Origin of the sequence: Niallia sp. HCP3S3_B10 (assembly GCF_052064465.1) — a bacterium.
Taxonomy (GTDB): Bacteria; Bacillota; Bacilli; order Bacillales; family Cytobacillaceae; genus Niallia; species Niallia hominis.
Window position 1 is genome coordinate 1 of the sequence record NZ_JBQHVO010000024.1, and the last position, 55454, is coordinate 55454.

A 55454-nucleotide genomic window follows, 5' to 3' on the forward strand; every position below is an offset into this window, starting at 1 on the left:
AAAATAATTCAAAGTCAACTTGAACAGTGGATCGCTGGCCTTCCTAATTATATCAAGGCTTATTTGCCGATATCACTCTGCGAAAGTTGAGGTGTTAATATATCCAGCACTTGACGGAACGGCTGTCTTTTTTTGGCTTCAAAATAAGTAGAAAATGGATTTATTCCTTTTTCTAATCTCTCAAGGACAGTTTTCATCGGAAACTGACTTGGATGGAGGGTGTTTGTAAGTTCCTTCCATTCAATTGGACATGCAACATATCCACCTCTGTTACCACGGATAGAGTATGGAGCGATTATCGTTTTGCCCTCGCTGTGCTGGATATAGTCAATATATAATCGATTATTTCTGTTTTTTTTCAGTCTTTCAATGGTGAATTGTTCTGGATTCTTTTCTATCATAAAATGTGCGATAAATTCAGTAAAAATCCGCACTTCATCGTATGAAAAAGTTTTTTCGGGAAGTGGCAAATAAATTTGTATGCCTTTGTTTCCTGAGATTTTTAAAAAGGCTTGTAATTGCAATCTATTCAGAATTTCATGCAGAACTTTAGCTGCTTCAATGGCCATATGAAAATGATCATTTGAAGGAGGATCTAAATCAAATACAATTTCAGAAGGCATTCCATTGGAGTGGATGGTTTCGAATGGGATATGATATTCAAAAGCTAATTGATTTCCTAACCACATTAGGGTTTCTTGATTATTACATAAAATATATTCAATATCTTCTTTTACATATGTTTCTACAAAAGAAGGAGCATAATCTGGGCATTGTTTTTGATAGAATGATTCTCCAAATAGACCATGTGGAAAGCGAATGGTTGTCAGCAAACGGTTATGCAAAAAAGGAAGGAAATAGGGACTTACCTCTTTTAAATATAAAAGATAATTAAGTTTAGTAATATTAGTATCGGGAAAAAGTGGTTTGTCAGGGTGAGTAATAGTAGTGCGATCTGTTATAAGTTGTTCCAATTTGCAATCGCGCCAATTATGTTTATATAAAAATTTTGAGAAAGTAGGATTGATTATTTCATCATGTACAAATGAAGAGAAATGTAATTCTACACAAATTCCTGGATCCATATAATAAAAATCATCCTCTTCTTTTTTGTAATGTTCCTTTATAATGCCTAACAAGGCGATTTTCTCATCCTCCTTTAACCCTTTCTTAAATCTCCCAACGGTTATTATTTCCTTATTTAAACAAACGCTCACACCAAATGTATCTGATTTTTTATGATAATAATGTATAAAAAATGCTGCTTTAGGCATAAGTAATCCTCCTGATAATCATTCGATAATAGTAGTATATCCAATTGATATGGGTATGTATGAATGATGTGCACTACCAATAATTAAATAGTATGAAAAAGACATGGAAACACAATGTATTAATAGAATCAAAAAGTAAAATTTTTGGGAAAGTAATTTAAATGAGAATGGAGATTATACGATGCACACGATGTGGAAAGGAAATATAAGTTTTGGACTAGTGAGTATACCGATTAAGATGCATTCTGCAATTGAGGATAAAGATATAAAGTTAAGAACACTTCATAAAGCGTGTCATGCTCCTATTAAATATGAAAAGAAATGCTCTGCCTGTGAAAAAGAAGTAGCTCCAGAAGAAATTGTGAAGGCGTATGAGTATGCAAAAGGAAAATATGTAGTCCTCGATGATGATGACTTAGAAAATCTACGCAAAGAGAACGAGGATAAAGCGGTAGAGATTATTGATTTTGTGAAAATGGAAGAAATTGATCCGATTTATTTTGAAAAATGTTATTATATGTCTTCAGGTGAGGGCGGAAATAAGGCATATGCTTTATTAAGACAAGCTTTGCTTGAAACAGGAAAAGTAGGAATTGCTAAGATTATTATTCGCTCTAAGGAGCAATTAGCTATTATTCGAGTGTATGAAAATACACTTGTGATGGAGACGATACATTTTCCAGATGAAGTTCGCAATGTAGAAGATGTACCAAATGTACCTGAAGCCAGTCAAATAGAGAAAAAAGAATTAGAAACAGCCATTTTATTAATAGATCAATTAACAACAGAGTTTACACCAGAAAAATACACGGATGAGTACAGAACAGCTCTTCTTCAATTAATTGAAGCAAAAAAAGCTGGAGCAGAAGTAGTTACAGGTACAGAAAAGCAACCGAAATCGAATGTCATGGATCTGATGGCGGCTCTTCAAGCTTCTATTGATAATACAAAGCCTAAGAAAACAGAAGAAAAGAAGAAGAAGACAACGAGAAAGAAAGTCGCAAAAGAAGCTTAAAATTTAAATAGGTGCTATGCTTGTATGGACAAGCTAGCACCGAAAAATAGCGAGGGATAATTTTGGAAAGAAATATAACATTAAAGTATATAATCCTGATGATTGCTATAATCGTAACTTTTAGTACGGTATTTTATTTAATAGCAAACCTAGTTACCAGTTTGGATATCATTACTTTTGACGATATGATCATCGATTTTATCCAGTCATTCATTTCCGATGATTTAACAATATGGGTGGAACGGGTGACATTTTTTGGATCGGTATCATTTATCACAATTGCTTTACTATTCATTACAGCTCTTTTGCTATGGAGAAAAAAATATGCTTTAGCCACCTTTTTTGTTTTGACAAATGGTATTGGCGCACTATTAAATAAACTGCTTAAATGGTTTTTTAAAAGAGAGCGTCCAGATATTTTGCCTGTTATAATAGAGAAAGGCTATAGTTTCCCAAGTGGACATTCAATGGGCTCTCTTATATTCTTTGGTTCATGTGCATATCTATGTATACATATTGTGAAATCGACTGGACATAAAATAATTGCATATGTGGTTGCTTGCCTATTTATCATTCTAATTGGTATAAGCAGAATATATTTAGGAGTTCATTATCCGACAGATGTTGTCGGCGGATATTCAATAGGAATAGCCTATTCAGCCGTTTGTATTTTAGCTTTTCGGCTATATGAATTTAAATCTAGACTGTAGCCAAACGCCTGGATTGTAGAAATAAGGTTTGTCTATAGATATTTATTAGGTCCTTAGGATTGGAATGTTGCTTTCCGTTTTTGGGGTTTGCCTTCCTCAGTAGGGCTCGCGCTAATCCCAAATGAGTCTCACCTCTTACACTAAAAGCGACGCATAAAAATTCTATTTAACTTTTTTAAAATCATTTTTTTGACAAACTGAATTGAAACGGTAATTTTTTACTAAAGAAAGCTGTTAATAAAGAGGAGAGCGTATACAAGGTATAGTAATTTTGCAATAAAGTGAATTATGGGGGATAAAAATGAATCAGCATATCATACCTGCATCATCAAATATGAAGGAATTTGAAGCTTTTCTAAAAAGTGATTATGAAATTGGCGTGTTCTTAGAAGTACATATTTCTCAATTAAAGCACATTAGCCAACTGGCAAAAAAGGCTAATAAGAAAATGATTTACCATGTGGATCTAATTCAAGGATTAAAAAGTGATGATTTTGGTACAGAGTTTATCTGTCAAGAGTTTAAGCCATATGGAGTAATATCTACAAAATCATCCGTTATTTTAAAAGCAAAACAGAAAAATGTCATTGCTATACAAAGGGTCTTCTTACTCGATAGCCATGCGATAGCGAAAAGTGTTAAATTGGTGAAAAGAACATATCCAGATTATATTGAAGTTCTTCCAGGCGTGATGCCTTGGATGATTAAGGAATTAAAAGATAGTTTGAATGTACCGATACTCGCTGGTGGTTTGATTCGCACAAAAGAAGATGTTAAAAAAGCAATTGATGCTGGGGCTACAAGTATTACGACATCGAAGCGTGAATTATGGGAAGAGAGATAATGTACACTTAATTAATAATTACTATTTTTATAGTGGAAATATCAAAAAATAATTGACAGTCTACTGGTAAGCGTTTACAATAGATTTACAAGTTAATTTAATGTGTAGGAGAAAAGGAGATGCACGCAGGTAGCCATAATTTATTTATTGGCGATATTCTGTTGTGCTCTCCTTTTTTGCGCATTTTTTAACCAATTACACTCTGTGATTTGAATCGAAAAGACAGGTTGATAAGTATTAACGAAGATGTAAAAAATGTATTTAGCATCGAATTAAAACAGAGTGAAAAAAGGATAAGGGGGATTCGAATGTCTGCGTTTATGGGAGAAGTTATTGGAACGCTTATTCTGATTGTATTTGGTGGCGGGGTCGTAGCAGGTGGTAACTTAAAAAAGGCGTACTCAAATGGCGGTGGTTGGATTGTCGTTACGATTGCATGGGGATTAGCTGTAGCAATGGGCGTATTTGCTGTAGGAAGCATTAGTGGTGCACATCTAAATCCTGCAGTGACAATTGCTCTAGCAATAACTGGGGACTTTCCATGGAATCAAGTAGGGCCTTACATATTAGCGCAAATGATTGGTGCGTTTTTAGGAGCCTGTATTGTTTATTTACACTATCTCCCACATTGGGAAGCAACAAAGGATCCTGGTGCAAAATTAGCAGTGTTTTCAACTGGACCTGCGATTCCACATACTTTTTCCAATATATTAAGTGAGTTGATTGGAACGTTTATGTTAGTGCTAGGATTGTTATTCATTGGTGCAAATAGTTTTACAGAAGGTCTCAACCCAATAGCTGTAGGTTTGTTGATTGTTGTAATTGGTATGTCATTAGGAGGAACAACAGGATATGCCATTAATCCTGCCCGTGACCTTGGTCCAAGAATTGCTCATTTTGTACTGCCGATAGCAGGTAAAGGCTCATCGAATTTCGGATATGCATGGATACCTGTAGTTGGACCGATTCTCGGTGGTTCTTTAGCTGCAATTATGTATACTTATCTTTTTAAAGGTATTATCTTATCCAGTTTCTGGGTAGTGTTAGCCATAAATGCAGTTGTTTTAATGCTTGCATTTTTTATGACAAAAGGGGAAAGTAAGAGTATTAGAAAAAAAGTAGCGTGAATATTTACTAACTGGGGAGGAATGAACATGGAAAAATATATTTTATCATTAGATCAAGGTACAACAAGCTCTAGAGCGATTATTTTTAATAAAAAGGGAGAAATTGTGCATGTTGCGCAAAAAGAATTTACACAAATTTTTCCAAAGCCAGGCTGGGTGGAACATAATGCTAATGAAATCTGGGGTTCCATTCTGGCTGTAATTGCAACCGTTTTATCAGAATCAGATATTAAGCCAGAACAAATTGAAGGAATCGGGATAACAAATCAGCGTGAAACAGCGGTTGTGTGGGATAAGAAATCTGGGGTTCCTGTATACAACGCAATCGTCTGGCAATCAAGACAAACAAATGACATTTGTGAAGAATTAAAAGCACAGGGGTATAATCAATTATTCCGAGATAAAACAGGATTATTGATTGATGCGTATTTTGCAGGTACAAAAGTTAAATGGATTTTAGATCATGTAGATGGGGCAAGAGAAAAAGCAGAAAATGGTGATTTGTTATTTGGGACGATTGATACATGGCTTATTTGGAAGTTGTCTGGTGGAGAAGCACATGTAACAGATTATACAAATGCATCCCGTACATTAATGTTTAATATTTATGATTTAAAATGGGATCAGGAATTATTAGATATTTTAACAGTTCCTAAATCGATGCTTCCTGAAGTAAAGGCTTCTTCTGAAATATACGCATATACAGTTGAAGGACATTTCTTTGGTAACAGAATTCCGATTGCGGGAGTTGCTGGAGATCAGCAGGCTGCATTATTTGGGCAGGCGTGCTTTGAAGCTGGAATGGCAAAAAATACGTATGGAACAGGCTGTTTTATGCTCATGAATACAGGAGAAAAGGCAGTCAAATCAGATCATGGACTATTAACAACCATTGCATGGGGGATAGATGGAAAAGTGCATTATGCGCTAGAAGGGAGCATTTTTGTTGCTGGATCTGCCATTCAATGGTTACGAGATGGATTAAGAATGCTAAAAGATGCGAAGGATAGTGAAGCATATGCAAGCAGAGTGGATTCAACCGATGGAGTGTATTTAGTACCAGCATTTGTAGGACTTGGTACACCGTATTGGGATAGTGATGTAAGGGGTGCGATGTTCGGCGTAACGAGAGGAACAACAAAGGAACATTTTATTCGTGCAACATTAGAGTCACTTGCCTATCAAACAAGAGACGTACTTTCTGCAATGGAAGCAGATTCGAATATTCAAGTAAAAACATTACGTGCAGACGGGGGAGCAGTTCGAAACAATTTCCTCATGCAATTCCAAGGAGATATACTGAATGTTCCTGTAGAACGACCAGTTGTAAATGAAACAACTGCATTAGGTGCTGCTTATCTTGCTGGATTAGCTGTTGGATACTGGAAAGATCAAAGTGAAATTGCAGAACAATGGAGTTTGGATCGTTCCTTTGAACCAAAAATGGAAGAAGATAGAAGAGAAGAATTGTATCTTGGCTGGAAGAAAGCAGTCAAAGCAACGATGGCTTTTAAATAAGAAAACATTATAAAAATAATATAAATACTATGAATATAAAGAAAAATATGTTATAATATACACAAGTTAATAATTTTTGTCTGGAGAATTGGAGAGACCACAAGCCATTGTCATCATAATGATAATGTAGCTTTGTGGTCTCTTTTTGTTTCCTAAAAAACTACTTACGACTCAATTATCTCATTTGTTACAGCAGGAAAATATTTAACCAACATGGTTTTCACTTAAAGGGAGGTTATTACTTTGCAAAAGAAGCCAAGTAATAGAGAAAAAATAGAACAGCAATTAATGAATAAGAAATTTGATATGGTAGTTATTGGTGGAGGTATAACAGGTGCGGGGATCGCTTTAGATGCGGCAACTAGAGGAATGGAAGTAGCGCTAGTAGAAATGCAGGATTTTTCAGCTGGAACCTCAAGCAGATCAACGAAATTAGTGCATGGGGGACTAAGATATTTAAAGCAATTTGAAGTGAAAATGGTTGCAGAGGTAGGGAAAGAAAGAGAGGTTGTATATGAAAATGGACCACATGTGACCACGCCTGAGTGGATGCTTCTCCCCTTGCATCAAGGAGGGACTTTTGGGAAATTTTCAACGAATATTGGCTTAAGAGTATATGATTTTCTTGCCGGAGTAAAAAAATCAGAACGTCGAAAAATGTTATCAAAGGATGAAACATTATCTAAAGAGCCTTTAATAAAAAAAGATGGACTAAAAGGTGGCGGATACTATGTAGAATATCGGACAGATGACAGCCGTTTAACGGTTGAAGTACTTAAAAAAGCAGTAGATAATGGGGCGACTGCCATTAATTACACGAAAGTAGAAAACTTCTTATATGATAAAAATGGTATGGTGGAAGGTGTGGAAGTTAGAAATTTAATAGCTGGTACTGTGTATCCAATTTATGCGAATACCATTGTTAATGCAACAGGACCATGGGTCGATACGTTAAGAACAATTGATGGAAGCAAGAAAGGAAAAACGCTTCAGCTTACAAAAGGAGTTCATTTAGTTATTGATCAGTCTGTATTCCCGCTAAAACAAGCCATTTATTTTGACACTTCTGATGGTAGAATGGTTTTTGCTATTCCACGAGATGGTAAAACCTATGTAGGTACAACAGATACCTTTTATAGTGATGATCTTATACATCCATCCATGTCTATAGAAGATAGGGATTATATTTTAGGAGCCATAAAATTTATGTTCCCTTCTGTGTCTGTTTCTGCAGCAGATGTAGAATCTAGTTGGGCTGGAGTGAGACCATTAATTTTGGAAGACGGAAAAGACCCATCTGAAATTTCGCGAAAGGATGAAATTTGGGAATCGGAAAGTAAATTAATTACAATCGCTGGAGGTAAACTAACTGGTTATCGAAAAATGGCAGAGACAGTTGTTAATCTAGTAGCAAGTAGATTGCAAGAAAAAACAGGCAAAACATTTAAAAACTGTATGACAAAATCATTGCCAATTTCAGGCGGTGAAGTCGGAGGGTCAAAAGGTTTTTCGACATATATCAAAGAGGTAGTAGAGAAGGGAATTAATGCAGGACTCTCTAAAGAGGATGCAGAAAAAATCGCAAAGCTATATGGCAGCAATGCGCCAATTCTATATGAGCTGGCAAAAGAATCTATCGGAAAGCATGAAGAGCTTTCGCCAGTAGTGCTTTCAAGAATACGCTATGCAATGGAATATGAATTCGCTATGACACCTACAGATATTCTTTTAAGACGAACAGGAATGCTACTATTTGATATAGATAAAGTGCAAGAAATAAAGGAAGCCGTTATAGAGTATATGGCAAATTATTATAATTGGAGCTACGAAAGGAAAAACATATTAACAGCTGAATTAGAAGAAGAAATCCAAAAAGCCACAGTACCATTTGAAGGAAATTTAATTAAAAATTAACTCGTAAGTGGTTCTCTTTTTTTAAAGCCTAAAATCTTATTATAGGAATTTAATGGGAAATATGTAGTAAGAAGTAGGGCGAGTCAACACCAATAGAATCGTTGCTTGCCCTAAAGTAAACTGTATTTAGCCTGCTATACTTTTTGTTCATTTGCTTAGATTCTAAAACCATTAAATGAATGATTTTACAAAAATAGGGAAGGTTGAAGTTGACTTATATCCATTTCTAAGATATGATGTTTCTTGTATGTATTTGAGGTTTAAAAAGAATTTTGTAGAATTATGTGTAAGGTAACTAAGATATTTATAAGTAAACGGAACAGCTATATAAGAACATTCATGACAATTACACTCCAATTATCTTCAAAAACACATTTAAAATCCTTCCTATTGCGGATTAATCCTTCCATTATTTTTTTCAGAAATGTATTTTTGTGTTCTGCACAATTCACCCTAAATTCACACTGGCACGGCCTAGGAGCCGTAAGGATGAAAGAGAGGTAGGGCTTTCGTTGTTTTAGGCATTTACACCAATTAACTAGTATTCGTGTATTTCCCTTAAATATATGCATAGCTAATGTGTATTCATCATGATGGATACAGTAGTCAAAGGATCTTCTAAAACTGACTTTAAAATCAGTTTAGAAGATCCTTTTTTCATTTGCTTTAAAAAGCAGAAATGATCGGAAAATTTATTTCATTTAAAATAGAGCTATGATATGATACATAAGTACTTATCAATACATAGTGACTGACGACATAGATGGAAATAACCATATGGGAGCTGTGTATATGTATAGCCGGTCGTCTGGGCAGAAGAGCAGCAAAACGCACTTCTTTCTATAATTTACCAGGAGGTATATACATGTCGAAAAAACTGATTTTAGACGGAAATGTAGTAGCAAATGCAGTAAAGGATGACTTAAAAGGAAGAATAAGCGCTCTAAAAGAAAAAGGGGTAACTCCTTGCTTAGCAACAATATTAGTTGGAGATGATCCATCATCTGCTACATATGTTAGAATGAAAGGTAATGCATGTGCTAAACTTGGGATAGAATCTAGGAAAATCCACCTGAAAAAAGAAACAACAACAGAAGAATTGTTAGAAACGATTAACAGATTAAATAAAGATAAAGATGTCCATGGTATCTTGCTACAGCATCCTGTCCCAAGTCAAATAGATGAACGACAAGCATTTGAAGCAATTGATATCGAAAAAGATGTCGACGGTGTTACAAGTTTCGGTTATGGACAAACGGCCCTTGGTTTTGGGAAATATCCTTCTTGTACTCCAGCTGCTATTATGAAAATAATGGAACATTACGAAGTAGAAGTTAGTGGGAAACATGCGGTTGTCGTAGGTCGTAGTCCAATTTTAGGAAAGCCTGTATCTGCATTGCTCCTAAATGAAGATGCAACAGTAACAACATGCCATTCTCGTACGGTAAATGTAGAAAGCTATGTAAGACAAGCAGATATAGTTATTGCTGCAGTAGGAAAACCAAACTTTATTCAAGGAGACTGGATTAAACCAGGAGCAGTTATTTTAGACGCAGGCTATAATAAAGGCAATATTGGTGATGTGGATTATGAAGCTTGTATAGAGAAGGCTTCTGCGATTACACCTGTACCAGGAGGCGTTGGTCCTGTTACAATAAGCATGCTTTTAAAACACACGGTTGACTCAGCGGAAATAGCATCTCGTTAAAAAGAAGCTTTTCCTGTTGTATTTCCGAGAATAGTTTTGAAAACGTTATTGACAAAAAGCCAATAAGATTATATTATAAGTGTAACGCAATTAAGTTCGGTATATGTTTTATGGATAAGGTGGTCGTAGCTGCAATGTATGTAGGCGATTTTCTTCTACATCATTCCAGCTACGGCTTTTTCATGTTGAATGAGGTATCGATTCCTAAAAGTTATATTAGGTGCTTAGTGTGTAACACATTTTTGGAGGTTTTACAATGAACACAGGTAAAGTAAAATGGTTTAACGCAGAAAAAGGTTTTGGTTTCATCGAGTCTTCTGAAGGGCAAGACGTATTTGTTCACTTCTCTGCTATTCAAACAGAAGGTTTCAAAACTTTAGAAGAAGGCCAAGACGTAACTTTCGAAATCGTTGAAGGTAACCGTGGACCTCAAGCTTCTAACGTAACTAAAGCTTAATAAAAAATTAAAAAAAGGTGATGCCTTTCAAAATGCATCACCTTTTTTAATGATGTTTACAAGAACTTCTATAACAAAGATTATTTCATATAAACGCTTTGAAAAAATCATTTTAGAATGAAAGCATAATGTGATTTACTCACTGTCTTATTACATTAACTTAGCATTTATATAAAAAATCTCCATCAACTTCATTATATTCATCCGTTAAAAAACCACATAATTTCCCACTAAAGTATGGTATAAAGGCTTTTAATTGATCCTATTTACCTTAATGTTTTGGAAAATGAAAAAAAGTGAAATAAAATGGAGAGTATATATTTATAACAAAATAAAACAATACACTCTAGGTTGGTATTTTCTAAACAATAATGTCCCTTATAATAGGGCGGTGTTTTAAGGTTTATATTAAAGAGTAATCATGCGCTAAAATTAGTGGAATCCATTCATTTAAAATGATAAAGATCCTATCCTACGACATTTATGGCCCTATATTCTAAGGAATATCAATCAACGGAGTACAATTACAAGGAGGAAAAAGTATTGACAACTTTTTCAGATTTTAAATTAAGCAGCAGTTTAGAAAAAGCATTATCAAACATGGGATTCGAAGAGCCAACACCTATTCAGGCACAGGCTATTCCAATTGCATTATCTGGTAAAGATATGATTGGACAAGCTCAAACAGGTACAGGTAAAACAACAGCATTTGGTGTGCCTTTACTTGAAAAAATTGAAGTTGGCAAGGCAGTTCAAGGGTTAGTTATTGCTCCAACAAGAGAATTAGCAGTCCAAGTAGCAGAAGAATTAAATCGTATCGGTTCTGTAAAAGGAATCCGCACATTACCAATTTACGGTGGCCAAGATATAAATCGCCAAATTCGCGGATTAAAAAAGAAACCAGAAATTATTGCAGCTACACCTGGTCGATTAATTGATCATATAGAGCGTAAAACAATTCGTTTACAAGATTTAAAAATGATTGTACTAGACGAAGCAGATGAAATGTTAAATATGGGATTTATTGAAGATATCGAAAGAATCTTAAGTGAAACTCCAGATTCTCGTCAAACACTATTGTTTTCTGCGACAATGCCAAAAAGAATTCAAAGCCTTGCAGAAAGATTCATGGTAGAGCCTGAAATCGTAAGAGTGAAAGCAAAAGAAATGACAGTAACAAACATCGAACAACATTATATGGAAGTGCAAGAGCGTCAAAAATTTGATGTTCTATGTAGCTTACTTGATATTCAATCACCTGAGCTTGCAATTGTTTTTGGTCGTACAAAAAGACGTGTTGATGAAGTAGTGGAAGGATTAATCAAACGTGGTTATTCTGCAGAAGGTATTCACGGCGATATTCCACAAGGGAAACGTGACCAAGTGATCCGTCGCTTTAAGGAACAAAGCATTGATATAATGGTTGCAACAGATGTTGCAGCAAGAGGATTAGACATTAGCGGTGTATCTCATGTTTATAACTTTGATATTCCACAAGATCCAGAAAGCTATGTTCACCGTATTGGTAGAACAGGACGTGCTGGTAAAAAAGGTCTTGCTATAACGTTTGTTACTCCTAGAGAGCTTGATCATTTACGTATTATTGAAAATGTAACGAAGAAATCAATGTCTAAAAAACCAATCCCTTCCCTTACAGATGTGTTAGCTGGTAACCAACAAGCTACCATTAATAAAATTACTAAAACTGTGGAAGAAAATGAGTATTCTGAATATAAGCGTGTTGCAGAAGGTTTATTAGAAGAAACAGATTCAGTAACATTACTTGCTGCTGCATTGAAGCTACTTACAAAAGAACCAGATGCTACACCAGTTAAATTAACAGCTGTTGAGCCATTGCGTTCAAGAAAGAAAGATAATCGTTCTGGTGGCGGTGGCGGTAACCGTAGACGTCGCAATGATCGTGGCGGAGAACGTGGCGGATATGATAGAAAACGCCCAAACTCTTCAGGTGATAGCAGAAGACCTAGAAGCCGTAACAGAAGCAAATAAATCCTATTCTTTTATCTAGAATACATTATTTTTCCGACAATAGATGGACGTTTAAATTTCAGCGTTTTAAATATGGAAAATTGGGTATACTAGTTAAATGAAGGGTATTTCATAAATATCCATGTTATTTAAATCTAGGAGGCAATAAGAAATGGCAACAGGTAAAGTAAAATGGTTTAATTCTGAAAAGGGATTTGGATTTATCGAAGTGGAAGGTGGAGAGGATGTATTTGTACATTTTTCTGCTATCCAAACAGAAGGGTTCAAAACTTTAGATGAAGGTCAAGAAGTTAATTTTGATATAGAAGAAGGTAGCCGAGGACCACAGGCTGTAAATGTAACAAAACTATAATCGTAATAAAGAGTCCTTTTATGGGGCTCTTTTTATTTTTCAAGTTTTTTACTGGTTGCTTGTGAAAAGAAAAGTTCAATAAAAGTGAGTAATGGAGAGCAAGACACGCATCTGCAAGCTTTGTGATAATGTCTTAGAAGAAACACTGGGAAATCAACTGTTCGAAAGAAATGATGGGTGAAACAAACGAACGCCACTGGTCGTTTGTTTCACTTAAGGAAAGAGCTTATGTAATAAGAAAGGACAACTCTTTGCTAATTTCACTGTAATTGTATAAAATAATAAAGTAAAGAAAGAGGTGCATAATATGAAAGAATTTAAGGTGAGTTTCCATGCAGAAGATGGAGTCGATCAAATGGTTGTACAAAAACTAAGTGAGGACGATTTTAATCGTGCTACGAGTGGAGGTACTAGACAATTATTTGAATTAGATACAAATATTGGTTTTTTTATTTATTTTGATGCAGTGGATGAGGCAGGAAAAGAATCTTATTTAGTTCTTCAGTATGAAGAAGAAAATGAGGATCCATCTGCTTGCTATAGTTTTCAGCTAAAAGATTTCTATCAATTTGTAGCATTGCACTTAAATGATTTGCAATATGAAGAAGATGAGGAAGAGGATGAAGAAGAGTTTGGTCCTATCCACTATCTGGCGCATTTAATGCATCATATTGTAGAAGATGGAAAAACTGTTGAAGTTTAAGCTAAAAGAGAAAAGAACGGAAGGAGTGCATTCCTTCCGTTCTTTTCTCTTTTCTGCCTTAAATTTCTTCCTCCAAATAATGCATGTTGCAAAAGGTTTTTATTTCTTCCAGTTCATCGTCTTCTAAGCCATAATCTAAGTATTTATTTTCTAAGCTATTATAAAAATGATAATTAAGAATGCGAGAGACACCCTCATCTACTGAGAAAAGAACTTTTATTTGCAGATGGTCTTCTTCTGCTAATTCATCGTCTTCATCGAACTCAACAGTTAGGAAAAATTCGTAACGTTTTCCGATAAGAATGCCAGTTGGGTCTTTTATTTCCTCAATGGTATATTCTTTTATGTTCACTTAATAAACCTCCAATAATTCTTCGATAAAACAATTGATAATTTGGTCACCTCAAAAATAATATCATATTAAGTAGGGAATAGCTAATTGAAAGAATTTTTAATATCCAAAATCCTTTCAGAATTTGGGAAAGAAAGATAACTCGACATTTTATTAAAATAATGTTTGCATTAATGGTAGGAAGTATGGCATAATGAAAAGTTTGACTTTCATAAGTATTTATGTTATATTTAATATTAGTTTTTAGTTTAGATTTATATTTCTCACGCACTTGTTTAGGGATTATTTCTTGTGTTTTCTCTTGTTTACAAGTGTTTTTTATTTTATGGCGTTAAATTTTCTATGTGAAGTGAAGAATATAGTAATAAGAGATGTGGGTAGAAGCATGAAATAGAATGCGCAAACTACCTTTATCACATAGTTCATTTAACAAAAAATTAGCTTCCTGGAGGTGCTTCATTTGGCAATGGGATTTGGAAGAAGAAATAATGAAGAAATTGTTAAAGAAGAAGTGATGGTTTGGGATTGTACATCAGAAACTTGTAAGTGCTGGATTCGTGATAATTTTAAAAGCAGTGAGACACCAAAGTGCCCAATATGCGGAAGTGAAATGGTTAAAACAACTAGAGAACTTCAAGTAGTTAATAATAATAGCATCTATTCGAAATAAAAAGAAGAGGAATTTTCCAAAAGGATTGACCTCACAAGATTTGTTCATTCGATTGATAGTAATCGATTGAGAAATCTTGTATGGTCTAATCTTATCTGGAGAAGTCCTATTTTTTTTTGTCTATTTTTTAATGCAAAAAAAAGAAGAAATGCCAATAAAGAGACATTTCTTCTGCCATTATTTATTCTGTTACTGGTGCATGCGAACTCTTAAGCAGTAAAGTTAAGCATTAACGGGATCAAAGAAGTTCCCCATAAAACAGTAATCCACGCTGCTAAAATCATTGCAAGTGTAGAAAAGGTTGCCTCTTGTTCTCCAAACTCCATCGCTTTTGATGTGCCGACTCCATGTGCTCCCATTCCAAGCGCTAAGCCTTTTGCTATCGGGGAGTGAAGGGATAACCATTTTATTGTATACGGCCCAATGATTCCTCCTAGAACCCCTGTGATAATCACAAATATTGTTGTTAGTGTTGGCAGGCCACCAATTTCCTCTGATACGACTATTGCAATAGGTGTAGTGATGGAACGCGGCAAGATACTCATTATAAAGTCATTGTTTAAATGAATCAAAATGGATAATAAATAAGAAGAAAAAATCGCGACCAAAGTACCTGTTGTAACGCTAATCATAATAATCGTAAAATATTTCTTTAACAAATGTAAGTTTTTATAAATTGGAACGGCGAAAGCAATTGTTGCTGGTCCTAATAAATGTGTTAATGGTTGTGCTGATTCCATATAAGTCGTTGCTGGAATACGAAAGATACTAATAAACGCAATTAGCAATATGGGGGTAATTAACAACGGATGAAATAATGGGATATTCCATTTTTTATAGCAGGCTTTAGCTATCCGATAAAGAACATAGGTTATAATGGTGATTATGATAATTTTCATTTACTAAAACGTCTCTTTCTATTATAAATTTTTTCAGCAGTAAAACCTGTAGCCCCCATTACGATAAAAGTACTTATCGCGATTAGTAGTACTGTTTCAACTCCTTTAACATTTAGAATTTCGTTGTAATTTACAATGCCGACAGCTGATGGAATAAAAAATAACAACAATTCTGCAAGCAGCCAAGCAGCGCCTTTTTCGACCCATTCAATTTTCACTAATTTAAGCTTTAATGCAATAAAAAGGACAATTAATCCAATCATTGAAGCTGGAATTGGTATAGAAACGATCAATTTAATTCCCATGCCGATAAAAAGAAAAACATGGAGGAATAAAATTTGACCAGCGATTATCAATATATTCTTCAATGGGCTCACCTTCTGTTATTCATTTGATGGAATAATATCTTCCATCTCCTTGGTATATGAATATCATACGCTTCTAATCGTTATTCGTAAAATACATAGTTATTATAGTTAATATAACTAAAAGTTATTGAAAAGCGAAAGCGAGAGAGTTGAAGAATATAAGGATAATTATTCATTATCAAGGACAAAGTCGATAAATCTTCTGCTGGCAACGGATAGATAGCGATCCTTTTTCGTTATGATAACGAGCTCCCAATTTGTAACAGGCTCTAAATCAATGAACCGAACTTGATTATTATTTGCTCGATTGCATATCGATTCCGGTAGTATGGAAATTCCTAGATTTGCAGCGACAATTTCCACCATAAAGTCCCATTGGGAGCTTTTGAAAATAATATTTGGTTCAAATCCTTCTTGAATGAATTTTTTCCTCATTATTTCATATAGAGCAAATTCTTCGCTGTAGAAAATAAATTCTTCTTCTTTTAATTCCTTCATATGAACTTTATTTCTACTAGCAAACCGGTGCGATTCTGGGACAATTAATTTTAATTCTTCCTTAACAAGTGGAAACACATGGTAATCTTCATCCGCTAAAGGAAGCACAGCAACCCCCATTTCAAATTCGCCTTCTTCGACACTTTTAACTACTTTGGCAGCGCCGTATTCCTTTATATTAATTTGGATGTTAGGATATGCTTTATGAAAAGCGGCAATTATTTTCGGGAAAAATAAACTTCCGATAATTGGCGGGAGCCCAATATTAATATTTCCTCTTGTTAAATTGGTCATATCATGGAGTGTGGATGACATTTCTTCCACTTGTGCAAGGATTTTTTGTCCATATTCAAAAACGACTGATCCCGCATCTGTTAGCTCATGTGTTTTATTTGACCGATGAATTAATGTTAACCCAATCTCTGCTTCTAGGCTTTTGATTGCTTTACTAAGTGCAGGCTGTGATATATGAAGATTCTCTGATGCCTTTGTCATATTTTTTTGCTTAACTACTTCTACAAAGTAATGTAATTGTCTTATTTCCATCTTTCTTCCTCCTTTCATTACGGAAAATGGCTGCCTCTAATCAAGGAGACAGCCTTTTTGACCATAATTCATTATGTTGTAATAAACTCCTTATAATTGCCGAATAGTGTTTATTTCGGTATTTTTTTTAGCAAGGATAAATTTCTAATCATCGAACCGACAAACATCGTGCCAGCTCCTCCAAAAAGAAGTATTAATACTGTTTGCTTGCTAATAACATCAAGTGGATACAGTACACTGCCTAAGATTGCGAAAAAACCAATTAGCGATAAAAACCAACCAAATTTAGTCATAATAAACTTCCTGTCCTTTAAATAAAATGTATTAATAATTACCTATTTTACGCAAATTAGAAGCGAAGCACAACTATTGGCTAGTAGTTTGTCGAAAATTGTGGTGTATTCGTTCAGCTCCTAACACAATACTGGTAAAAAGGGCTGAATTTAATCGGCGATTTTATCAAGCCTGAAAGGAAATTACACGAAAGACTCGGATCATTTCATTCGGTTAGAAGAAAAAATTTATTCGCATTAAGAAATGATTTATTTTACAACTTCATTTTTAAAGTGCTACTTCTTTCTAACAGCTTGTAGGAACTGATGGAATATTGATGAAAATAATTAGAGACACATTTATATATAAATACGGAGTAATTTTAAGTTTAAATGGGAAATGGATGTGGTATAAGTAGATTATCAACTTAAGAAAGGTGTGAACATCATGAGCATTTTTCACCAGTTAAAAGACAAGATAATCTTTATGCATAATTGGAAGGATAATTTAACTGCACACAAAAAATATGAAAATTTATACAAAAAAAATGCGACAGAAATGATATATCTTAATATGTACCGTTTAAAATCAAAAAAACAAAATGAACAAAAATAATAGACTAGGGTGAGACGCATCCTAGTCTTTGTTATGTTTCAAAATCATTTAGCTATATTTTCTATTATGCCATGGATGTTTCTTTTAAATAATCAGAAAAAACCTTTTGTACAAGAACTTCTTCTTGAATATCGTCCGAATTATGTAAATCCTTAATACAGACTACGTAAACAGATTTTACAAATAAGTGTAATGCTTCATCATCCGTTAATTTCTGGATTTTCTTTATTAGTTGAATATCAGTAATGTAATTAACGATACGATCAAGGAATTCCTTCGGGTAATCTTTTGGCTGCTTACCAGTTTCCTCTTGAAAAATTCCTCCTTGTCCTTCAATTTCGACATGACGTATTACTTTTTCTAATTCTTGAATACTGAATATCTCCATTGATTATACACCTCTTTCCCTCTAGTATTATAACAGGCTATTAAACAGTAGTAAATTGATGATTTTACACTATTTGAAAAAGCTTGATTTAATAGTCTTTCAGTGGTGTTATATAAAAGATTAGAAGAAAGATTAGGAAGGCTTTTTTTCCTATTTTAACTCCATCGTTATTCCTAAAATAAAGGAAAGTACTACAAAAAGAAAGTCAAAATGTTACAATAGTCTTTAGTCCATACCGAACGGGAAAAGCCTATAACTACATAAATGGAGGAAGATAGGTGTTTTAAACTCTTCCATATTAGAATAGGAGAAGTATAATAAATTTCAGCGAGAGGACTAAAGGGAAAATTCATATTTAATGGAAGTTTTCTAATTACATTTACGTTTATTTCGAAAAGGAGTAGTAATGGATAATAATAAGATGTATCATATGGTGAAAAATTTTCATGAAGCATTTGGACATGAAGTGGCAAAAGAACCTACTGCTATTGATGAAAAAACAGCTGTTAATCGAGCGGTTTGGACAGGAGAAGAATTAGTTGAATTTCTATATGCTACGGCTGAAGGAAATGAACAGAAATTCCAAGTATTATATAAACAGTTTTTACAAGGATTAGATAAAGCTGCTGATAAAATACTTACCCAAAAGAAACCAGTCGATGATAAATTAGTAGCACAGATGGATGCACTAACAGATGTTGAATATTTCAATCAAGGAAGTTTTGTCATTGCTGGTGTTGAGCCATTTCCTCTCTTTCAGATAGTGCAAGAAGCGAATATGGGAAAATTATTTGAAGATGGCAAACCACGCTTCAGAGAAGGGGATGGCAAGATTATTAAGCCACCGAATTGGGAGGCAGATTTTGCACCAGAAGGCAGATTAAAAGCGGAAATAGAAAAACAAAGAAAAAATAAATAGAAATAATGGGAGGAACTGAGAGTTGGTCAATACTGTAAAAGTAATAATGGCCACCAAAGTTCTTCCCATTTTTACTACTCAAATTATTGAAATACGGAAGTAGGAATCAATATGGATGGATTGCCAGAAACGTATGGACCTACTTCATATTGCTGGAATATTAGGACTATTCCTTTGTCAGATAAAAAGAAATTCGTTTCATTTGTTACTTTAAAGTCTGCAAATTCAGTAGAATCTGAATAAAATATTTCAGGATGTTTTTTCATATATGCTAATGCATAATTTGTTACCTTTTCATATTCTCGCTCTGATGTGAGAAAGTCATCTAATGTCAATTGATTTCCTGATTTCAAATCAAAATTATATGACGAAATAACCGTGTTTCCATGTGCACCACCAGTAAATTGATAATCATTAAATATGATGCTAAGTTTATTATTACTGTTGAATTTCACCTTGTAATTGGTAATGTATTCGAATTTACAAACAGATGGTGACTCTTTGCAAATTGGATCTGTTTTCATTTTTTCCATTTCTTTCATCCATTTAAAATATCTCTTATAAGAATGTTTGATATGTTGTAAAAAAATTTTGTTTACTTGATTTTGAGCTTTGTTATTTGGTGCGCTTATTAGCGTAGGATATTTGAGATTTTCGATATTTTTATATTGTTTTGTCATAACCACATTAGGTGTTTTAATCGCAGATGCAGGTATTGGTTGAATAGTAAAAATAAGTATATGTAAGACAGATAACGTAAGAATAAATAAATTCGTTTGTTTTTTCATAAAAATCTCCATTCCTTTCAGATAGTATTACTATTTTTTTACGAAAGAGAATGGATATGTATGGTGATAATTGGAAAAAGCTAAAGGGAGTTGATTAATCGACTTCCTTTAGCTTTTTTTCAATGGATTTAAGATGGTTATTTAGGTCATTTATCATGGTCATTTGCTGCTTATGAATAGATAGGCTGCTTCTTTCCAACTTTAATCTTTCGATGGCTCTAGCCTCTTTCCGTTTAAGAAAGCGAACAACGATAAATATAAGTAAAACAGGAATGAAAATATAAAGGAATAAAGTTGGCAAAACCATAATGGCTATAGTCATATTATTTCTCCTTTTAATTTGTCTCATCTAAGATTTTTTCAATGTGGACAATTCTTTCTTTGATTTTGTTAAGAGCATTTATTTGTTCTTTTTGATTTTCAATATTTTCTTTTTCTATAATAATCTTTTCATCTGCTCGTGCTTCCGCTCTTTTCATATATCTAGCTAAATAGAATAGAAACCCAAGGATCAAGACTATAGGCAGAATAAAAATGAGTAAATTGATCATACTAAATAATTGCATTTGTTACCTCCTAAAATGTAATATGCTACTCCTTTCTTTTTTTTATCGACACGGTTTTAGCCAAGTCTGTAATGAATTTTTCTGATAAAGGAACATGAAAAGGAATCAATTCATAGTATTTCATTGCTTTTCCATCTTTCGAAATTTCATGGTGTCCCTTAACAATTTCTGCGTTTTCTAATTTTTGAAGATGTAAATATAACAATGGTCTACTAATTCCAAGCTCTCGAGCTAACAGACTTACGTATTTTCGTTCTTTTTGCAATATTGCAATAATTTTTAATCGATACGGATTAGACAATGCTTCAAGTACTAGGAGTAATTGATCACCGTTATTTATACTTTTCATATGTAATAATTTTATTACAGGTGTAAATGTTATGCAAGAACAATTTTGAACTTTTTTTGCAAAGTATATTAAAAAAGGAGGGAAATAAGAATAGAATAAAAAGCAATGGCTTATCACATAAAGTTGTTTCGTATTTTTCGCAATAAATACTACAATCTTATGGAAAAGTGTTAAATTAGGAAACTTTTATAGCTGTTAATTCGTATATACATTAAAAAATGGAGGTAGATTTTTATGGGTTTTTTAAATGGTTTAATGGGAAATGCAAGTTCAACAGATGTGAAAGAATTAGAAAAGGAATTAGATAAGATTATCGGATCAAATGAACAGATAGAGCTTGCATATAAATTAATTCGAGACTTAATTGTATTTACTGATTTACGATTAATTCTCGTTGATAAACAAGGTTTAACTGGTAAAAAAGTCGAGTATTTGTCAGTGCCTTATAAAAGCATCTCTCGGTTTAGTATCGAAACTGCTGGTCACTTTGATTTAGATGCTGAATTAAAAATTTGGATTTCTGGTGCAGAATTGCCAGCTATATCCAAACAATTCAAAAAAGATAGTAGCATATATGACGTGCAAAAAGCACTTGCAAGTTATGTGGCAAAGGCTTAAGATAATTGGAAATTAGTCCCTGACTGTTTAAAGACAGTTATGGGACATTCTCTTAAAAAAATATAGAAGGAATGTAATGTTCTTTGTGGAATATTTATTTAGTATGGTGCTTATAGGATAAAGATAGGTGGAGAAGGAAAGATTGGGTGGAATAGGGGGAATAATATGCATTCAGAAGCGAAATTTACAGGGAAGTCTACATTATATGATCGTTATCGTCCAGGTTATCCAAAACGTTTCTTTATTGAGCTTTTTACAGAGTATATTGGTGCCAAAGATAATTTCGTCATTGCTGACATCGGTGCTGGTACGGGGATTTTTACAGAATTAGTTGCTACTTTTGGAACAGATATTATAGCGATAGAGCCAAATGACGATATGAGATCTATTCTAAAAGAAAGAATGGAAAATTTCACACAGGTGACATGTGTAAACGGTTCAGCTGAAAAAACAGCGCTTGCTGATAAGAGTGTGGATTTAATTACGGTTGCTCAAGCATATCATTGGTTTGATGCAATTGCCTTTAAAAAAGAGTGCGAACGAATTCTGAAGAACAATGGTCTTGTCATGCTTATATGGAATAGTCGTGATCATACGAGTAGCTTAAATATGGAAACGGCAAAAATATCGAAAAAATATTGTCCTGATTTTCAGGGGTTTAGTGGTGGAATTAATATTGAGCGCCTGGATTTACAGCAATTTTTCACGCATGGCTATGAGCATTATGCTGTCTCCAATCCATTAAAAATGGATAAAGAACATTTTATAGGCAGAAATCTGTCTGCTTCCTATGCACCAAAAGAAGATGACTTTTTTTACGAGGAATTTGTTGGTGAACTAGAATTTCTTTTTGAAAAGTACAGTAAGGACGAAACAATCCTAGTTCCGAATGACCTGCATGTTTATGTAGGCGCTATCATTTGAGTGTTTCGAAGAATACTAGTATTTCCTTTAAGAAACTTTTATACGACTCTCACCCCTTATTTAGGAATATGGGAGCAAGATCAGATTCCGAATGTTCACTAAGCTTTTCTGAGGGGATAAAGGCCCCTATGATAATGGAAGTTTTCTTTTGTAGTTGAAGGACTTTTCGAAAGATATTGACAATTGACGAAGAAAAATCTACAATAAATCTTAATAAAAATGATGGCGTAGATAAGGAAAAGTAAATAAGGCAATTTTTTTAGAGAGCTTCCGAGGGTGGAAAGGAAGTAAATGAACCTTATTGAAAATGACCTTTGAGCTTCGTACCGAAAACTATGTGTGAGTAGACTACGACGAGACAGGCACTCGTTACAACAGCGGCAGTATCTCTTTCAAAAAGACGTACTGATTAGAGGCAAATAGTGCAAATTATTTGTAAAGCTAGGTGGTACCACGGGTAAACTCGTCCTAATCTTTTTAGATTAGGGCGTTTTTTTTATGGTTTTTAAAATGATAGGAGGATTTTATAGGCAGTAAGAGTGTGCGTTATCGAAATTCAGATAAGCAAAACAAAATGGAGAGATGAATGAAGGAGGAATAAATGATGACAATATTTATCGGGGGAGCTTGGCCATATGCAAATGGATCCTTGCATTTAGGACATGTGGCGGCATTGTTGCCAGGAGATATTTTGGCACGATATTTTCGCCAAAAGGGAGAGAATGTACTTTACGTTTCAGGAAGTGATTGTAATGGAACGCCAATCTCGATACGAGCACAACAGGAGCAAACAACTGTTGAGAAAATTGCCGATCGCTACCACAATGAATTTTATCAATGCTTTACCCAGTTAGGATTTACTTTCGATTTTTATACAAGAACAGATGCACGGCATCATCACATATCAGTTCAAGAGATATTTCTTACTTTATTAAAGAATAATTTTTTATATAAAAAAACAGTTGAGCAGGCATATTGTCAAAAAGACAACCAGTTTTTACCTGATCGTTTAGTAGAAGGCATTTGTCCTCACTGCAAACAAAAAGCTAGAGGGGATCAATGTGATTACTGCTCTAGTATATTAGATCCATTAGAGTTAGAAGACAAACGCTGTAAAATTTGTGGTGAAACACCAGTCATTCAAAAAACAGAGCATTTCTATTTTGCTTTTAGCAAGTTTCAGCAAGAGATGGAGACATACTTAAAACATGCTGAAGAAAACCAGCTTTGGCGTGAAAATGCTCTTTCTTTGACAAAACGTTACTTAGAGGAAGGACTTCCTGACAGAGCAGTTACAAGAGATTTACCAAATGGAATTGATGTTCCATTAGAAGGCTATGATGGGAAGAAAATTTATGTTTGGATTGAAGCTGTGTCAGGCTACTTAACGGCTACTATAGAAGTATGTAAAAAGGAAGGCATGAATGTGGAAGATTATTGGAAGGAAGAGACGATTTCTTATTACGTGCATGGAAAAGATAATATTCCCTTCCACTCCGTTATTTGGCCGAGTATATTGCTTGGGCTGGGCAAAAAATCCTTACCGACACATATCATTTCTAGTGAGTATTTAACATTAGAAAAGAAGAAATTATCCACCAGCCAAAATTGGGCTGTATGGGTTCCATATATTTTACAAAAATATAATCCTGATTCCATTCGTTATTTCTTAACAATGAATGCTCCTGAAGCAAGAGACACAGACTTCTCATGGCGGGAATTTATCTATAGTCATAATAGTGAACTATTAGGAGCATACGGTAATTTTGTAAATAGAACATTAAAATTCATTCAGAAAGCGATGAATAGCAAGATTCCAGAAAAGCAGATTTCAAAAAGGATTATAGCGTTTACAGAAGAGGTGTATAAAAAGTCAGGAGAATGGGTTGAAAAGGGAAGTGGAAAAAAAGCGTTAGAAGAAATTTTTTCTTACATTCGTTATGGAAATCGTTATTTTGACAAGCAAAAACCATGGGAACAGATAAAGGGAAAGGTGGAAGATGCAGAAATTACTTTAGCTAATTGTACATATATTATTATAAATTTAGCCCAACTTCTCGAACCATTTGTTCCTTTTTCTACACAGAGAATTAGAGACATGCTTGGTATTAACAAAATAGAATGGAAGCTACAACACACACTTCCATCCGAAATATTGTATGTCACCCCTTTATTTGAAAGATTGGATTTAGGATTAATCGAAGAAGAGTTAAAAATACTACAAGATGGAGTGATAAACGGCTAGCCTTCTGACAGTTCGCTTAGCTTTTTTTCACTAGTATCTCACTTTTAAACTTCAGTAGTAGTAGGAGATATCTGTCTGTATTAATCCGATTGCTTCAACTAACCATTAGCGGAAGAGGATAGAACCCTCCGGTTAATGGTTAGTTTTTATTTCTATGGGAAGGAACCTGTTGAATAGGTAAGAAATTATTATTCATCAGAAGGTTTTAGATGAATTCCTCCGAGAGCCAATTACTTTACCGTCTTCCTTCCGCTCCCTCTGATAATACAACGACATAAGCATTTATCTTGTATGTCACCATTTGGCAGTAAGAATGACTTTTCTTAAAAGACCGAAATTGATTGTAGAAAATTGATTTTTTTCAGAGAAAATACAGGAAAATTGCGTTCATATATCGAATTGATAGGTATTAATATTATCATTTATGACCATTTCATGTAATATGAATATACTAGATTAAATACAATACTTGGACCGTAAGAAAAATCACTTGGCAATTTTTCCATTACTATGGAATAGACATAAAGTAATAAACAAAGAGCGGATTATCAGAGAGTATATGGCAAAAGGAGTTGAATAAAGCAGTTAATAAGTAAGGAGGGAGCTAAAAATGAAGTGGAGTGAGTTTGTATCCCATGGAAAGAACAGAGTCTTACCAGTCATTATAGAGGTATTGGGCAAAAAATATCCACATTATGCAAGTAAGCTTTATCCAATATGTTATACAAGCTTTAGTGATTTGGGAATTCTTTTTACACCCTGTGGTTTATTTAGAAAAAAGAAGAAACAAAGTATTCGAACGGTTCGATATAAAGAAATTATGTCAGTGGAGTTTAACGTCCAACGAGTACCAACTGTTTACTTATACCTTTTAGGATCCTCTTTGCATTTGAATATTATTCTCCACTTAAAAGACCATTCCATTTTATATTTGGAAAGTGAAGATATAAGTCTCTTTCCTGAGCTAATTCAGCTTTTAAAAAAGCAGAAAGTGGTTATTAAAGATCCTTTAAAACTCCAAAAAATTCTAAAAGAACAGGATACGATGGAAAAGTTTTATTCCTATATTGATAAGTATTTAGAACAGGATTCCTATTATAACGACAAGGAACCTAAAATAAAATAGAGAATCAACGGTTAACGAGTTATTTTGAGATCAAAATCAGTTACTGAATTTCGTTCTTTTTTCTAAGGATTCTAATAATTCTATTGCATTCTTATTGTAAATAGAAGCAGAAAAATGCATAGATGGTACACACATATGTCGACGATTAGGATTGCGATTTTGTTTTCTTTTTATTGTCATAGAAATAAGCCTCTTGATTACTTTTTATCTATAGGTTTTCCATCTTTTCAATATTCTTATACAAGCCTTTAAAACGTAAAAAAAGAGTCTCGGAAAAGAGTTAGAATTCTTGATGGAAAGAATTCTTCTCCTTTTTTGAGACTATAACTAATTAAGCACGTTTTGCTAGTAAGTTTAATGCTTTTTTATTCATGTCATGAATATCTTCAAATGTTTCTGATACTGCTACTGTCATTTTTCTCCTATTCGGATTCATTGACTTTTTCGACTGTTTATTTGGTTTGTTGAATGGAGTAGGATTTGAAGCAGCTGTCGTTTTCTTTTTGCTTGCCATATCAATTCCTCCTTAAAGAAAAGTGTTTGAATGAACAAGACACAAGCTATTAAGCAAGGAAACTAGCAAACTTTCGTTTGTTAGAAATGCTCATGCTTTATCTATATATTATTATACTACAGAATATGTAAAATGGAGCCTTAAACCATGTACCAATCGAAAATTTGTGCGAGGTTCAGTATATGGGAAGCGTCGATTCCGTCAACTTCTACGAAATGAGAGCTGATACCAATCAGCATATTGTAACTTTCCCCATAATATGCAACGATAAAAACATTTTTCGTTAATTCCTCTACTGTTGAATCAGTACCTGGACCCTTTAATGGAATACTCTTTCCTTCGAGAAGCTCTTGAATAATGCTGGTTCTACTTTCGTTATCTAGAAAGCTAATATTATAACAAATTTCTACACTATTAAAAGCTATATTCACATTTTCTTTTAATTCTTCTCCATTTGTGCTAATCGCAAATGGAAAAATGGCGATATGAAATTGAAATGTGTCGGCATAAAGATTTAAATATGTACGTAATTCTTCTCGATATTGCCTCCAATGCTGAGGAGGATTACGATCTATAAAATGTTCAGCTGTTTTGGAAATAACTTCTGTAAAGTTTTGAACTTTTTTTGCATTATACCCTAAAACTTCCTCATTTTTGCGGATTGTTTTTCGGATATAATTGCTGTGCTGAAATTCAGTGTTCCAAATCTTCAGAATATCAGGAGTTTGGAAAACGGCAATATCAAGAAAGACGGCAGCACAAACAAAAGACAATATTGTTTTCCAGTCGACTATTTGCAGCTGATTAGAAAAAAAAACCAAGCAGATAAGAAGAAAGAATAATACATAATACGACTTGCGAATTGCTTGGAGATTTTCTACATATTTATCTGTCCGCCACCAAAAGTATAATAGGGAAAGAACTACTAATAAGATAATGGCAGACAGGAAGCTATAAAAGATCGTTGTCAAAGTAACTCCTCCTTTTGACACTATATGACTATTATTATACCATGGAGCATCTATTTTAAAGAATTATAATAAGGAATGAGATCATTTTCTTTACGGGCATTTCTACCGTTTATTATGCAAAATTAACTAATAATGAAAGCTCTTTGTATTTTACAATATGTAAATTATAGACTAAAGATAACGGAGGTCATAGCAAAAAGCTTTCCGAACACAGCCTTTCGTTTTGTTAGCCATTTCCTTTTTCTAGATATAGTAGGAAATTAGTACACAGCTTTTAATTACCCTAGGATAATAAGCGGAAATTGATTATAATAGGAAAAAATGGTAATTTTTTAGATGGATAAACAGAGAAAAGGGGATTAAAATGTTTCCAACATTAGAGACTGAAAGATTAATATTAAGAGAACTAGTAAAAGAAGATGCAGCAGACTTATTTTCTTCCTTTTCTAAACCAGAAGTAATGCGCTATTATGGCCAAGAAGCTTTTTCAAACATGGATCAAGCGGTAACATTAATCCGCCACTTTTCAGATAGCTATCGAAATAATAAGGGAATTCGTTGGGGAATTCAAAGGAAAGGAAGCAAGCGCCTAATTGGCACGCTTGGTTTAAATAATTTTGTCCTCACACATAAACGAGCTGAAATCGGATATGAAATACATCCCGATTATTGGAGAAATGGATACACGTCAGAAGCGGTAGAAAGAGTTGTCTCCTATGCATTAGAAGAGCTTCATTTAAACCGCTTAGGGGCTTTGGTTTATTTAGAAAATGCTGCATCTAATAATCTTGTTAAAAAGCTCGGATTTCACCATGAGGGCATTCTCAAATCATATTTTGTACAAAATGGTCGAACTTATGATGCAAATGTATATGCAATAATAAAAGACATTTAGTAAAAGAGAGAAGGAAAAAAGTGGGTTCTTTAACAACGGTATATTTTGTAAGACATGCTCACTCGGAGTATTCCACAGATGAATTAGGCAGGCCATTATCAAAGAAAGGTCTTGCAGATGCTAAAAGAGTAGCAAAGAGAATGGAAAAAGAGTCAGTCAATATTGTTGTCTCAAGTCCTTATAAGAGAGCGATTCAGACTGTTGAGGGTATTGCTGGATATTTTCAAGTTGAGATTGAAGCCATCGAAGAATTAAAAGAACGTGTCTTAGCATCAGGAGAAGTGAGTGATTTTAATACGGCAATCGAAAAGGTGTGGACAGAGGAAACTTTTGCATGGGACGGCGGGGAATCGAATATCATTGCCCAAAAAAGAGGAGTACGAGCACTTTTTCATTTACTAAAACAATATGAAAATAAAAACATTGTTATTGGTACGCATGGAAATATCATGGTCTTAATAATGAAATACTTTTCTAAGGAATATGATTTTTATTTTTGGAGAAATTTACAGATGCCTGATATTTATAAACTAACCTTTGAAGGTCAACAGTTACAGGCTGTGCAAAGAATATGGGAAGATCATAATGGATAGACATCTCTTCTTATTTGGTGGTGGCCTCCATTTACGAGTAGATTGGTGAAGGAATTTGCAGAATTGGTTTCTACACGCAGTGGGAAAATATCTTTATTTATTTTAGAAAGAGCAAATTGGCAAATGTATATGCCCTAGATATACATTAGCACTGACAGAACGGGGGATAAAAGAATTTCACTATATAACCTTAACCAACTGTTTTGGCAGATGAGGCAAGCGAACTACTTCACAATAGTTCGGGCATCGTCATCTCATCGGCGGCGAATATACAGAGCATTATGAAGAATTAATTGTAGAGACTCCTATTTCAACGGTAATTAAGGAATAATTTTCAGCAGGAATAATAGGCATTAAGCAAAAAACTTTCATTCCATATAATCATGGGAAAATTGCTAATAGGTACATAGCTTTCAAAAAATCTTATGTTGCATATTGCAATGTAAGATTTTTTTGCGAAAAAGGGAACATTTTAAGCTGATAGCTTATCAAATAGTTAGAAAGGAGGGGAAAAGGTTGAAAATTATTGCATTGAAAAGTTTTGAAGTGGAGAAAATGAATAATTTAGTAATACTAGCAAAACAAGGAGATAAAGAAGCATTTGTGCATTTAATTCAAGAAAATAAAATAAGTTTGTATCGAGTAGCCAAGGGAATATTGCAAAATGAAGCAGACGTAGAGGATGTCATTCAAATTACAATTTTAAAAGCATATGAGAATATTAGAAAACTAAAGGTGTCAGAGTATTTCAAAACATGGATTACACGAATTCTAATTAATGAATGTACAACAGTTTTAAGAGGTCAAAAAAAAGTTGTTCCAATGGAAAATAACATTAATGACCTAGCTACTACAGAAGATACATATACAAATGTAGATTTGTATCATGCAGTTCATTCTTTAAGAGAAAAATTAAGAATTGTTACGATTCTTTTTTACTACGAAGATTTATCAACAAAAGAAATTGCTAATGTACTGGCTCTTCCAGAAGGAACCGTTCGCTCAAGGCTTTCCAAAGCAAGATTAAAGCTTCAAAAAAAGCTTAATATACAAGAGAAGGAAGGAGAATAACAATGACTGATCACTTTGATAAAAAGGTAAAAGAAATGGTAAAAGATGATTATATGATTTCTGAGCAACTAGAAAACAAAATAAATGAAACACTAGCCAATTTACCAAGTCATAAAATGCATGGTAAGAAAAAACGAATGATTATTTCAACAGCGGCGGCCGCAATTCTTGTCTTATCCATGGTAACATTTCGAATGAACCCATCATTAGCACAAAATATTGGCATTCCTACCTATTTAGAGAAATTTCTTTCATTAGGAAATGACTATGAAAAAGTGTCTCTCCAAACAAGTGAAGTACAAGAAAGTCAAGGAGTTAAATTAACGATTACTAATACCATTTTTGATGGGTATTATCTACTGGTGTCATATAAAGCAGAACAGAAAGACCCATTTAAACATAAGCCAATCTTATTTCCGCAAAATGCAAAAATTGTAGCAGGAGATAAAGAGTCTTTTGTATCGGTATCAAATGAATATGGTGATTTTGAAGATAAAAATAATACAGTTTACAATGGTGTGACGGTTTTTCCATTAAATAATGGCTCGTTTGATTTTAATCATGAAATAGATTCAGAAGAAAAGTTTATTGAAGAAAATAAACTAGATATTTTTAATTTACCTAAAACATTTCATTTACAATTCAATCTGGAAGAGCTCGGTTTAGGCTTAGAAAATGAAAGTGAAAATAATAAAATAAAAGGGAACTGGGAATTTGACTTGCCAATAGAAACGGTAAAAGCAATGGAAAACAGTAAAGTCATTGACTTAAACAAAAATATCCCGGAATTAGGAAATAATGTGCAGGTTGAAAAATTGGTTATAACACCTATTCGAATATATTTACAAGGACTTCAAGAGGAAAAGAATAGTAGTAACTTAGATTATGTGATAAAAGATGATAGTGGAGAAACAAAAACTAATTTAGGGGGATCTGTTTATGTGAATGATAATGGTCCTGATAGATTATTAAGTAATTATGAGAATAATAATCCATTAATGAAATCATTAACCATTGTACCGTTTGAATATCATAAAGAACCACAAATAACTGCAGAGAACTCTACAAAATTTAATGCTAGTGGCAAAACAAATCTACCAATTGGTAAAGGGAATTATATTACGATTACAAACGTGGAAGAAAAAGATGGTAAAACCTATCTTTCTTATCATGCAGATGTACCAGTGTATGAGTATATGCCATTTATTATTCGGGATAAAGAAGGGAAGGATTACTACCGTATTTATGAAAAAAATGTACCTTCTACTGTAAACTCTGATGCAATTGCAGTGATGGATGGCAATCTTATGGACGATGACTATACGATTTTTAGTCCAAATACGTATTATTTTGATCAAGCCTTTACCATTGATATTACAAAATAAGGATAAGTTGGAGCTATGAGAAAATTTCTTGTAGCTCCGTTTTGCTTCTAAAATTTATATCCCTTGTTGTCAGAAAAATCTGTTGTTTTTTATAAAGGAAGGGGGTTAAAATTATGAAGAGAGAGGAGCGTTTAAATGGTACAAACGACTGAACAAATATACATAAGGTTATTTGAAGAAAAAGATGCAGAAAGTCTTTGGCAATTAGAGGTAAGGAATCGAAAGTTTTTTGAAAAATATTCAATTGCAAGGAAAGAACTATTTTATACATTAGAATTCCAACGTGAGCTTATTACAACATGGAAAGAAAATGAGAAAAAGGATATTGATTATCATTTCGGGATATTTTTAAAGGAAACGGATGTTTTGATTGGAAGTGTCAATCTATATATGGTAAGAAGAGAACCTGCTCATAACGCAATTGTAGGCTATGTACTGGATAAAGAGCAAAATGGCCAAGGATATATGACAATGGCAGTGAAACAGTTAGTTGATTATGCATTTAACACCCTGAAATTACATCGTCTAGAAGCAGGAGTCATGCCACATAACATAGGATCGATTCGCGTATTAGAGAAAGCGGGGTTTCATAAAGAAGGAATAGCAAAAAGTAATGTGAAAATAAATGGACAGTGGAAAGATCATCAGATTTTGGCGATTATTAATCCAAATGATTAGAGGAAATTCAATATAGGTTACCTTTTTTTAATGGAATCGTAATATGCTTTCTATTAACCATTTGCACCTACAACTTCATTAAATTGCTCGATAGAAGTATGTAGTGGCTATAAATTAGGTTAGATATTTTATGTACAAGAAAAAAACAGGCAGAGAAATGGATAGTTTTTCTGCCTGTCGTATTCTTACGTTGTAATGGTTGCTTCTGAGGTTGGTGCAAAGTTGGTAATTTCTAATACAACAGGAGTATCAGCAATAACGGTAGAATCTGCAGGAACGGTAATAATTAATTGTCCAACACCAGTACCTCCAGGTGTATAAGCAATAAGATCATCCATTTGGAGTACTCCATTTACATACACATTTAAATAACTGTTATCAGCAGTAAGTTCTGGTAACGTTGCGCCATCGGCACCAGTATCTGTCATAAAATCATCTGCTGCAATTGTAAGTGTTCCTGCTCCAGTTACTGGCTCGGTAACGATATTAAAAAAACGATCAACAGTTGGAACCGTATCAATATCAAGCGCTGCACTCACGGCAAGCTTCATGATTTGCAAAGGCATAGTATCACCACCTTAATCCATTTATACTTTATGATATGAAAATAGAACGAAAACGACTAGACGTAATGGAATTAATCACAATATGTGCACCATCTGACATTCTATTTATAAAATAAATATTATGGCAAAAAAGGTGGGGGAAATGGAAAAAAAACAACGATTGCCTAAGCCTTATTTGATACTTCCTGACGTTCCTTCTACAGAGATTTATGTGCACATCCCTAAGAAAATGATGGTTATAGAGTATTTTGCTATCGCTGATGGAATAACGAATATTTTTACAGAGAAAGATGGTGTAAAGGAATTAGGAAATCAAAAAATTCTAGATCCATCGAAGGTATCCTATATGAATTTATTTATTAATGCTGTCTTGCAACCAAAGGAAAATTACGAAGTGAAAAAGGGAATGATTTGTCTAAAAACAGAGGATGTTCCTATTTGTGGAGCGACTGTTATTCTACAAATGTTCATTGTTTAACTATTCCGGTCTGTCTTGAAAAAAAGGATAAGGCAGGCTTTTTTCTACCGTGCTTTTTTCAATAAGCAGATTAAATTAGATGAATTATTTACTTGTAAAATTGGAAATGCAGTTTCTTTATATGGTTTCTTTCTTTATACAATTAAAATCCTTTTTAATAATTCATAACTAAATATTCTTAATGCTTCATAAGATGGTATATGGATAAAACTTTACAGAGATGTGGGGGCAAAAATGAAGAATAAAGGTTTATTAATGAAGATTTTTTTCCTCGGAATTTTTGCTTATTTTTTTATTGATTTTATAAAGCATGCAAGAATTATCGTCATTTATCCAATGAGGATGAGCATTATTTATGTAATAATAATTATTGGAATATTATTTTATTCTTTTTATCAAATTCGGAAAAAAAGCTAAAGAAAAACATCTCATGGAAAAAGTCCATGAGATGAGGAGCAGTATCAATTAATCTTGTTTAATCATTCGTTTATAAATATATCTTCCGATAAAAGCAATTCCTATGATAGCAATAAGCGTATATGCAACATTGGAGTACATGTCCATATAGTGGACGATATCTTCCCAAGAGTCGCCTACTGCTGCTCCAATTCGAATAAGGACAAAGTTCCACACGAACGTACCAATTGTTGTTAAAAATAAAAAGATACCAAAATTCATTTTTGCCATACCAGCGGGAAGTGAAATTAAGCTTCGAATTAGCGGAATAAAGCGGCAGAAGAAGACGGTCCAATAACCGTATTTATCAAACCAGCGATCTGCCTTATATAAATCTTCTCTTTTCAATCGGAGAATTCTACCCCATTTATCTACTATTTTTTCTAACTTCTTGATTTCTAATAAGGAACCAATAAAATAAAGAATGATTGCTCCTAGAACCGACCCAATCGTAGAAACGAGAACAACCCCTGTTATAGTCATCTCTGTTTTTGCCGTCATCGCCCCCCCGAATGTTAATATCACTTCCGATGGAATCGGGGGAAAGATATTTTCAAGCATAATTAACAAAAGGATTCCGATATATCCGAAGTTTTCCATTATTTCCATAATCCAATTTTCCATTTACTGCACTCCTTAAATGATTATCACTATTATGCATTTAGATATTCTATTTTGCCTATCCGTATCTTATCATAGGGTTTAGGATTCTTCTATTATAATTCTATTTCTACAAGTTATATAACATTCATGCTTTCTTAATAAAGAGTGTTGCAATTTGGGAAATATGCTAAAATAAGGATAAATATAAAAGCTATTATAGATTGGAGATTATCTATGCTTGATTTTTGGCAAGCAAATCATTTAAGCACAAATTTGATGAACATATTTGGTTGGGGCATACTTATTTGTGCTGTTTGTTATTTATATAGAAGACAAACGGAAAAACCTGTTATATGGAAAATGGTAATTGTTGTCTACATAGGTTTATTTTGTTTTAACTTTCAGTTCGCCATTGGTGAAACACCAGTGAAAATAGCAATATTACCACTTGGTGTATGGATACTAATATTGGTTTTTGGAAAGAAGAAAGAACGATGGAAGATATATCGACCATATGCCTGGTTTGGGTTCTTTGGGAATTATATTTTTCTTATAACTACTTTACTTATTTCTCCATTACAGAATATTTTGTATCCAATAGAAAAAGTAGAAACTTTTTTAGCTGAATTAGATGATCCTGGCATTCTATTAATCCATCCTTCTGGTAAACAAGCAGATCTTAATAATGAGGTGTTTATAGAAAGTCTATCATCATGGGAGTTAAGCAAAATGGACTCGATGCTTTGGTATGATGAATCATATCCAGAAATAGATGAGGAAGAATGGGAAGAGGATGAACAGGCGCCATATCAGACAACGGAACGCTTTCCCTATATTCTTTTAGGAGCAAGTCCAAAGTGGGGGAGTGGCTATGAATCTACTATTTATATTGAAAAAGATGGAAAAGGCATGCTTATTTCAACAGAAAAAGAGCAGTTCTATTTTCAATCGTCTAAATCCATCATAGAAGGAAGGAAAGAATAAGTGAGATATAAATGGATATGGAGTTTAGTGGTCGTATTAATAATTGCTATATGTTTACTTATTTTTCTTCCTTTAAATGAAGAGCAACGTACTCCTTCTTCTCTTCCAAATGAAAATCAATTAAAGAAAATGATTTTGGAAACAGGCGATGTAAACATTAAGTCTATTTTCGAACAAATGGCTATCGACGATAATCATATTTTTATGCCCCACCTTTCTAGTGATAATCAATATGGCTATAGTTTATTAGAATGGAAAAAGAATAAATGGGAAGTAACCTATGTAACATCATCAGGACAACCGCTTTTGTGGAAAATTACAGGTGGAAATAAGTCTGAATCATATTTTATATGGAACCTTGAAACAAAATATAAAATAGATCATCTTACTTTTTTTATGAATAAGCATCGGAATTTTAGAAGTGGATGGGGTGTTGAATTTTATGAACCTGCAATCCAAATAGAGGAAGTTGTTTCTTTAGGCGATAAGCCATATGGGATACACAAAGTCACCGATGAATGGGAGAGGATATGGAAGGCTACTCAGATAAAGGTTGAGGAACAGGAAGAAGATTTATTTACTTTTAATAATGAAGAAGGGCTGCATTTTGGCGTTAAAGGTTATGATAGGGAAAATAATTATGTAGAACCATATAACTACTACGAAAATAGCAGTTCCACAAGTTCAGGTGCGAAAACGGAATATGTATCTATTTTGGATGAATGGGATGGGGAACAGTGGTAAATAAAATGTTCTTCGATAAAAAAGGAGAGAGATAAAATCTACCTCTCAAATTTTGGTTTCATTTTTACAATAAATACGAATGACAGAATAGCAATGAATCCTAAGAATATCTCGATGACAAGAAGATTTGTCAAAGTGCCTGCTTGATAAAGAGCTGGCAAGAAATTAATTGCTGCATGGATGATAATAGCGTAAAGAACATAGGTGAATTTGTTTTGTCTAATAGCATACAGAACAAGGATAGAAAGAGCGAGATGTAAAGCAAGAGCAAAAATTCTTTCTAATCCGCCTGTGGCAAAAACCCAAGTGTTTGCTTCCTCAAATTGCTCCTTAATGCTCGTAATTTCTTCAGGTGTAGCAGCAGCTCCAAGAATAGTTTCTAAGTTCCCAGTTTTAATCATTGCGGAGATAAGGAGAGAATTTAGTGCTGACATTCCACCTATAAGTATTGCTTCTATTCCTCCATGACCTAAACCGTAAGATAGCCCATCATTAAAATGATGATTATTTTTTAAGAATACTTTAAAAGCAAAATATCGACCCATTTCTTCAAATATTCCGGCCGCAAGCCCTCCATACAAGGCAAAGATATATGGGTTTGTGCTCCATCTTAATTCAGTTCCATTTGGAGCGAGTGCGAGGAAATGAACGATCTTTTCTAGAATTTGTGAAAAAACTATGAAGATAAGTACTCCAACAAGCAAGGATCTCCATGACATCATCTTTTTTCTTTGTAAATATATCATTAAAAGAACAGGCACAATTACAGCAAGGAATAATTGTAGAGATACTCCTAAATAGATAGAATTCATTCGATTTTCCCCTTTCAACCTATTTCATAACTGTTATATTAAGTGTATAACAGTTTAAGAAGGTACGTCAATAAATATGGGGATAAATGAAAGTTAAAAAAGATAATCAGAAAAGGAAGTGACCAAATGATTGAATTAACAGGAAAATACAATACTGCTAAGGTGTTTACTGATCAATTAGAAGAAATGGCTGAAGCACAAATTAAAGAATTGTGTGATCAGGAATTTGCACAAAAAAGCAAAATCCGCATTATGCCAGATACCCATGCAGGCGTTGGCTGTACAATTGGGACAACAATGACTATCCATGACAAAATTGTTCCAAATTTAGTAGGGGTCGATATTGGGTGTGGCATGGCGGTGGCGAAAGTGAATACTGGGGATAAAGAAATCAATTATGACGCATTAGATGCCGCTGTTCGCAAATACATTCCAAGCGGTTTCTCTATTCGTGATAAAGCACATCCGTATAATGAAGAGATAGATTTGGATGAAGTGAAAGCACCAATAAATAGAAAAAGGGCAGAACAAAGTATTGGAACCTTAGGTGGCGGAAATCATTTTATTGAGTTGAATCAATCAACTGATGGAAATGTGTATATTGTTATACATAGCGGCAGCCGTAACCTAGGGGCACAAGTTGCAGAATATTACCAGACACTTGCTTATGATAATTTATTAAATGTTGATGGGATGAAAAAAGAACTTATTGCTAAATTGAAAGAAGAGGGAAGACATGCTGAAATCCAATCAAGTATAAATAGTATGAAACTACCGAAAATAAACAAAGAGCTTGCTTATTTAGAATCTCAAGGATTTAAAGACTATATGCACGATATGAAAATTGCTCAAAAGTATGCTTATTTAAACCGTCTTGCAATGATTGATGTCATAGTTACAAAGATGAACTGGGTTATTTTAGATCAATTTACTACTATTCACAATTATATTGATATGGAAAATATGATATTAAGAAAAGGTGCAATCTCTGCTAGAAAAGGAGAAAGAGTAATCATTCCATTAAATATGAGAGATGGCAGCATTATTGCATTTGGGAAAGGCAACGATGACTGGAATCAATCCGCCCCACATGGAGCAGGAAGATTGATGTCGAGAACGAAAGCGAGAAAAACAGTTAGTTTAAAGGATTTTGAAACATCGATGAAAGATGTTTGGAGCACTTCAGTTAAGAATAGTACATTAGATGAAAGTCCATTTGCTTATAAACCGATGGAAGAAATTATTAAGCACACAGCAGATACAATTGATATCGCAGAAATTATTAAGCCATTGTATAATTTTAAGGCAAATTAACAAGGGAATGCAAAGGTTCTAAGTATAGTGGGCTAAAAGCAGAGAGAGGAGGAACTAATCTAATATTTCCTCCTCTCTCCTTGTCATACATATTTAATTAGAGTTTCAAAAATGAGCGAAATAAAAATCGGAAAAAGCCATAGAAGATTTCAATGAAATCGAGTAATACTTCTAATAGATTCCAAGCAAAGGAGTCTTTTTTATCTTTTTTTCTCAAAGTAAATCCTCCTAATTAACGGATAACGCCATGTGGCAAAATGGCATGAACACCTTTTACTCCATTAACAATTTGCGTAATATGTAAATCAACAGAAACACTGGCTAAAGCAGTTGCTTCTGTTCGTGAAATAGAATAGAATTGCTCCATTAAAGAGATCATATCTGATAAGGCAATTTCTGTTGCCTTATTTAAATCTTCATCGAACCCAAATGTAATCCAGCCATTTGGCGTTTTCGCTCTAGGATACGTTAAATCCATATCTTTTCTTACAATTAATGTAATGTCTACATGCTCCATTGGACATTCAATTGCTGTACCTGAGATTTCTCCGTCTCCTTGGAGTGCGTGGCCGTCTCCAATGGAGAAAAGAGCATTTTCAACAGAGATTGGTAAAAATAAACTGCTGCCTTTTACGATTTCCTTACAATCAATATTACCACCACAATATCTTGGTGGAGAGGTAGAATGGACACCTGCTTCTTTTGGAGCAACGCCAAGAACACCCATAAACGGCTGCAAGGCAATATGAAATGGTCGGGAATGAATGGAGGTTGAGCCAATCATTTTCTCCGTATCTAATTCCCAATCTAATTGAATTCTGTCAGTATGAGAGATTCCAATCGCATTATTTTGCCAATTCGCCATTCCGCCGGCCCAATTACGTCCATACCAACCTGGAACAATATCATTTAATTTTACTTCTAACACCATCCCAGGCTTAGCTCCTTTAATAGCAATCGGACCAATCATCGGATGCTGTGGTTTATCTTCTTGTTCTCTTGAGGAGTATTTACGATAAGTTTCCTCTTTAGAGGCTGAATAGCCCCATTCAATATCTAGTGTTTGCAGTGTAATCGAGTCGCCTGACGTCACTGTTAATATTGGTTTATAGCTATTGCTAAAGGAACCATGCAGGTTTTCCTGTTTTAATGATAATTGATGCTGCATTTTTCTCCTCCTAAAAAGACTGTTTTTCCTTTTATTCGCTAAAAATGTGCACAATCCTTTTATCTTTGGAAAATATTTATCTTCTTTTTGTTAAACTATAAACTTTTGTTGCTATTATATTTGGTGTTATTCTTTCTTTTAAAGTTGGAAAGACGGAGCCAACATATTCATCAGGATTACGAATATACGCTTTTTCATACATATAAATCGTAAACGAACAGGATACCCGGACATAAATGTCTCCATCCATGTCATATGGTTCTGAAATTGTAATGACTTCAAAGGAATCATCAAATTTATTTGTTTTTGCATTTATTTTCTTTGTTACATTCTCTTTATATTTCGTTGTTCTCATTGGTTTGTAATGAAAATCAGCGACGCCAATTGCTTGTATCATACCTTCCTCCCAGCTAAATCATTCGAACAAATATTATACCATTTATTTTTAAGAATTTTAGTTAAAATATTATTTAAAAATTCAAAATTCATGGTAGGATGAAAAAGACTATAGTTGTTTTTCATTTATTAAATTTTTTATAGGAATTACTATTTTAGGAGGCAATATGAAAGTACGTCATGTTGGCATATTCATTTTTAATGAAGTAGAAGTATTGGATATTGCTGGTCCATTTGAAGTTTTCTCTTTAGCTGGAGGGGAGAATAAATTTTTCCATGTCCACACTATTTCAGAAAAAGGAGGTACTATTTTAGCAAGAAATGGGCTGAAAATAGAAGCGGATTTTTCATTTGAAAAACACCCTGATTTCGATATTCTTGTAGTTCCTGGTGGTTATGGAGCAGAAGAAATTGAAATGAATAATTCTGTTGTCATAAATTGGATTAAAGAGCAATCAAGTCAAGTAGAATATATGACTTCTGTCTGTACAGGTGCATTTTTACTTGCGAAAGCCGGTTTGTTGGATGAACGGAGGGCAACTACGCATTGGATGGATATTGATCGGATGGAAAGAGAATTCCCAAAGGTTCAGCTTATAAGAAATGTAAAATTTGTAGAGGAAGGACAAATACTTACTTCAGGCGGAATATCTGCTGGAATCGATATGTCCTTTCATATAGTGGAGAAATTATGTGGCAAAGAAGTGGGAAGGGAAACAGCCAGGCGGATGGAGTATGATAGATATATAGAAATCGGAGGAGAATAGAGATGAAAAAAATTTCTGTTTTGCATTATGATGCTTTTACCGAAATACCGAATAAGGGAAATCCCGCGGGAGTCGTATTAGAGGGGGAGAAATACACGGAGGAAGAAATGCAAAAAATAGCCAAAGAGGTGGGCTTTAATGAAACGGGATTTGTTTTACCATCTCATTGTGCGGATCTACAAATTCGTTATTTTACCCCAGGTCATGAAGTGAATCTGTGTGGACATGCGACCATTGCTACTGTATTTGCATTAAAAACAAAAGGGCATCTACCTGAAAAAGAGATTTTTTCAATTGAAACCAAAGCAGGTGTGCTACCTATACGAATTAATCAAAATAAACAGTCTTCTTTTTCCATCACTATGAAGCAAGTAACACCACAATTTAAAGAATTTAAAGGTTCGCGCCATGAATTAGCAGATGCGATTGGTATTAAAGAATCTGATATAGATGAAAAGCATCCGATTCTATATGGAAATACAGGGCTTTGGACATTACTTGTTCCTATTAAGGAACTGCACGCATTTTCGAAAATGAATGTAAATAATGAACTGTTTCCATCTATTTTAAAGGAATTTCCACATGCATCCATTCATCCATTTTGCCTTGAAACATATGATGTAAATGCAACGATGCATGGAAGGCATTTTTCTTCCCCCTATTCAGGTACAATAGAAGATCCTGTTACTGGAACAGCTTCTGGAGTGATGGGAGCATATTATGTTACCTATGTGAATGAATTATGGAACAATGAGCCTATTATCATTGAACAAGGACAGGAGATAGGTCGTGATGGGAGAGTAACGGTTCTCGTTTCTGAAAGGAAAGGTCAATTAGATATACAAATAAATGGTACTGCTGTATTTGTAAAGGAATTAAAAGTAATGATCGAATGATTGGAGAAAATAGAAAAGGAGGGAAATTACATGGAAAGATTAGAGCCAATGGAAGCAGCTCGACTTTTTATAGATACCTATTTTACTAGTTGTAATGCGGCTATTCTGGCAGGAAGTGTGGTGAGAGGACAAGCGACAGCTACTTCCGATCTTGATATTGTCATTTTTGATGAAAAGGTCGTTTCTTCTTATAGAGAATCCATGATGGAATTTGGTTGGCCAATCGAGATATTTGTACATAATTTAGCTACATATAAAGATTTTTTCTTAATGGATTATAATTTAGCCAAACCCTCTATGCAACGAATGATTACAGAAGGAATGGTTTTAAAAGATGACGGAGTTTTGCAAGCTATCAAACAAGAAGCAGAAAAAATGCTAAAAGAGGGTCCGAAAGAATGGTCGGAGGAAACTATCCGTACAAAGCGTTATTTTATAACAGACGTACTGGACGATTTTATTGGATCAGACAACAAACAAGAAGTGATTTTCATCGCCAGCACGCTAAGCTTTCTTCTCCATGAATTTGTTTTAAGAGTAAATAAACAATGGGTTGGCACATCGAAATGGATGGTTCGGTCTTTACGACAATATGATCCCAAATTTACGGAGGAATTTATTGAGGCGTTTGATACCTTTTATCGGACTGGGGAAAAGGAAAAAATTATTGAAATTACGGAAAATGTATTAAAACCATATGGTGGAAAGTTATTGGAGCAGAAGCAATTAATAAACCAAATAGAAATTCCATGATTTCCTCCTTAGAGAAAAAGATTTAATATTCAGTATCTTGATTTTATTATATCGAAAAGTAGATTGATTTGCAAAGAAACGAATGACTTATCATCAATTTATCCTTCATTATTTTTTCTTATCATAAGTGATTAGAATGTTATTATGTTTCTCTAGGCGTCCATAATGTACTCTAAATATAGAATGATTTTTGAGGAGGAATAGATTAGATGACTATTATTGGCGTGCATCATGCTCAAATAACGATTCCAAAAGGCTTGGAACAACAAGCAAAGGATTTTTACTGTGGAGTATTAGGTTTAAACGAAATGAAGAAGCCGATTTCTTTACAAGGGCGAGGTGGATTTTGGCTATCACTTGGAAACATAGATGTACATGTTGGCACAGAGGATGGCTTTGATCGTTTTTCAACAAAAGCTCATGTAGCTTATCAAGTAGATAATATGAATAAATGGAAAAACAAACTTAACAACCTTGGAATAGAAATAGCAGATTTTATTCCGATTGAAGGCTATGAACGATTTGAATTTCGTGATCCATTCGGCAATCGTATAGAGATTATCGAAAAAAAGATTCAAAAATAGCCTAATTACTTACGAGAGAAATTAGCTAGTGTGCTAAACTAGTAAGTAAAATACGTAAAGGAGAAAACGGATGAAAGAAGGATTTATAGAAGTAACAGGTGGAAAAGTTTCGTATGTTATACATAATGAGACAGCTAATAAAATCCCACTGCTTGTTTTACATGGAGGACCAGGTTCTAGCTCCTACTCTTTACAAGGATTAAAAGATTTGGCAATTGATCGCCCGGTCGTTTTATATGATCAGCTAGGCTGTGGCAAATCAGATCGGCCAGATGATGATTCCCTTTGGACTTTAGACAGGTTTGTGGAAGAAGTTGGGCTAGTTCAAAAAGGATTAGGGCTGAATAAAGTACATATACTTGGCCATTCTTGGGGCACAACCCTTGCAGCTGCATATTATTTTGGTGAACCAGAAGGGATTAGCAGTATTATTTTCTCAAGCCCTTGTTTAAGCGCACCATTATGGGAAAAAGATCAAAAGAAAAATTTAACTTTACTACCACTAGAGGTTCAAGAAACCATCAAAAACTGTGAAGAAAACGGAAAGACAGATACACCTGCCTTTCAAAAAGCAATTGAAGTGTTTAATGACCATTTTGTATGTAGATTAAAGCCTTACCCAGAACATTTAAAAAAGGGGAAGCATTTTAGAAATCCACATGTATATCAAGTAATGTGGGGACCTTCCGAATTTACTGTGCAAGGGAACTTAAAATCATTTGATTGTATGGATCGGTTATCTGAAATATCTATACCAACATTGTATACTTGTGGGCGATATGATGAAGCAACACCAGCATCAACGGAATATTTTAGTAGCAAAACGCCAAATGCAGCTTTTCATGTATTTGAAGAAAGTGCCCATATGGCCTATATTGAAGAACCAGAACAATATAGAAAGGTCATGAATGAATTCTTGTCCCAATTAGACAAGTAATATAGATGAAAGAAAGCCGAAAGGAGGAACAGACCTTTTGGCTTTTGCTATGCAATAAGAAAAAATTCCGTAATTATCTACTTTATCTTTCTGTTTTTAGGAGATTATTGGTATACTACAGGATAGAGGTTCTACATCCTAAAAAGATGTAAAAACGATTTTAAAAGTAAAATGAGGGACATTGCGTGGAAAAAAAATCATCAAGAAAACTTGCAAGGTATTCACTTCTTATCATGGGATTGGGATTTATTCTAACATTCCCTTTTCAAGATAATATTTGGATACATTTAGTTCATGGGGGCTTTGAAGCTGGACTTGTCGGGGGATTAGCAGACTGGTTTGCAGTAACAGCACTATTTAGGCATCCTTTAGGCTTACCGATACCACATACCGCTTTATTACCTAAAAATAGGGATAGAATGGTAAATGGATTAGTGAATGTATTGAAAAAGGATTGGTTATCAAAGGAAAGTATTCAAGATAAAGTGAAGAATATTCCTTTTACCGAAAAAATCACAGCAACCATTAAAACAAGAATAGAAACAGAACCAGTAAAGAAAGCGATGATTAAAGCTACACAGCAAGCAATTAGCAATATTGATGTAGAAAAAATCACTCCATTTGTGCGTAAGCAAATGTCAGCGGCTTTATCTGATGTGCAAATTAGTAATATTTTAAAGCTGCTTACCAATCAATTAATTTCAGAAGAAGTTGATAAGAAAGCATTAGATCATGTTCTTGTAAAAACAGAAACGTGGCTCAGAAAAGAAGAGACGGCTCGAAAACTTGGCTCTGTTTCCATGAATGTATTAAATAATGTAGAGGCAAATGGCATGCTTCAATTTGCTTTAAAAACATTGCAGAATATTTTAACGGAAGATAAGTTAGGGCAAATTGTCCAAAATCTTTGCTTGAGTGGAATGCGAAGTCTTCAAAGAGAAGGGGAGCAAAACCGTGAAGCGCTTATTCTCTATATTCGCAAGGAAATCGAAAGCCTTCCAGAAAATGATAAAGTATTAGAAGGAATCAATACATGGAAGGATAAGGTACTAGACTCCCTAGAATCCAATCATACGATTTTAGCTAGCCTTCAACAAGCACAAGAAAAAGCAATCGAGCTTCTTGAAAATGAGGAGTTCATGGAAACAAAAGCAATTCCATTTATTCTTCAACTAATGGAAAAAATCGAAGAAAATGGCGAAAAGATGGATCCGTGGATTATTCAGCAAATTTCTAATTTTATCGAGAAAAACCATGATCAAATTGGCAATTTAGTAAAAGAAAATCTTGATAAGCTAGATAACGAAACACTAGTCGATATGATTGAGAATAACGTCGGTAAAGATCTGCAATGGATTCGTGTAAACGGTGCAGTATGTGGTTTTATTATCGGTCTGTTCTTAAGTGCGCTTCAATTAGTGGCTAATATGATGTAAGGTGTAAGATAAAAGGAAATATTGCCAAAAAAGCATTCGCAAATGAATGCTTTTTTTGTTGTGGATTGTTAGTATAGTTTCATTTTACTCTTATAATGATAGGAATTATGCATCGTCCACTAATTCACTTCATTAAAGTAAAAATGGAAAAATATTTCCATATTAAGGGTTGAAAGTTTATAATAAATATTATCTAAATTTTAAAAATTATTAGGTAGAATGATGGAATGGAGGGAGAGTTCATTGGTGAACATCAAAATAGAAACTCCTATTCATAGTAATGGGATTGCTGTTGTTTTGCTAAAAAAAATAAAGGGAGGATATCATGTTTTGTTAATGAAACGTGCGACCCAGATATTGAAAGATATGTGGTGTTATATAGGTGGGAGCCTAGAACAAGGGGAGAAAGCTTGGGAAGCCGCTTTAAGAGAAGTAAGGGAAGAAACAGGAATTACAAACGTAAATCTCTATAGCTCGAATACATTTGATCAATTATATTCACCATTAGAAAATTACATATATATTGCCCCAGTTTTTGTTGGTTTTGTAGAGGAAAACCAAGTTGTAGAATTAAATGAGGAGCATAGTGAGTACAAGTGGCTGTCTTTTGATGAAGCAAGGCAATTAGTCACATTACCGGGAAACGAGGAAGTTCTTACCTTTATAGAGAAGCATTTTGTAAAAAATACCATTACAGAGTGGCTCCAAATTGGAAGCATGAAAGTAGGGGAGTAAGGTGATAACCTATATATACATGGTAAGACACGGGGAATCGCCAAAAACAGAAGGCACAGAAAGAACAAGAGGGCTAACGGAAAAAGGGAAACAAGATTCTGAACGTATCGGCAAAATTCTTCATAAGGAAGAAATAGATCTATTTGTTTCGAGCCCTTATCAACGCGCCATTTTAACAATAAAGGATTTAGGTACAGATTTGGGCAAAGAGGTGTTCGTTTTTGAGGATTTAAAAGAAAGAGTGTTTAGTCAAGGAGATACTCCTCTTTCTGATCATGAATTACAATCTTGTCTTAGTAGGTCATATTCGAATCCTGATTATGCTCTAACTGGAGCTGAATCTAATAATGTATGTCAAAAACGAGCGATAACGGTATTAAAACAGTTACTAAATACATATGCAGGAAAAAAGATAGTAATTGGAACCCATGGTGCAGTAATGACGCTAATGATGGGCTATTATGACAAGCGGTTTGATTTAGATTTTTAACTCCATACAACAAAGCCGGATATTTACCGAATGAAATTTTTGAGAAATGAATTAGTAGAAGTGAAAAGATTGTGGGAGTGAGTTGAAAAATTATAAAGGAGAGCATTTCCTTATGAATGAGCAAAGTACGACTAATAAAGTGGCTTGGGAATACCGTGCTTATGAATTTTGGATGAAGCGTGATGGGCACCCAAAGGAAAAGGCGAAAGAAATATTGAAAGATCCTCGAACAAGTTTAAAAAAGCATCAAACGTTTTTTGAGAATGTAGAAGGAAAAAAGATTGCCAATCTTTGTGGATCAAATGGAAGAAAGGCAGTTCCATTAGCACTGTTAGGAGCTGAAGTAACAATCTTTGATATATCCAAGGAGAATGAACGATATGCTCATGAATTAGCTTATCATGCTAATACATCTATAAATTATATTGTAGGAGATATTTACGAAATCGATTTACAGACATATGGAGAAGCATTTGATATTCTCTATCTCGAAGGTGGGATTCTACATTATTTTCAGGATATAGATCATTTCATGTCACTTCTGTTTTCTCTTTTAAAGAATGATGGAACATTGATTTTAAGTGACTTCCATCCTTTGTTAAAATGCTTGAATGATGATTTTAATGTGAAACTAGCCTATTTTGATACAGAATTACAAACAGGAGATATTGCCTATAAACAGTTTTTTCCTGAAGAAGAACAGGATGATTTTCCAGATGTTTCTATCCGCTTTTATACACTTAGCGAAATTATTAATTCATTGATAGCTGCTGGGTTAAGACTAGAGCGTTTTGAAGAACATCGTGGTTGGAAAATGGAAAATATCCCATGGGAATTTACAATCATTGCAAGAAAATGATAGAAAATGGAGATTTGTAGATGAAACTATTTGAAAGCGGGCTTTTAAAAGTTCGTAAATTGGAAAAAAAAGATAATAAATATTTAGCAAAATGGCTTTCAGATCCATCTGTCCTTGAATATTATGAAGGAAGAGATAATCCCTTTGATTTAGATAAAGTGAATAGGGTGTTCTATCCGCCTAATGATAAGGAAGAAGTAAAAGGCATTGTCGAATATTCAAATAGAGCAATAGGGTATATACAATTTTATCCACTAGATAGTGAAGCGAAAAAGTTATTTGGATATAGTACATATAGTAAGGAATTAATATACGGAACTGATCAATTTATTGGAGAAGTGGCATATTGGAATAAAGGAATTGGGGAAATGCTTGTAAGTTCGATGATTCATTTCTTAATCGAGAATCAAAAAGCCGATCGAGTAGTGATGGATCCACAAACAAGGAATGTAAGGGCGATTAAATGCTATGAAAAATGTGGATTGAAAAAAGTTAAAATTCTTCCCAAACGAGAACTACATGAAGGGGAGTATCAAGATTGTTGGCTGATGGAGTATCGGAAATGAAGGGAATTAAAAGATAAACAATAGTCTATTAAGCATTGGAATTTCAAATAGCTTGTTAGATGAAGAGGAGAATCAGAATGAATCGTAAAATGATGAAATCAAAGAATGATAAATCTATTTATGGTGTTTGTGGGGGAATAGGTGAATATTTTGGTATTACACCTTTAGGTATTCGATTGATTTTTCTTTTAACTATGCCCGTTTCTATTCTTATTTACATTATTTTAGTAAATAGTATGCCTGATTCGCCGAGAATCTTGTGAATAATTACTGGGGGTTTTGAATATGGATAATGCATTAAAGTCAGATTGCAATAATTGTTTTGGGTTATGTTGTGTAGCATTGCCATATGGAGAATCTGCAGATTTTCCTTTTGATAAAGATAGTGGGGTATCATGTAGAAACTTATGTTCAAACAATGCATGCTCGATCCATGACAAATTGTGGGAAACAGGGTTCCGCGGTTGTGTATCCTATGAATGTTTCGGGGCGGGACAGCATGTATCACAAAAGATTTACCATGGAAAGGACTGGCGGAAGGGAGAACATGCAGATGAAATGTTCCGTGTCTTTCCAATTGTTCAACAACTACATGAAATGCTCTTTTATTTAAGGCAAGCTCTTACTTTAGAGGAAACTTCTTCTTTTCATAATAAACTTCAACGGATTTACGAAGCAATAGTAGAACTAACGGAAAGAACACCAAAAGAGATTTTAATACTCGATCTTATTTCCCACCGAAATAAAGTTAATGAGCTTTTAATTGCTTCAAGCATAAAGTATAGAGAGAATAGTACGAATAAAGGAAAAAAAGGACGAAAGAAAAAATCAAATTATATCGGTGCTAATTTAAAGGGATTAAATTTACAAGGGGAAGATTTTCGAGGAAAATTAATGATTGCTGCGAATTTAAGCAATTGTGATTTGAGAAGAGCTGATTTTATTGGAGCAGATCTACGAGACGCTAACTTAAAAGGAGCAAACTTGGGTGGTGCTCTATTTCTTACACAATCGCAAATTAATTCAGCTAATGGGGATGCTGATACTAAGATACCAAACTATTTGGAAAAACCAAGTCATTGGATAGAGAAAATACTTTCATAAATGTTCTGAACAGATTGTCAGATTACATCTATTCTTTACTTAAGTCATTAACTGAAATAAGTTTTATTTATTAAAAGGGAAAGGACAAATGTAGAATAGCATACATATTCATATAGGGCAAAATCCTTTGGAATATCAATAGAAAGAGGAGATTGTGCATGGTGAGACTAAATACCTTATATCAGCATAAAGTGAAGGGCTGGCAATCAAAACAAGTGATATATCAAATTGCTCCCTCCATTGGAGAAACAATTGTAATAGAAAAAGCTCATTATAAAATTGTGAATATTATGCATTATGCAGAAGACGGAACTGTTGAGGTAATAGCAAATGCAGAATAATAGGTAAAGAAAGATCAATCCAAATATAACAAGACATTATTTGTATAATTGTGTAGACAAATTTATATTATTTCGATTTTCAAAGGTTAAAGATGTCTAATTATCTTTATTTAAGCTATAATAGTAAATAGACACACTTGAAAAGGAGAATGTATGAAAACTAAGGCTAAGATTAAAGGTGTTAAGTATAGTTCTGAATACAAATTTCCAAGGTACAAGGTCAAATTAGAAACACCTGAGGGGAAAGTATTAATTATTGCCTTCGATCATACTTTATCGTCCAAATCAAAAGGATATGTCCCATTAAATGTTAATTATGATGGGGAAGATATGGGAAATAAATTGTCATGGTATTCTAAAAAAATAGAAAATATGACAATTAATAACTTTCTAAGAATTTTAGCTGGCAAAATCGATAAATTTTATAAAGTAAGTTAAGGAAACTCTCTGTTTGAGAGTTTTTTTGTGGGAATTTTAATATTAGGTAACAAGATAGCGTTTACATATCGATAGCCGCTTCATATATTATATATTAGATAATCGAATAGGTTAGGAGAATGTATATGATATTCGAAGCGCTTCCGACATTTGTGAAGTTTTTATTTTACCTATTATTAGTGTTTTAGAGAGTGGTCATTCCTAACATGAACAATTTTGTCTATTTAATCTCAAAGTTCCAAATAATTGCTGAATTCATGGGAGAATTCAGCTTATTTGTTTTCCAACTATCGCATGATGAGGGAAATAAGGGTGCTATAATTACGGAAGATAATTATTAACGATAAAAAGTGAATCCTATAGTAAATCCATATCGTCTAACTAGCGAATCTGTAAGGGGGGAATGACTTGATTTCTAAAAGACTAGAACATTCATTATTAAGAGAGCTAGAGGAGAATGAATTAGATGAACTGTTAGAAGAAATTATGATTTTGTATGGAGACGAACTGACAAGATTAGCTTATACATATGTTAAAGATAGTGAAACGGCAAAAGACATTGTCCAAACTGTTTTTATTAAGTGTTATACCCATTTAAAGACGTTTAAAGGAGAAGCTAAATTAAAAACATGGCTTTACCGTATCACAATAAATAAGTGTAAAGATCATGTGAAAAGTGCCTATTTTAGGCGGTTTATCTTATTTAAGAAAGATATCAATCATAAGAGTGATACTATGCCGTCACCAGAAGAGGAAGTAATGTATCAAACGATGCAGGCGGAACTGAAAAATATAATTTTAAGTCTTCCACCAAAATATGCAGAAGTAATCCTCTTATATTACTACGAGGAGCTAGATATTAATGAAATTGCAGACATTCTACAAATCTCTAAGAATACAGCTAAAACGAGATTGAGAAGAGGCAGAAAAAATCTCTTGCCATTTCTAAAAAAGGAGGAATTCAGATGAAGAATGATTCCAAATTTATAAAAGAAACACTAGGAAATGTGATGAAGGATGTTCATTTTTCTGAAAGGGACAGACAAAAAGTTCTAACAGCAGTAAAAATGGTGAAGGAAGAGAAATCTAGTCGTCCTAACATAATTGTTTTATATAAAAAGCATATCGTAGCTGCTATTATTTTTTGTTTATTTATTTCCATGCTGCTTACTTTTCCAAAATTATCACCAACTCTTGCAAATACACTCTCCTCTCTCCCTTTTATAGAATCTATTTTCAAAGCATATGGAGATGGCGGATTAAAGAAAGGGAAGGACAGCCAATTAGTATCGAATATTATAGCTACTTCAAAAAGTAATGAAGCAGAAATGACGATAGAGGAAGCAATTTATGATGGAGAAAGAATATCCTTTAGTTATGTAGTGGAATCAAAGGAACCAATTAGAGATTATCAGATTGATAACCTAAATGTTTCCTTAAAGGAAGAAGCAAGAGCTGGTATAGGGAAGTTAACAGATGGTAATTATGAATTGGTGACTCCCAATAAAGTAGCCGGGATTGGAACAGTAAATTTCATTAAACATAAGGAATTACCAAAGGAAATTGAAGTTCAGCCCTACTATGCAGTAGTAATAAACGGAAAGTATGAAATCTTTCAATTTGAATTTAAACTTACCAAAACGGAAAACGTAGAGACGATTACACCAATGATTACTCGACAAAGCAAGGAGAGCGAATTCACAGTAAAGGAAATAAAAAGAACGCCAATCACGACAGTAGTTAATATGAGCTATAAACGTCCGGTGACGGAAAACGATGATAACATGCTAATGTTCCGATTAATCACAAATGAGGGAGAAGTAATACCTTGGATTTATAATACACATGGCTATGGTGGAATCACAATAAAGGATAATATGGAAGTAATGGATTCTATTCAGGAATCATTTGAAGGGTTGGATGAAAAAAATACAGATTCGGTGACGATTCAACCAATGATCGTCCAAAATATTTGGACTTATAATCCAATTGAAAAACCATTTAGAGGAAAAGATACTAAATTAGATTTGGGAGAATTGGGCAAAATCAACATTATTGGGGTTAAATATACAGGCAATGTAATGACGTTAACCTATGAATTAAATAGCCAATTTCCATTTCTGCATTCAAACTATTTTACGTTAAAGGATCATTTGGGAAAAGTATATTATGGTGCTAAAACATCCATAACCTTTAAAAAGAAGGATCATTATATTGTCGAAGAAGCATTTATGAATATTTCTAAAAAAGAACTAACGATTGAATATATGCAGGAAGAAGCTCCTGAAATATTGAAAGATTTAGAAATTGAAGTTCCGTTAAAATAATCTTATATGTAAACACTATTTAGAAGAGAAAAGGAACCCAAAAAATATTGGGTTCCTTAAAAAATGGTCTGACCATATTCATCATAATCCTTCAAACCATTTACCAAATTTACTAATACAAGATTCTTCTTTCTTTTCTTCATATCTATGAAAATCATCTTCTGTAAATTCGGCAAGTGTTTTATCAAAATTCTTTGGAATAAATATATACCAAAGATCAGACCATTTCTTATCATTATCTAATCCTCTTATATCTTCAGAAATAGTTCCTGGTGATTTACTCTCAAAGAATGTTATTTGTTCTCCATCAAAGTAAGCTAAACAAGACCTAAATTCACAAGCGCGATTATTTTCTTCTCTTAGTAATTTCAATATGCCAGTAATACCTATCGTATCTAGCATATGGTTTACATAAGCCCTTGGAAAACCATTTAATTCTTCGATAAAAAAGCCGGAATCTAAAGCGATGCAAGGCTGCTTAACGATTTCATATGCTTGCAATACTTTTTGTCTAGCGATTTCTTTAATATCATCTGTTCGTGGCTCGCTTAACTCTTCCTGTATTGGCGTTACTTTAATATTTTTCAATTCCTTTTCTGCCGATGCAATTTTCCCTTTGTTGGTTGTGACAAATATAATTTCCTTCATATGAAATGTTTCTCCTTATGCATAATAATAATACTGAATTTTATTTATATTACTTAATATAACAAAATTAGGAGGAAAAAAGATTCGATTTCAACTAAATGGCCAAATAACTTTTGGATAAGATTAAAAGGAATGACTTTTCATATACTGATAATAAAGGAGGGGATAAGAATGAATCCGATTATAGTGATTATCATTATCGATTTGACTGTTCTCATCGATTGTTTCTGGTTTGATGTGAATAAAAAAAGGTGGGGATGGATGAATAATTGGACTAGCTTGAGTAAGTGGATCTTCTTTTCAGCATTTATCATCGTTTCAGTATTAATTTACGTTGGTATAAGTGCAGTATATTTCTCAGCTTAGCGTTTAGAGTATGTTTAAAAAAGAGTGGGGATTTTGATATGTTGTAGAAAACGGTTGGTTATATAAAAAGAACGAGATCGAACGTTTAGATTATATTTTTGATATAGTTATAAAGTATCCGAATTCAGCAAGTGCCAAATTTGAACTAGGAAATAGGCATGACTACAATTAGGGAGTTCATAAAATAATATAGGGAATTAAATAATAATTTCGCTGTTCTAACTGTTGCAGAAATTCGTTTCCTTCATCTACTCTCCATATCTATGTTCTTAGTAATAACCTTACATAATGCAAATAGGGAGTCAGAAGGTATGAAGATGTATTAAGAGCAATTATGCGACAAATGAACTACGAATTTAGAAAGATATACTTTGCATTCGATAACTACATTAACAAATAAAAGACATAAAAGTGCAGTCATTTTATGTAAAATAGGTTTAAACACTTGTTAAGCCTATTTTTTATCCCGGTTGGTGGTTTTGTATTTTTGGCCTTTGCCGTCATAGGTGGTCCACTCCCCAACAGGATCGCCCATGTTAAAGTAGCCTGAACGCTTTATTGTCCCATCTATACGATACCATTCCCAATAGCCATCAGGTGTATCATCAATAATCTTTCCTTTTGACCAAATTGTTATTCCGTTAGCATGATACTTAATCGTATCCTCAACTATTAGATCCAGTTTCTTTTCTTTTACGCCATTAGGGTGTATTATGTCACAATTTTTCTCGTCCATGCATACCTCCAGATAATTGTTTATTGATATTATGGGATAGAAGCTAGGATGCTCTGCATTTAGTATTTTCACTTAAATTTTACTAAATCGCGACTCTCACCTTCTTTGTAATCAGAATACCAAATGAATGAAAGATATGGTAGACTAGAATCAAAAAAGGCAAGATTGATTTTTTGGAGGCTGATTATGGAAGTTTTTGCAGAATATTTAGAACGCATTGCTAATCCAGCGCATCGTGCTAGAACAAAAGAGGTTTTGGAGTGGGTAACAAATAATTTCCCTAGTTTAGTAACGAGAATTGCCTGGAATCAGCCGATGTTCACAGATCATGATACATACATAATTGGCTTTAGCGTTGCAAAACATCATTTGGCAGTCGCACCTGAAAGAGCTGGAATCATCCAATTTTCTGATGCAATTGTACAAGCTGGTTATGATCATACCAAGCAGTTGGTACGAATTAAGTGGGAAAGCCCGGTTGATTTCTCCTTACTTGAGAAAATGATCGAGTTTAATATTACTGATAAAGCAGATTGCATGACATTTTGGAGAAAAGAGTAAAATGTAGAAGGGGTTTATTAGATGGCAAATAGGAAACTAAATCCTAAAGTAGAGGAATTTTTAAGTAAAGATAGTCCGTGGAAGGAAGAATATGTGAAGTTAAGACAAATTGTTCTTGAGTGTGAAGAGCTTGTGGAAGAATTTAAATGGATGCATCCTTGTTACACAATAAAGAATAAAAATATTGTATTAATACATGGATTCAAAGAATATTGTGCCCTTTTATTTCATAAAGGTGCTCTGTTAAAAGATCCTCAAGGAATTCTAATCCAACAAACGGAGAATGTACAAGCAGCAAGGCAAATTCGATTTACTAGCTTACAGGATATAGTGAAATTGGAATCTGTCATAAAAGAATATATTCATGAAGCAATTGAAGTGGAAAAATCCGGTTTGGAAGTAACGATAAAAGAGCACAAAGAATACATCATTCCAGAAGAACTTGAAACGAAATTTGAAGAAATTCCAGAATTGAAAACTGCCTTTGAAGCATTGACGCCAGGACGACAAAGAGCATACATTCTTCATTTTTCTCAACCAAAGCAATCCAAAACTAGAGTTGCAAGGATTGAAAAAGCAATGGAAAGAATTCTAAATGGCAAGGGTTTAAATGACTGTATTTGTGGATTATCTCAAAAAATGCCCAATTGTGATGGCTCGCATAAGTTTGTTGGCAAGAAATGAATGACTTCAATGGGAGGATTGTACTGATTTCACACGAAAGAAGTACAACCTCCTTTTTATACTGAAAGAATAAGCGTAATAAAGAGCTATAAAATGCCTAATAAGAAATCGTGTTATGGACAAAAGATACAGATCGCTATTCAATATGTAATAGAAAATGGCGCTACCATGTTATCTGTCCCACATGATTTTTTAAAAGATTTACGCGCAAGGTGGGTGCAAGAATTCGATGGGAACCTAATTCAAATTGTTTGTAAAAGACAGATTTGAATTGCCCTGATTTACGAATGGCAAATAAAGAAGGAATATTCTGTCTAAACATAGAATAATACATAAAAATATGTTTAGAGAGGTGTATGGATGGACCAAATTAGCTGTATTTCCTACATTTTGCATCAGTCTCGTGAAGAAAACATAAGAAAAATAGCGATTGATCTGTTAATTGGGGATCTTTCGTTAAAAGAAGCAGAAGAAATTTCACCTCAAATGAAAAGAGAATTAAAGAAGGCAAAAGCATTGTATAAAAGTCATCGGGTTGATTTAAAGGCTGTTTCAGTATTTGTCCAAGACTTTATGTTTGTAACAGGATAGCTACCCATTGAAAAATAATATAGATAATAAATCTAATTTTTAAGTATTTCTCTTGCTAAGAAATGCTTTTTATTTTGCTTTTAAAAAAACAATAAAAAAAGTGTATAAAATGATAATAATTTATTGTAAAACGATAAATGATATGGTAAATTCAAATAGAAATAAATAAGTGAGGTGTTTTTGATGAAACAGGTTTCAACGCTCTTTTTAAAGATTGCTGTTATTCTTATT

69 protein-coding genes, 1 pseudogene, 1 riboswitch and 1 other annotated feature (1 of these 72 running past the window's edge) are annotated in these 55454 nt (G+C 33.7%); of the genes and pseudogenes, 49 read left to right on the forward strand and 21 right to left on the reverse strand.

All coding sequences use genetic code 11. From position 1 onward, the window contains the following. Positions 1-59 precede the first annotated feature (59 nt). Positions 60-1274: a DNA ligase D gene (ligD, locus tag ACTNDN_RS11885; protein WP_441131281.1), complete on the reverse strand. Its 1215-nt coding sequence runs from the start codon at positions 1272-1274 to the stop codon at positions 60-62. 181 nt (positions 1275-1455) lie between these two features. Between ligD and ku the strand changes: the two genes are divergently transcribed. The 11 genes from ku (at position 1456) to ACTNDN_RS11940 (ending at position 13632) form a co-directional block, all read left to right on the forward strand. Beyond that, positions 1456-2289, forward strand: a complete 834-nt coding sequence (gene ku, locus ACTNDN_RS11890; RefSeq protein WP_031535948.1) for a non-homologous end joining protein Ku — start codon at positions 1456-1458, stop codon at positions 2287-2289. Positions 2290-2351: 62 nt separating this feature from the next. Further along, entirely contained in the window at positions 2352-2999 is a 648-nt protein-coding gene (locus ACTNDN_RS11895; RefSeq protein ID WP_031535946.1) for a phosphatase PAP2 family protein, read from the forward strand. A 301-nt stretch (positions 3000-3300) separates the two neighbouring features. After that, positions 3301-3843 (forward strand): glycerol-3-phosphate responsive antiterminator, encoded by a 543-nt coding sequence (locus ACTNDN_RS11900; protein WP_031535944.1) that lies wholly within the window; start codon positions 3301-3303, stop codon positions 3841-3843. Between the two features lie 308 nt (positions 3844-4151). Further along, positions 4152-4970, forward strand: coding sequence for an MIP/aquaporin family protein (locus tag ACTNDN_RS11905; RefSeq protein ID WP_031535942.1), 819 nt, complete (start codon positions 4152-4154; stop codon positions 4968-4970). A gap of 27 nt (positions 4971-4997) precedes the next feature. After that, positions 4998-6488, forward strand: coding sequence for a glycerol kinase GlpK (gene glpK, locus ACTNDN_RS11910; RefSeq protein ID WP_235252397.1), 1491 nt, complete (start codon positions 4998-5000; stop codon positions 6486-6488). A gap of 288 nt (positions 6489-6776) precedes the next feature. Then, entirely contained in the window at positions 6777-8402 is a 1626-nt protein-coding gene (locus ACTNDN_RS11915; protein WP_235252398.1) for a glycerol-3-phosphate dehydrogenase/oxidase, read from the forward strand. Between the two features lie 737 nt (positions 8403-9139). Continuing rightward, positions 9140-9223, forward strand: a riboswitch (ZMP/ZTP riboswitch). Between the two features lie 44 nt (positions 9224-9267). After that, positions 9268-10110, forward strand: coding sequence for a bifunctional 5,10-methylenetetrahydrofolate dehydrogenase/5,10-methenyltetrahydrofolate cyclohydrolase (locus tag ACTNDN_RS11920; protein ID WP_235252796.1), 843 nt, complete (start codon positions 9268-9270; stop codon positions 10108-10110). Between the two features lie 256 nt (positions 10111-10366). Beyond that, positions 10367-10567: a cold-shock protein gene (locus ACTNDN_RS11925; RefSeq protein WP_016203922.1), complete on the forward strand. Its 201-nt coding sequence runs from the start codon at positions 10367-10369 to the stop codon at positions 10565-10567. A 543-nt stretch (positions 10568-11110) separates the two neighbouring features. Then, on the forward strand, positions 11111-12577 hold the full coding sequence (locus tag ACTNDN_RS11930; RefSeq protein ID WP_031535934.1) for a DEAD/DEAH box helicase: 1467 nt from the start codon (positions 11111-11113) through the stop codon (positions 12575-12577). 151 nt (positions 12578-12728) lie between these two features. Then, complete coding sequence (locus ACTNDN_RS11935) at positions 12729-12929, forward strand: cold-shock protein (protein WP_031535932.1); 201 nt, start codon at positions 12729-12731, stop codon at positions 12927-12929. A 307-nt stretch (positions 12930-13236) separates the two neighbouring features. Beyond that, positions 13237-13632, forward strand: coding sequence for a hypothetical protein (locus ACTNDN_RS11940; RefSeq protein WP_031535930.1), 396 nt, complete (start codon positions 13237-13239; stop codon positions 13630-13632). Between the two features lie 58 nt (positions 13633-13690). Here ACTNDN_RS11940 and ACTNDN_RS11945 read toward each other — a convergent pair whose 3' ends face one another. Beyond that, positions 13691-13984, reverse strand: a complete 294-nt coding sequence (locus ACTNDN_RS11945; RefSeq protein ID WP_031535928.1) for a DUF6509 family protein — start codon at positions 13982-13984, stop codon at positions 13691-13693. A 466-nt stretch (positions 13985-14450) separates the two neighbouring features. On the opposite strand from ACTNDN_RS11945, the gene ACTNDN_RS11950 reads away from it, so the two are divergent. After that, entirely contained in the window at positions 14451-14654 is a 204-nt protein-coding gene (locus ACTNDN_RS11950; RefSeq protein WP_031535927.1) for a cold-shock protein, read from the forward strand. 209 nt (positions 14655-14863) lie between these two features. On the opposite strand, the gene ACTNDN_RS11955 is transcribed toward ACTNDN_RS11950, so the two are convergent. From ACTNDN_RS11955 to ACTNDN_RS11975, 5 genes are all read right to left on the reverse strand, one after another. Continuing rightward, complete coding sequence (locus ACTNDN_RS11955) at positions 14864-15553, reverse strand: LrgB family protein (RefSeq protein WP_031535926.1); 690 nt, start codon at positions 15551-15553, stop codon at positions 14864-14866. After that, on the reverse strand, positions 15550-15921 hold the full coding sequence (locus ACTNDN_RS11960) for a CidA/LrgA family protein (RefSeq protein WP_031535925.1): 372 nt from the start codon (positions 15919-15921) through the stop codon (positions 15550-15552). The genes ACTNDN_RS11955 and ACTNDN_RS11960 overlap by 4 nt, the downstream gene beginning before the upstream one ends. 168 nt (positions 15922-16089) lie before the next feature. After that, complete coding sequence (locus tag ACTNDN_RS11965; RefSeq protein ID WP_031535924.1) at positions 16090-16965, reverse strand: LysR family transcriptional regulator; 876 nt, start codon at positions 16963-16965, stop codon at positions 16090-16092. Between the two features lie 110 nt (positions 16966-17075). Beyond that, a complete protein-coding gene (locus tag ACTNDN_RS11970) occupies positions 17076-17258 on the reverse strand; it encodes a hypothetical protein (protein ID WP_031535923.1) in 183 nt (60 codons plus the stop codon). 659 nt (positions 17259-17917) lie between these two features. Further along, positions 17918-18241: a hypothetical protein gene (locus ACTNDN_RS11975; protein ID WP_031535921.1), complete on the reverse strand. Its 324-nt coding sequence runs from the start codon at positions 18239-18241 to the stop codon at positions 17918-17920. A 406-nt stretch (positions 18242-18647) separates the two neighbouring features. Here ACTNDN_RS11975 and ACTNDN_RS11980 point away from each other — a divergent pair, with 406 nt between their 5' ends. Then, positions 18648-19160 (forward strand): haloacid dehalogenase, encoded by a 513-nt coding sequence (locus ACTNDN_RS11980; protein ID WP_031535919.1) that lies wholly within the window; start codon positions 18648-18650, stop codon positions 19158-19160. 83 nt (positions 19161-19243) lie between these two features. Here the strand turns inward: ACTNDN_RS11980 and ACTNDN_RS11985 are convergent, their stop codons facing one another. The 4 genes from ACTNDN_RS11985 to ACTNDN_RS12000 all read right to left on the reverse strand — a co-directional run bounded on the left by ACTNDN_RS11985 (position 19244) and on the right by ACTNDN_RS12000 (position 20863). Continuing rightward, positions 19244-19948 carry a DUF3298 and DUF4163 domain-containing protein gene (locus tag ACTNDN_RS11985; RefSeq protein WP_441131282.1) on the reverse strand — a complete coding sequence of 235 codons (705 nt, stop codon included), beginning with the start codon at positions 19946-19948 and terminating at the stop codon, positions 19244-19246. A 94-nt stretch (positions 19949-20042) separates the two neighbouring features. Next, positions 20043-20270 (reverse strand): hypothetical protein, encoded by a 228-nt coding sequence (locus ACTNDN_RS11990; protein ID WP_031535915.1) that lies wholly within the window; start codon positions 20268-20270, stop codon positions 20043-20045. Between the two features lie 13 nt (positions 20271-20283). Next, positions 20284-20514, reverse strand: a complete 231-nt coding sequence (locus tag ACTNDN_RS11995) for a hypothetical protein (RefSeq protein ID WP_031535913.1) — start codon at positions 20512-20514, stop codon at positions 20284-20286. A gap of 25 nt (positions 20515-20539) precedes the next feature. Beyond that, complete coding sequence (locus ACTNDN_RS12000; protein WP_031535911.1) at positions 20540-20863, reverse strand: ArsR/SmtB family transcription factor; 324 nt, start codon at positions 20861-20863, stop codon at positions 20540-20542. Between the two features lie 234 nt (positions 20864-21097). Between ACTNDN_RS12000 and ACTNDN_RS12005 the strand changes: the two genes are divergently transcribed. The 4 genes from ACTNDN_RS12005 (at position 21098) to ACTNDN_RS12020 (ending at position 25776) form a co-directional block, all read left to right on the forward strand. Further along, positions 21098-21481, forward strand: coding sequence for a PH domain-containing protein (locus ACTNDN_RS12005; RefSeq protein WP_031535909.1), 384 nt, complete (start codon positions 21098-21100; stop codon positions 21479-21481). 165 nt (positions 21482-21646) lie between these two features. Then, entirely contained in the window at positions 21647-22405 is a 759-nt protein-coding gene (locus tag ACTNDN_RS12010; protein ID WP_031535907.1) for a class I SAM-dependent methyltransferase, read from the forward strand. A gap of 219 nt (positions 22406-22624) precedes the next feature. Beyond that, positions 22625-22879 (forward strand) — a binding site (T-box leader). A 130-nt stretch (positions 22880-23009) separates the two neighbouring features. Then, positions 23010-24650 (forward strand): methionine--tRNA ligase, encoded by a 1641-nt coding sequence (gene metG, locus ACTNDN_RS12015; protein ID WP_031535904.1) that lies wholly within the window; start codon positions 23010-23012, stop codon positions 24648-24650. Between the two features lie 610 nt (positions 24651-25260). Then, a complete protein-coding gene (locus ACTNDN_RS12020; RefSeq protein WP_048718878.1) occupies positions 25261-25776 on the forward strand; it encodes a hypothetical protein in 516 nt (171 codons plus the stop codon). Positions 25777-25812: 36 nt separating this feature from the next. Here the strand turns inward: ACTNDN_RS12020 and ACTNDN_RS12025 are convergent, their stop codons facing one another. The 3 genes from ACTNDN_RS12025 to ACTNDN_RS12035 form a co-directional block, all read right to left on the reverse strand. Beyond that, positions 25813-25956 carry a hypothetical protein gene (locus ACTNDN_RS12025; protein WP_204375778.1) on the reverse strand — a complete coding sequence of 48 codons (144 nt, stop codon included), beginning with the start codon at positions 25954-25956 and terminating at the stop codon, positions 25813-25815. A gap of 151 nt (positions 25957-26107) precedes the next feature. Further along, positions 26108-26290 (reverse strand): hypothetical protein, encoded by a 183-nt coding sequence (locus ACTNDN_RS12030; protein WP_031535900.1) that lies wholly within the window; start codon positions 26288-26290, stop codon positions 26108-26110. 140 nt (positions 26291-26430) lie between these two features. After that, the gene (locus tag ACTNDN_RS12035; protein ID WP_031535898.1) at positions 26431-27261 is read right to left on the reverse strand and encodes a type II toxin-antitoxin system SpoIISA family toxin; all 831 of its coding nucleotides are present in this window, start codon (positions 27259-27261) and stop codon (positions 26431-26433) included. 364 nt (positions 27262-27625) lie between these two features. Here ACTNDN_RS12035 and ACTNDN_RS12040 point away from each other — a divergent pair, with 364 nt between their 5' ends. The 5 genes from ACTNDN_RS12040 (at position 27626) to ACTNDN_RS12060 (ending at position 31883) form a co-directional block, all read left to right on the forward strand. Next, positions 27626-28156: a GNAT family N-acetyltransferase gene (locus ACTNDN_RS12040; RefSeq protein WP_031535896.1), complete on the forward strand. Its 531-nt coding sequence runs from the start codon at positions 27626-27628 to the stop codon at positions 28154-28156. Positions 28157-28176: 20 nt separating this feature from the next. Next, entirely contained in the window at positions 28177-28749 is a 573-nt protein-coding gene (locus ACTNDN_RS12045) for a histidine phosphatase family protein (protein ID WP_031535895.1), read from the forward strand. A gap of 516 nt (positions 28750-29265) precedes the next feature. Further along, on the forward strand, positions 29266-29820 hold the full coding sequence (locus tag ACTNDN_RS12050) for a sigma-70 family RNA polymerase sigma factor (RefSeq protein WP_031535892.1): 555 nt from the start codon (positions 29266-29268) through the stop codon (positions 29818-29820). Between the two features lie 2 nt (positions 29821-29822). After that, complete coding sequence (locus ACTNDN_RS12055) at positions 29823-31205, forward strand: DUF4179 domain-containing protein (protein WP_031535891.1); 1383 nt, start codon at positions 29823-29825, stop codon at positions 31203-31205. Positions 31206-31340: 135 nt separating this feature from the next. Then, positions 31341-31883, forward strand: coding sequence for a GNAT family N-acetyltransferase (locus ACTNDN_RS12060; RefSeq protein WP_031535889.1), 543 nt, complete (start codon positions 31341-31343; stop codon positions 31881-31883). 185 nt (positions 31884-32068) lie between these two features. Here the strand turns inward: ACTNDN_RS12060 and ACTNDN_RS12065 are convergent, their stop codons facing one another. Then, entirely contained in the window at positions 32069-32449 is a 381-nt protein-coding gene (locus ACTNDN_RS12065) for a DUF4183 domain-containing protein (protein ID WP_031535887.1), read from the reverse strand. Positions 32450-32591: 142 nt separating this feature from the next. On the opposite strand from ACTNDN_RS12065, the gene ACTNDN_RS12070 reads away from it, so the two are divergent. Together ACTNDN_RS12070 and ACTNDN_RS12075 are read left to right on the forward strand one after the other, a co-directional pair. Continuing rightward, the gene (locus ACTNDN_RS12070) at positions 32592-32927 is read left to right on the forward strand and encodes a DUF4183 domain-containing protein (protein ID WP_031535885.1); all 336 of its coding nucleotides are present in this window, start codon (positions 32592-32594) and stop codon (positions 32925-32927) included. 234 nt (positions 32928-33161) lie between these two features. After that, entirely contained in the window at positions 33162-33344 is a 183-nt protein-coding gene (locus tag ACTNDN_RS12075) for a hypothetical protein (protein WP_031535883.1), read from the forward strand. A 48-nt stretch (positions 33345-33392) separates the two neighbouring features. On the opposite strand, the gene ACTNDN_RS12080 is transcribed toward ACTNDN_RS12075, so the two are convergent. Next, positions 33393-34007, reverse strand: coding sequence for a DedA family protein (locus ACTNDN_RS12080; protein ID WP_031535880.1), 615 nt, complete (start codon positions 34005-34007; stop codon positions 33393-33395). Positions 34008-34220: 213 nt separating this feature from the next. On the opposite strand from ACTNDN_RS12080, the gene ACTNDN_RS12085 reads away from it, so the two are divergent. Together ACTNDN_RS12085 and ACTNDN_RS12090 are read left to right on the forward strand one after the other, a co-directional pair. Next, positions 34221-34970, forward strand: a complete 750-nt coding sequence (locus ACTNDN_RS12085) for a hypothetical protein (RefSeq protein ID WP_048717390.1) — start codon at positions 34221-34223, stop codon at positions 34968-34970. Beyond that, the gene (locus tag ACTNDN_RS12090; RefSeq protein ID WP_031535875.1) at positions 34971-35714 is read left to right on the forward strand and encodes a hypothetical protein; all 744 of its coding nucleotides are present in this window, start codon (positions 34971-34973) and stop codon (positions 35712-35714) included. It abuts the gene before it with no gap. Positions 35715-35752: 38 nt separating this feature from the next. On the opposite strand, the gene ACTNDN_RS12095 is transcribed toward ACTNDN_RS12090, so the two are convergent. Further along, complete coding sequence (locus tag ACTNDN_RS12095) at positions 35753-36526, reverse strand: YhfC family intramembrane metalloprotease (protein ID WP_035416067.1); 774 nt, start codon at positions 36524-36526, stop codon at positions 35753-35755. A 126-nt stretch (positions 36527-36652) separates the two neighbouring features. On the opposite strand from ACTNDN_RS12095, the gene ACTNDN_RS12100 reads away from it, so the two are divergent. Then, on the forward strand, positions 36653-37840 hold the full coding sequence (locus ACTNDN_RS12100; RefSeq protein ID WP_031535871.1) for an RtcB family protein: 1188 nt from the start codon (positions 36653-36655) through the stop codon (positions 37838-37840). A 232-nt stretch (positions 37841-38072) separates the two neighbouring features. Here ACTNDN_RS12100 and ACTNDN_RS12105 read toward each other — a convergent pair whose 3' ends face one another. Together ACTNDN_RS12105 and ACTNDN_RS12110 are read right to left on the reverse strand one after the other, a co-directional pair. Beyond that, on the reverse strand, positions 38073-39008 hold the full coding sequence (locus tag ACTNDN_RS12105; RefSeq protein WP_441131283.1) for an acetamidase/formamidase family protein: 936 nt from the start codon (positions 39006-39008) through the stop codon (positions 38073-38075). A gap of 76 nt (positions 39009-39084) precedes the next feature. Beyond that, positions 39085-39405: a hypothetical protein gene (locus ACTNDN_RS12110; protein ID WP_235252069.1), complete on the reverse strand. Its 321-nt coding sequence runs from the start codon at positions 39403-39405 to the stop codon at positions 39085-39087. A 166-nt stretch (positions 39406-39571) separates the two neighbouring features. On the opposite strand from ACTNDN_RS12110, the gene ACTNDN_RS12115 reads away from it, so the two are divergent. The 16 genes and pseudogenes from ACTNDN_RS12115 (at position 39572) to ACTNDN_RS12190 (ending at position 51637) form a co-directional block, all read left to right on the forward strand. Beyond that, positions 39572-40171, forward strand: a complete 600-nt coding sequence (locus ACTNDN_RS12115; RefSeq protein WP_235252068.1) for a DJ-1/PfpI family protein — start codon at positions 39572-39574, stop codon at positions 40169-40171. Between the two features lie 2 nt (positions 40172-40173). After that, positions 40174-41067: a PhzF family phenazine biosynthesis isomerase gene (locus ACTNDN_RS12120; protein ID WP_235252067.1), complete on the forward strand. Its 894-nt coding sequence runs from the start codon at positions 40174-40176 to the stop codon at positions 41065-41067. A gap of 30 nt (positions 41068-41097) precedes the next feature. Next, complete coding sequence (locus ACTNDN_RS12125; protein WP_235252066.1) at positions 41098-41820, forward strand: nucleotidyltransferase domain-containing protein; 723 nt, start codon at positions 41098-41100, stop codon at positions 41818-41820. 209 nt (positions 41821-42029) lie between these two features. After that, positions 42030-42404, forward strand: coding sequence for a VOC family protein (locus tag ACTNDN_RS12130; protein ID WP_031535857.1), 375 nt, complete (start codon positions 42030-42032; stop codon positions 42402-42404). 70 nt (positions 42405-42474) lie between these two features. After that, the gene (locus tag ACTNDN_RS12135; RefSeq protein WP_031535854.1) at positions 42475-43341 is read left to right on the forward strand and encodes a proline iminopeptidase-family hydrolase; all 867 of its coding nucleotides are present in this window, start codon (positions 42475-42477) and stop codon (positions 43339-43341) included. 185 nt (positions 43342-43526) lie between these two features. Further along, entirely contained in the window at positions 43527-44777 is a 1251-nt protein-coding gene (locus tag ACTNDN_RS12140; RefSeq protein WP_031535851.1) for a DUF445 domain-containing protein, read from the forward strand. A gap of 246 nt (positions 44778-45023) precedes the next feature. Further along, on the forward strand, positions 45024-45512 hold the full coding sequence (locus ACTNDN_RS12145; RefSeq protein WP_251629450.1) for an NUDIX hydrolase: 489 nt from the start codon (positions 45024-45026) through the stop codon (positions 45510-45512). Position 45513: 1 nt separating this feature from the next. Then, positions 45514-46083, forward strand: a pseudogene (locus ACTNDN_RS12150) (histidine phosphatase family protein). A gap of 31 nt (positions 46084-46114) precedes the next feature. Then, on the forward strand, positions 46115-46861 hold the full coding sequence (locus ACTNDN_RS12155; protein WP_441131284.1) for a class I SAM-dependent methyltransferase: 747 nt from the start codon (positions 46115-46117) through the stop codon (positions 46859-46861). A gap of 20 nt (positions 46862-46881) precedes the next feature. Next, entirely contained in the window at positions 46882-47427 is a 546-nt protein-coding gene (locus ACTNDN_RS12160) for a GNAT family N-acetyltransferase (protein WP_251629455.1), read from the forward strand. Positions 47428-47504: 77 nt separating this feature from the next. Next, positions 47505-47690 carry a PspC domain-containing protein gene (locus ACTNDN_RS12165; RefSeq protein WP_251629456.1) on the forward strand — a complete coding sequence of 62 codons (186 nt, stop codon included), beginning with the start codon at positions 47505-47507 and terminating at the stop codon, positions 47688-47690. A 22-nt stretch (positions 47691-47712) separates the two neighbouring features. Continuing rightward, positions 47713-48531, forward strand: a complete 819-nt coding sequence (locus ACTNDN_RS12170) for a pentapeptide repeat-containing protein (protein WP_235252065.1) — start codon at positions 47713-47715, stop codon at positions 48529-48531. A gap of 158 nt (positions 48532-48689) precedes the next feature. Next, positions 48690-48872: a hypothetical protein gene (locus tag ACTNDN_RS12175; protein ID WP_031535841.1), complete on the forward strand. Its 183-nt coding sequence runs from the start codon at positions 48690-48692 to the stop codon at positions 48870-48872. Between the two features lie 153 nt (positions 48873-49025). Beyond that, on the forward strand, positions 49026-49310 hold the full coding sequence (locus ACTNDN_RS12180) for a hypothetical protein (protein WP_031535839.1): 285 nt from the start codon (positions 49026-49028) through the stop codon (positions 49308-49310). A 408-nt stretch (positions 49311-49718) separates the two neighbouring features. Then, positions 49719-50279 (forward strand): sigma-70 family RNA polymerase sigma factor, encoded by a 561-nt coding sequence (locus ACTNDN_RS12185; RefSeq protein WP_231512508.1) that lies wholly within the window; start codon positions 49719-49721, stop codon positions 50277-50279. Next, positions 50276-51637 (forward strand): DUF4179 domain-containing protein, encoded by a 1362-nt coding sequence (locus ACTNDN_RS12190; RefSeq protein ID WP_031535835.1) that lies wholly within the window; start codon positions 50276-50278, stop codon positions 51635-51637. Before ACTNDN_RS12185 ends, ACTNDN_RS12190 begins: the two co-directional genes overlap by 4 nt. Before the next feature lie 81 nt (positions 51638-51718). On the opposite strand, the gene ACTNDN_RS12195 is transcribed toward ACTNDN_RS12190, so the two are convergent. After that, positions 51719-52285 carry a non-canonical purine NTP pyrophosphatase gene (locus ACTNDN_RS12195; RefSeq protein ID WP_031535834.1) on the reverse strand — a complete coding sequence of 189 codons (567 nt, stop codon included), beginning with the start codon at positions 52283-52285 and terminating at the stop codon, positions 51719-51721. 171 nt (positions 52286-52456) lie between these two features. On the opposite strand from ACTNDN_RS12195, the gene ACTNDN_RS12200 reads away from it, so the two are divergent. Then, on the forward strand, positions 52457-52651 hold the full coding sequence (locus ACTNDN_RS12200) for a hypothetical protein (RefSeq protein ID WP_441131285.1): 195 nt from the start codon (positions 52457-52459) through the stop codon (positions 52649-52651). A gap of 454 nt (positions 52652-53105) precedes the next feature. Here ACTNDN_RS12200 and ACTNDN_RS12205 read toward each other — a convergent pair whose 3' ends face one another. Continuing rightward, a complete protein-coding gene (locus ACTNDN_RS12205) occupies positions 53106-53387 on the reverse strand; it encodes a hypothetical protein (protein WP_441131286.1) in 282 nt (93 codons plus the stop codon). Positions 53388-53573: 186 nt separating this feature from the next. Here ACTNDN_RS12205 and ACTNDN_RS12210 point away from each other — a divergent pair, with 186 nt between their 5' ends. The 5 genes from ACTNDN_RS12210 to ACTNDN_RS12230 form a co-directional block, all read left to right on the forward strand. Beyond that, on the forward strand, positions 53574-53948 hold the full coding sequence (locus tag ACTNDN_RS12210) for an iron chaperone (RefSeq protein ID WP_031540119.1): 375 nt from the start codon (positions 53574-53576) through the stop codon (positions 53946-53948). A gap of 21 nt (positions 53949-53969) precedes the next feature. Further along, positions 53970-54632, forward strand: coding sequence for a DUF1801 domain-containing protein (locus ACTNDN_RS12215; protein WP_235252062.1), 663 nt, complete (start codon positions 53970-53972; stop codon positions 54630-54632). Between the two features lie 93 nt (positions 54633-54725). Continuing rightward, complete coding sequence (locus tag ACTNDN_RS12220) at positions 54726-54902, forward strand: hypothetical protein (protein ID WP_235252061.1); 177 nt, start codon at positions 54726-54728, stop codon at positions 54900-54902. Between the two features lie 90 nt (positions 54903-54992). Next, on the forward strand, positions 54993-55223 hold the full coding sequence (locus tag ACTNDN_RS12225; protein ID WP_349205484.1) for a hypothetical protein: 231 nt from the start codon (positions 54993-54995) through the stop codon (positions 55221-55223). Positions 55224-55406: 183 nt separating this feature from the next. Beyond that, positions 55407-55454, forward strand: partial view of a DUF2975 domain-containing protein gene (locus ACTNDN_RS12230; protein WP_031540116.1) — the start only. It continues 435 nt past the right edge of the window; only the first 48 of its 483 coding nucleotides appear in the window; the start codon lies at positions 55407-55409; the stop codon falls past the right edge of the window.

Coding starts and splice junctions, on each gene's coding strand:
- ACTNDN_RS12170 (WP_235252065.1), top strand. CDS start 47,713: ATGGATAATGCATTAAAGTCAGATTGCAATAATTGTTTTGGGTTATGT.
- ACTNDN_RS12175 (WP_031535841.1), top strand. CDS start 48,690: ATGGTGAGACTAAATACCTTATATCAGCATAAAGTGAAGGGCTGGCAA.
- ACTNDN_RS12100 (WP_031535871.1), top strand. CDS start 36,653: ATGATTGAATTAACAGGAAAATACAATACTGCTAAGGTGTTTACTGAT.
- ACTNDN_RS12130 (WP_031535857.1), top strand. CDS start 42,030: ATGACTATTATTGGCGTGCATCATGCTCAAATAACGATTCCAAAAGGC.
- ACTNDN_RS12070 (WP_031535885.1), top strand. CDS start 32,592: ATGGAAAAAAAACAACGATTGCCTAAGCCTTATTTGATACTTCCTGAC.
- ACTNDN_RS12025 (WP_204375778.1), bottom strand. CDS start 25,956: ATGACAATAAAAAGAAAACAAAATCGCAATCCTAATCGTCGACATATG.
- ACTNDN_RS12040 (WP_031535896.1), top strand. CDS start 27,626: ATGTTTCCAACATTAGAGACTGAAAGATTAATATTAAGAGAACTAGTA.
- ACTNDN_RS12105 (WP_441131283.1), bottom strand. CDS start 39,008: ATGCAGCATCAATTATCATTAAAACAGGAAAACCTGCATGGTTCCTTT.
- ACTNDN_RS11915 (WP_235252398.1), top strand. CDS start 6,777: ATGAATAAGAAATTTGATATGGTAGTTATTGGTGGAGGTATAACAGGT.
- ACTNDN_RS12055 (WP_031535891.1), top strand. CDS start 29,823: ATGACTGATCACTTTGATAAAAAGGTAAAAGAAATGGTAAAAGATGAT.
- ACTNDN_RS12215 (WP_235252062.1), top strand. CDS start 53,970: ATGGCAAATAGGAAACTAAATCCTAAAGTAGAGGAATTTTTAAGTAAA.
- ACTNDN_RS12180 (WP_031535839.1), top strand. CDS start 49,026: ATGAAAACTAAGGCTAAGATTAAAGGTGTTAAGTATAGTTCTGAATAC.
- ACTNDN_RS11935 (WP_031535932.1), top strand. CDS start 12,729: ATGGCAACAGGTAAAGTAAAATGGTTTAATTCTGAAAAGGGATTTGGA.
- ACTNDN_RS12200 (WP_441131285.1), top strand. CDS start 52,457: ATGAATCCGATTATAGTGATTATCATTATCGATTTGACTGTTCTCATC.
- ACTNDN_RS12010 (WP_031535907.1), top strand. CDS start 21,647: ATGCATTCAGAAGCGAAATTTACAGGGAAGTCTACATTATATGATCGT.
- ACTNDN_RS11920 (WP_235252796.1), top strand. CDS start 9,268: ATGTCGAAAAAACTGATTTTAGACGGAAATGTAGTAGCAAATGCAGTA.
- ACTNDN_RS11990 (WP_031535915.1), bottom strand. CDS start 20,270: ATGACTATAGCCATTATGGTTTTGCCAACTTTATTCCTTTATATTTTC.
- ACTNDN_RS11995 (WP_031535913.1), bottom strand. CDS start 20,514: ATGCAATTATTTAGTATGATCAATTTACTCATTTTTATTCTGCCTATA.
- ACTNDN_RS12125 (WP_235252066.1), top strand. CDS start 41,098: ATGGAAAGATTAGAGCCAATGGAAGCAGCTCGACTTTTTATAGATACC.
- ACTNDN_RS11925 (WP_016203922.1), top strand. CDS start 10,367: ATGAACACAGGTAAAGTAAAATGGTTTAACGCAGAAAAAGGTTTTGGT.
- ACTNDN_RS11905 (WP_031535942.1), top strand. CDS start 4,152: ATGTCTGCGTTTATGGGAGAAGTTATTGGAACGCTTATTCTGATTGTA.
- ACTNDN_RS12165 (WP_251629456.1), top strand. CDS start 47,505: ATGAATCGTAAAATGATGAAATCAAAGAATGATAAATCTATTTATGGT.
- ACTNDN_RS11985 (WP_441131282.1), bottom strand. CDS start 19,948: ATGAAAAAACAAACGAATTTATTTATTCTTACGTTATCTGTCTTACAT.
- ACTNDN_RS11975 (WP_031535921.1), bottom strand. CDS start 18,241: ATGGAGATATTCAGTATTCAAGAATTAGAAAAAGTAATACGTCATGTC.
- ACTNDN_RS12000 (WP_031535911.1), bottom strand. CDS start 20,863: ATGAAAAGTATAAATAACGGTGATCAATTACTCCTAGTACTTGAAGCA.
- ACTNDN_RS12205 (WP_441131286.1), bottom strand. CDS start 53,387: ATGGACGAGAAAAATTGTGACATAATACACCCTAATGGCGTAAAAGAA.
- ACTNDN_RS11950 (WP_031535927.1), top strand. CDS start 14,451: ATGGGATTTGGAAGAAGAAATAATGAAGAAATTGTTAAAGAAGAAGTG.
- ACTNDN_RS11970 (WP_031535923.1), bottom strand. CDS start 17,258: ATGACTAAATTTGGTTGGTTTTTATCGCTAATTGGTTTTTTCGCAATC.
- ACTNDN_RS11900 (WP_031535944.1), top strand. CDS start 3,301: ATGAATCAGCATATCATACCTGCATCATCAAATATGAAGGAATTTGAA.
- ACTNDN_RS12210 (WP_031540119.1), top strand. CDS start 53,574: ATGGAAGTTTTTGCAGAATATTTAGAACGCATTGCTAATCCAGCGCAT.
- ACTNDN_RS12020 (WP_048718878.1), top strand. CDS start 25,261: ATGAAGTGGAGTGAGTTTGTATCCCATGGAAAGAACAGAGTCTTACCA.
- ACTNDN_RS12005 (WP_031535909.1), top strand. CDS start 21,098: ATGGGTTTTTTAAATGGTTTAATGGGAAATGCAAGTTCAACAGATGTG.
- ACTNDN_RS12220 (WP_235252061.1), top strand. CDS start 54,726: ATGCCTAATAAGAAATCGTGTTATGGACAAAAGATACAGATCGCTATT.
- ACTNDN_RS12110 (WP_235252069.1), bottom strand. CDS start 39,405: ATGATACAAGCAATTGGCGTCGCTGATTTTCATTACAAACCAATGAGA.
- ACTNDN_RS11955 (WP_031535926.1), bottom strand. CDS start 15,553: ATGAAAATTATCATAATCACCATTATAACCTATGTTCTTTATCGGATA.
- ACTNDN_RS11965 (WP_031535924.1), bottom strand. CDS start 16,965: ATGGAAATAAGACAATTACATTACTTTGTAGAAGTAGTTAAGCAAAAA.
- ACTNDN_RS12225 (WP_349205484.1), top strand. CDS start 54,993: ATGGACCAAATTAGCTGTATTTCCTACATTTTGCATCAGTCTCGTGAA.
- ACTNDN_RS12195 (WP_031535834.1), bottom strand. CDS start 52,285: ATGAAGGAAATTATATTTGTCACAACCAACAAAGGGAAAATTGCATCG.
- ACTNDN_RS12155 (WP_441131284.1), top strand. CDS start 46,115: ATGAATGAGCAAAGTACGACTAATAAAGTGGCTTGGGAATACCGTGCT.
- ACTNDN_RS12135 (WP_031535854.1), top strand. CDS start 42,475: ATGAAAGAAGGATTTATAGAAGTAACAGGTGGAAAAGTTTCGTATGTT.
- ACTNDN_RS12120 (WP_235252067.1), top strand. CDS start 40,174: ATGAAAAAAATTTCTGTTTTGCATTATGATGCTTTTACCGAAATACCG.
- ACTNDN_RS11940 (WP_031535930.1), top strand. CDS start 13,237: ATGAAAGAATTTAAGGTGAGTTTCCATGCAGAAGATGGAGTCGATCAA.
- ACTNDN_RS12060 (WP_031535889.1), top strand. CDS start 31,341: ATGGTACAAACGACTGAACAAATATACATAAGGTTATTTGAAGAAAAA.
- ACTNDN_RS12080 (WP_031535880.1), bottom strand. CDS start 34,007: ATGGAAAATTGGATTATGGAAATAATGGAAAACTTCGGATATATCGGA.
- ligD (WP_441131281.1), bottom strand. CDS start 1,274: ATGCCTAAAGCAGCATTTTTTATACATTATTATCATAAAAAATCAGAT.
- ACTNDN_RS12075 (WP_031535883.1), top strand. CDS start 33,162: ATGAAGAATAAAGGTTTATTAATGAAGATTTTTTTCCTCGGAATTTTT.
- metG (WP_031535904.1), top strand. CDS start 23,010: ATGACAATATTTATCGGGGGAGCTTGGCCATATGCAAATGGATCCTTG.
- glpK (WP_235252397.1), top strand. CDS start 4,998: ATGGAAAAATATATTTTATCATTAGATCAAGGTACAACAAGCTCTAGA.
- ACTNDN_RS11980 (WP_031535919.1), top strand. CDS start 18,648: ATGGATAATAATAAGATGTATCATATGGTGAAAAATTTTCATGAAGCA.
- ACTNDN_RS12160 (WP_251629455.1), top strand. CDS start 46,882: ATGAAACTATTTGAAAGCGGGCTTTTAAAAGTTCGTAAATTGGAAAAA.
- ACTNDN_RS12030 (WP_031535900.1), bottom strand. CDS start 26,290: ATGGCAAGCAAAAAGAAAACGACAGCTGCTTCAAATCCTACTCCATTC.
- ACTNDN_RS12085 (WP_048717390.1), top strand. CDS start 34,221: ATGCTTGATTTTTGGCAAGCAAATCATTTAAGCACAAATTTGATGAAC.
- ACTNDN_RS12115 (WP_235252068.1), top strand. CDS start 39,572: ATGAAAGTACGTCATGTTGGCATATTCATTTTTAATGAAGTAGAAGTA.
- ACTNDN_RS12190 (WP_031535835.1), top strand. CDS start 50,276: ATGAAGAATGATTCCAAATTTATAAAAGAAACACTAGGAAATGTGATG.
- ACTNDN_RS12065 (WP_031535887.1), bottom strand. CDS start 32,449: ATGCCTTTGCAAATCATGAAGCTTGCCGTGAGTGCAGCGCTTGATATT.
- ACTNDN_RS12095 (WP_035416067.1), bottom strand. CDS start 36,526: ATGAATTCTATCTATTTAGGAGTATCTCTACAATTATTCCTTGCTGTA.
- ku (WP_031535948.1), top strand. CDS start 1,456: ATGCACACGATGTGGAAAGGAAATATAAGTTTTGGACTAGTGAGTATA.